This window comes from Brucella sp. TWI432 (genome assembly GCF_039674445.1).
GTDB classification, from domain to species: Bacteria; Pseudomonadota; Alphaproteobacteria; order Rhizobiales; family Rhizobiaceae; genus Brucella; species Brucella chromiisoli.
This window is the reverse complement of record NZ_JBDJNL010000010.1, coordinates 1-50,499: the sequence shown is the minus strand read 5'-3', so window position 1 is coordinate 50,499 and position 50,499 is coordinate 1. Positions and strand designations below refer to the sequence as shown.

Here is a 50,499-nt window from a genome sequence, read left to right as displayed (position 1 = left end):
GGCAGTAAAATGAACAGGCGAATCCATATCGACATGCAGGTGCGGTTACCGCGTGAGCGCGTTTCCAACCGCGTGAACGAAATTCAGCCGCATCTGGATGCGGCCGGATCAGCTCAATCAGAAATCTCTGAACAGGCTTATGAGCCACGGCTCAAAACCTATGGCAGTCGTGAGCTCTTCAATGGCTCCCGCGAAGTGGCGATAGAGCACGGCGGCTCTCTCTATCGTTTAAAAATTACCCGTCAAGGCAAGCTCATCCTCAATAAATAGGCAGCAAAAGATGACGACCCAAACCAAGCCCTCCCCAGAGCAGATTCTCAAGGCACGGGCAGATAACCCGAAAATGCGCGAACGCGATTTTGCACAAAGCCTCGGGGTATCAGAAGCAGACTTTATTGCGGCTCACACCGGTGCCCAGGCAGACAGTGCGATTTCGGCTCGCCGCATCCGTGCAGATCTCGAAACCTTGCTCAAACATGCGCCTTCGCTTGGCGAAGTCATGGTGTTGACGCGCAATGAAAGCGCTGTTCATGAAAAAATCGGGCCGTTTGAAAAGACGATCTGGGGTCCGCACGCGTCACTGACACTGGGCAAGGAAATCGATCTTCGTATTTTCCCGAAGCATTGGGTCCATGGCTTTGCCGTTGCAAAAGTGGATGGCGAGCATGTTCGTCGCAGCCTTCAGTTTTTTGACGCATTCGGTGAGGCCGTCCACAAAATTCATCTTCGTCCCGCTTCCAATCTCGAAGCTTACGAACAGCTCGTTTCTGAATTGTTGTTGGAAGAGCAGACGCCTTCGATTGAAACAAAGCCCGTTCCGGCAAAGGCAGATAAGACGGATGTTGCAAGCGTTGATGGCGAGGCATTCCGTGAACGCTGGGGTGCGTTGACCGATGTTCACCAGTTTGTCGGGCTTTTGAAAGATTTTGGCGTCGATCGTCTTCAGGCCGTTCATCTTGCCGGGCAGGATTTTGCATGGCGTGTTGATCTGTCGGCAGTTGAAGCCATGATGAACCACGTGGTTCAGGAGCAGATTCCAATTATGTGCTTTGTCGGAAGCCGTGGTTGCATCCAGATTCACACCGGAACGATTGCCGAAATCAAGACGATGGGCCCATGGCTCAACGTCCTTGATCCGACATTCCATCTGCATCTGCGTGCTGACCATATTGCGGATGCCTGGGTCGTTCGCAAGCCGACGAAAGATGGTCACATCACTTCGCTTGAAGCTTATGATTCCAATGGTGAAATGATTATCCAGTTCTTCGGTGAACGTCATGAAGGCGAAGCCGAGCTTGCCGACTGGCGCATGATTGCTGAAAATCTGCCGCGTCTGCAGCAATCAAGCGCTGCATAAATCAAGCGTGATCCAGATCTTTGTTTTGATGTGCATTCCGAAAGTGGCTGCCATTTTCGGAATGCACTCGAAGGATAAAAACATGGCAATTGTTTCATCAAATATCAGGCGCTGCGCGGCCTTGGTCTTCATGGCCGCTTCGGTTGCATTTGGCGGCATTGCGAAGGCTGATACAGTTGAGAAAATCCCCGATACGTCACGGCTTGTTTCTGTCGGTGGTGCTGTAACGGAAATCGTTTATGCGCTTGGCGCAGGCGATAGGCTCGTTGCACGCGACCAGACCAGCACTTATCCTGAACAGGCAAGCGCGTTGGTCGATGTCGGCTATATGCGCCGTTTGTCACCAGAAGGCGTTCTTTCGGTTAATCCGACCGGTATCCTGCTCTCGGAAGGCAGCGGCCCGCCGGAAACGCTTGAAGTGCTTAAGAAAGCGTCCGTTCCTATTGTCATCATTCCAGATGATCATACGGGCGAAGGCGTGCTCACCAAGATCGAAATCGTCGGCAAGGCTCTGGGTCTTGAAGATAAGGCCAAGGCGCTTGCGGACGATGTGGCGCGTGATCTCAGAGTTGCAGAAAAAATCTCTGCCAGTCAGAGTCCGCGCAAGCGTGTGCTTTTCATCATGTCCGTTCAGGATGGACGCATTACAGCCTCCGGCACCGGCACAGGTGCCAATGGCATTATCACGCTTGCAGGAGGAGTGAATGCTATCGATGCCTATCCGGGTTATAAGCAACTGACGGATGAAGCCATCGAGAAGGCCGCGCCGGATATGATTCTGACGATGGGTATCGGCAAGGACAGCGTTCAGAAGGATGACCTTCTGAAGAATCCGGCTCTGGCCAATTCTCCAGCGGGGCGCAGCGGTAGTATTGTCCAGATGGATTCGCTCTATCTGCTTGGCTTTGGTCCGCGCACCGGTGCTGCCAGCCGTGAATTATCCGAAAAGCTTTATGGCAATCACGCAGCCCAATGAGAACTATGCCTGCTTTGCGCAAGCATTTGCAGTCATGTCGCAGAACCGCGCAACAAGGACACATTGAAATGACCAGCCAAGACCGCACCGCACAGGCCGGAGGCTTTGCTATGCGTGATCAAACCAGAAACAGCTCTGCTGGGGATCGCTCCCCGCGCGCGCGTCTGGCAATTATTGGTCTGGCGATCGTGCTTTGTCTGACAGCACTTTTCAGCCTGACAGCCGGGGCTTCTGATGCCTCCGTTATGACAGTTCTTCATGCTCTTGTTTATGGTGCGCCCGAAAGCATTGAAGCATTCCGGCGCGATCATATGATCATCATGGAAATACGCCTGCCACGTATCCTCATGGGAATGCTGGTCGGGGCGGGACTTGCTGTTTCTGGTGCCGTTATGCAGGGTTTATTCCGCAATCCCCTTGCGGATCCCGGTCTCGTCGGTGTTTCTGCCGGTGCCAGTCTTGGCGCTGTATCGATGATCGTGCTTGGCGGAACAATGCTTGCGCCGCTTTACCTTCTTCTTGGTCTTTATGCGCTCCCCATGGCGGCATTTGTTGGAGGGCTTGCCAGTACGCTACTTTTATATCGTGTCGCGACCCGGCGCGGGCGCACATCCGTCGCGACCATGTTGCTTGCCGGCATCGCGCTCGGCGCGCTGGCCGGTGCTGCCACAGGCGCGCTTATTTACATTTCCGATGATCGCCAGTTACGCGATCTAACGTTCTGGGGGCTTGGTTCACTGGCTGGTGCGACATGGGGCAAAATTGGCACTGCCGGCCCTATTATTGCGGTTGTGCTTGTTGCAACGCCGTTTCTTGCGCGTGGACTTAACGCGCTGGCACTGGGGGAGGCGGCTGCCGGTCACCTTGGAATTCCGGTTCAGCGCATCAAGAATGTAGCGATTGTGACGGTGGCCGCGGCAACGGGTGCAACAGTCGCCATATCGGGTGGTATTGGTTTTGTCGGCATTGTTGTTCCCCATATGCTGCGTCTGAGCATCGGGCCGGATCACCGTTATCTATTGCCCGCATCGGCACTTTTAGGCGCGATCCTGCTGCTGCTGGCAGATGCTGTGAGCCGTACGATTGTTGCGCCTGCCGAATTGCCGATTGGTATCATTACAGCCGTATGTGGCGCACCATTTTTCCTCTGGATATTGCTGCGTCAGCGCGGCGTTCTGGATCTGTGAGGCCCTGATATGATTGAGACTAAAAATTTAAGCGTTTCCATCGGCAGCAAGAAAATTATCGAAAATATCAATTTTGTTGCTCATCCGGGGGCGGTGACAGCTATCGTCGGCCCCAATGGCTCCGGTAAAACTACGCTGTTGCGTGCGCTCTCAGGTGATCTGCCCTATACAGGCTCAGCCTTTCTTGACGGCGAGGATTTTTCCAAAATCAAGCCATGGCGCATGGCAGCACGCCGCGCCGTGCTCCCGCAGGCCAGTGCATTATCATTTCCTTTTACTGTGCGTGAGATTGTGCATATCGGATTGACGGGTGGTTTCAGTGGCGTGAGCGGCGCCGAACAGGAGAGGTTGCCTGATCTTGCCTTGCAAAAGGTTGATCTTTCAGGCTTTAGCGGCAGGCTTTATCAGGAGCTTTCGGGGGGAGAACAACAGCGCGTACAGCTTGCACGCGTATTGTGTCAGGTCTGGAAACCGGTTGTGGACGGAAAACCACGCTATCTGTTTCTGGACGAGCCGATTTCGAGTCTTGATATAAAGCATCAGATCACAGTGATGGAGATCGCTCGTGAATTTGCAGCGTCTGGCGGCGGCGTTATCGCCATTCTCCACGATCTCAATCTGACTGCCATGTTTGCAGACAGCATTGCAGTCATGCATAAGGGCACGCTCGATACGATTGATACACCGCAGCAGGCTTTGACCGATGATCGATTGGAGCGCGTTTATGAATGTTCGCTGCGCGTTGGCGTTCCGCCTGTGAAGGGTGTTCCGTTCGTGCTGCCGCAATCGGCCTATTCGGCGACCATATAAAACGTTTTCCAACAAAAAAGCTGAAAACCATGATGATTTTCAGCTTTTTATGTCGTCATTTTGAGCGTTTAGCTCGCAATCCGCTCGGCAGTCTCAAGGTCTTCATCAAGACCGAGCAGAGCGCGGACATTCGGGCGCGCTTTGACCAGATCGTCTATGCTGTACTTCATCAGCACGCCAAAGAAAGCATTCAACGCTTCACGCAATGCAGAATTAAGACCACAGCTATCCACGAGTGGGCACTCCGCGGCATCGTTTTCAAAGCATTCTGCCATCGCAAAATTTTCTTCTGTGACGCGCACGACATCGAACAGAGAAATATCCTTCGCCTCACGCCCCAGACGTACACCGCCATTGCGGCCGCGCACTGTTTCCACCAGCTTGTTCTCGACAAGCGGTTGCAAAATCTTGAAGAGAAACAATTCCGAAACGCCGTAAGCACGGGCGATTTCTGGAACGCGGCTCAGTTTGCCTTCGTTGGCAGCGCAATACATAAGCATGCGAATGGCATAATTTGTCTGGCGAGTAAGACGCATCAACTATTCCTTTCAACGCATCCTCAAGTGTTCCATATTGATGTCTCAATCGGAAAACTCTGCTTTTGGTTAAGCCACAATCCCGCCCGGATGCCCGGAATTTCTGGGATATGCGCCAAGCGAATGCATTTGCCTCGAATCCACTTTAGAACTATTCTTAAAATATATGAAGTGCTTTATCACCTTTAAAGGGCAAAAAACATTTCATTACGCCATTTTGATGCCGACATTTTCGATGTCGGCGTTTCATCATTGGCAGACATCGACCCATTCGGCTGAAACAAGCTCGGCTATTTTGAGAGGGGATATCCTGACGGCACTGTTGGTTGCCCCGGCAGCGGGAACAACTTCATCAAAATTTTTGAGCGATAAATCGCAATAAACCGGCATTTCCCGTGGCAATCCGAAAGGGCAGACACCTCCAACCGGATGGCTGGTTTCTATCAGCACAGTTTCAGCGTCCAACATGCGTGGCTTGGTTCCGAACTGGTCCTTGAATTTGCGATTATCGATACGCGCATCTCCGCGGGTAACGATAAGGATAGTTTTGTCTTTTGTCGAAAACGAGAGCGTTTTTGCGATCTGGCCCGGCTCCACACCATGTGCTTCCGCAGCGAGTGCGACAGTCGCGGTGCTGGTTGGCAGTTCAATCACTTGGATTTCTGGCGCCTTATTCGCAAAAAAAGCTTTTACTGATTCCAAGCTCATTGGTTCCCTTTTCTTTATGATTTATTTACTCAAATTTAAGCTTCATTCATTCGAAGAGCAAGGTATTGAGTCATTTTCTGGCGAATGACTGCAAGTGGCAGATTGACGCTGCTGTTTGATAACGATGACGACGCACTCAAATCTGTTTCATGCAGACGCGGAAAAGGGCCGAGCGGTTTAAGGCGCGGGTCTTGAAGTTCGGTTATAGCCGTACGCCCTTTTATTCCTCCATATTCAAACTCCCAGAACATATAGCCTTGTCGCGGTCATTATCCGCTTTTGTCCTGCCCTGTCTTCGATCTTGCTACCGAGTTGTATAGCAAAATGGTAGCAACCGGGTTGCAACCTCTTCACTTACTATTCTGCTTGTGCGACCGTCTTTTTTCAATCTACAGATGGTGGGTATGAAAGTTGATGCTTTTCCGGGGAAGTGAATGCAGCCATTAGACATTCTATGGGTCGGTTTGGGCGGTGGACTAGGCTCGCTGTTTCGCTGGTGGGTCGGCAAATTGGTTGGCGAAAGCTACAATGGCAAATTTCCCCTCGGAACATTTCTAATCAATGTGAGCGGTGCTTTCGTTATTGGCTTTTTATCGGTGCTGTTCTCAGTGGAATGGTACGATCGCTTTGGAGATGTATTAAAATCTGGCATCTTGACCGGTATCCTTGGCGGTTACACCACATTCAGCTCAATGCAGCTTGATGCGGTCAAGCTGGCTCGCGATCATAATCGTGGCTTGGCAATCGCTTATTTGGTGGGATCGGTTCTCGTCGGATTATCGGCAGCCGCATTTGGCGCGTTGTTAGCAAGCTGGATAGGATGAGGGAAGAACAATGATTAATACAATCATACTCGTCTTTGTCGGTGGCGCGATAGGTGCCATGCTTCGTGAGTTTCTGATGCTAGGCGTACCGGCTCTATCCGATGGTATTCCGGTGTCAATTTTAGTCGCGAATATTGTCGCATCATTTTTGCTTGGGCTGGCCACTGGGCTTTACAAAAAAGGCACTCTCAGCTCAGAGGTCAATACACTGGTCGCTACAGGCATGATGGGTGGGCTTTCCACGTTTTCCAGCTTTGTCTACGGCGCTTACGTTCTTATGTCTGGATCAACGGCGGGACTGGTATCCGCACTCGCTTATTTGGTTCTCAGTATTGTCATCGGTTATTTCGCGGTCCTGCTGGGTCTTCGGATCGGTGACAGAAGCAATTGAACTTGCAGCCCAGCTTAAGCGGAGCCGGTTTTGCCCCTTGGGTTAGGCTTGTCGCAAAGGATTCGCTTCTGCGCATCCGGTTTCACGATCTGCGATACTCTCATGCAACCCAGCTTTTGGCCGCTGGCGTTCATCCAAAGATTGCCAGTGAAGGGCTCGGATATTCCACAATCGGCATCACGCTTGACCTTTATTCACATGTCATGCTGGGAATGCAGGCAAATGCTGTAGAACAAGTTGACGCCGCTATAAAAGCTGCTAAGAAGTCACTCGCTGAGTGAATGGGTAGCAAATCGGTAGCAATCACTGATTTGAGGCTTTTCTGAAACCGAGAAAAGTACAACCATTGCAAATACTTGGAGGGGTGGCCGAGCGGTTTAAGGCACCGGTCTTGAAAACCGGCGTGCAGGAGACTGTACCGTGGGTTCGAATCCCACCCCCTCCGCCAAGTACTCTTCAATAGCAGGCATTTTCCGCCTCTTAACCCCTTGTTTTATGTGGCATTTGGCTACAAAATGGGACGCGGGCACTTACAACCAGTCGCTCACAAGCGCATCAATATGTGTGTAGATTGTGTGTATGTTGTTTCGCGTAATGTGTGTAGATTTGAGGCGGCGGGATGCTTACGGACTCAGCGATAAAAAAGGCCAAGCCACAAGACAAAGGATTCCGTCTCACCGACTCGGGCGGCCTTTCGCTTGAAGTCACGCCCTCGGGCGGGAAATTGTGGCGTTTGCGCTTTCGTAAAGAAGGTAAGCAGCAGATGCTGTCATTGGGGAAATATCCCGATGTTTCTCTTGCTGAAGCCAGAGCGGAACGCGACAAATTGAAGTCCGGCTTAAAGCAAGGCATCGATCCCTCTCGCACACGAAGAATCGAAAAGCTGCTTCCAAAAACCAATTCCGGTGATTCGTTCGAAGAAATCGCGCGTGTTTGGCATGGTGTGAATGCGCCACTCTGGACGGAGCGTCATGGCGAGGACGTGATCGGTAGTTTGGAGCGACTAGTTTTCCCCGATCTGGGAAGCTTCCCTATAACGGAAATAACGGCTCCTCTCGTTCTGGCAACTCTTCAGAAAATCGAGAAGGGCGGAGGGAAAACTGCGAAGGGTAAAAAGCGAGGCCCGGCAAAAGAAACCGCGCGACGTGTCCGGCAGCGAATGTCTGCCGTGTTTGTCTACGCAATTGCATCCGGTAAAGCCGTCAGTGACCCGGCAGCTATTGTCCAAGGCGCCATGGCTCCTGTTAAGAAGGGGCGACAGCCAGCGATAACAAATCTCGAAGATGCTAAACGGCTCTTGAAGGCTACGGACGGCATCCCGGCTCATCCCGTTACTCGTCTTGCACTTCGCCTCTTGGCCCTCACCGGACTGCGTCCCGGAACACTAATCACTACGCCTTGGTCCGAGCTCAATGAGATTGACCAAAACGAAGCGATTTGGAGAGTTTCGGCTGAACGTATGAAACTTCGCCTGCATCAGAAAGAAGACGATGCTAATGAGCATTGGGTTCCGATGTCACGCCAGGCCATGGAAATCATAAGAATTCTGCGTAGCCTGACAGGCAAGGGGCCTTTTGCATTTCCCAATACGCGCCACGCTCATAAACCAATGAGCGAGAACGCGATCGGTTACTTACAGAATCGCGCGGGGTTTTTGCACCGACACGTGCCTCATGGCTGGCGCTCGACATTCTCTACAATAATGAATGAGAAGCTACCCCAGGACCGCCACATCATAGACTTGATGCTGGCACACAAGCCGAAGGATAAAGTGGAAGCCGCATATAACCGAGCCCAGCACATTTCCAGACGCCGTGAGATCGCTCAGCTTTGGGCTGATCTCCTCTTGGACGGCGCTACACCGATTGAAGAAATCGTGCAGAAGCCAATGCGTATTAACAATCCTGATGCATACAAAAAGACCGGCGATGATGCCGGTCTCTGATTGCTATGTCGTAGAGAGCTGTCCTATCCAGTCTAGAATGTCTTGTTCACGCCATCGCACGCACGTTGGACTTAGTTTGAGCGGGCGGGGAAACTTGCCTTCACTAATCCACCGGTAGATGCAGGATTTCGTCACTCCGATTTTTTCACAGACCTGATCAACTGGAATAAGGTTGGGGATTTCAGTCATTTATTCAACTCCTCCAAAGCCCTGCGGCCAAGTTCTGTAATGTAAAGATGTTCCTTGTTGCTTCTTCCATTGCGCCATCGTTCGATGAACGTTGCCCGATGCAGCTTCCTGTCGGTGAAATACCAAATGAAGCTGGTTACTTCCGCGCCCGAAGCAATACGGCGCAATCGCTCAATGTCTCGCCGAGTCATCGCTTACCCCGAATTTTGTGATTTGTTCTCATTGTGTTCACGGTGTAATAGCTGCCGCCTGATAGGAGGCTGGCATGGCAAGCTTTAGCGTTAACGCGACCCTTGGTGATTGTTTGAAGTATGGCGAATACATCACTGCAAGTTGTCTTGATTGCCATCACAATGCGAAACTGGATATGCATGGCCTTGCGGATAAGCTTGGACCAGATCACGGTGCGTTGTTCAAAGACATTGCCCATTTGTTGAAGTGTTCGGCATGTGGCAGCAAGCGCATTCACCTGATCTATTCGAACATCAGTACTAATCGAGCTGGCCTTGCTAAGAATAGGTGAGGATAAGTTACTCACTCTCTCCCCCTTTCTTGCAGTGCGGTGCGGTCTTCTCGGGCTCGACCTGTAACGAGCAGTATTTTTTCGAGGTCAGCTGATAGCGTTCTTTTATCGGCAGGCTCGTCGGGACCGCATGCAAGACATGCTGAAAAGCTTGCGACGAGAATATCGCCCCATGTCATCTTAGCCATGGTCGCTCACCGCCTTTCAGGGCTTGGCGACTCTCCCCGGCCATGGGCTTACGCAGATGACGATCTCGGACAATCCAGTATAGACCGTCAGAAAAGTGGACGCGATAATCTACGTAGTACTGCTTAAATGTCCGAGTGTACCGCTCCACAATCACTCCCGGCATTCCGCTTAATATAGAAACTACCACTTCGCCGTCTTGCTTCATTCGACATTATCTCCCGTGCGCCACTCCTTCAAGAATGCGAGTTTAGCCTTTGCTGCCCACTTTCCCGCGCTATGAGGGTTAAACCAAAACCAGATTACTATTAGAGTCATGATAAATCCGAATCCATTCATTCGCTCTGCTCACCTAGTGGGCTGGCGTTGATAACCTGATGGTATTCCGCCCATGTTCTGCGTCCCCAATTTTTCGATACGACAAGCTGCATGGCTGGCGTCGATTCCTGTAGAGCGGCGAGGATGGTGGAAATAATGGCGTTAGCTGTTACCGTGAAGTTATCCTCCTGCACAAACGCGGCTTCCAGAATGTCTTCAACTTGCTCAATCAGTTCCTTACTCGCCATGACTGGCCTCCTTTGCGCGCAAGAGGGCGATGACGATTTCACGAGCTAGGCGAGAAACGTCTTTGCCGGTGGTGATAATTATGCACATCGCCGTTGACACAATGTCGCAAACCCGACCCGGCAATACCCTCTCAGCCAGCGCGATAGCAGCGTCTACAGAGGCGGTGAAGTAGGGAGCAGACCAAGATTTACCTTCGCCAGACCATGTTGCTTCGTCGTAATGCATATCTGGTCCATCCACATAAGCAGTTCCGAAGCTGCTTCCAAACACCTCTTGCGGATATCCGAAAGTTTCGGCGATGATGCCATCCACTTCCCTGTCAGGCCCGTCCAGCTTGGATAGTATGTCAATGAGGGTCATGGGCGATCCTCCAGATAAGTAAGTTCCCAAGTAGGATGGTACCGGCCAGGTTCATGATTTTCATCATCGAGGCGAATTAGCAGGTACTGATTGCGAAAGCCTTCAATGGTTCCATATTGAGGCCGCTTGCCGCCTGTGTATTTGACGCGCCCGCCAACGCTAGCGGGAACACGATAATAATCTTTGATGTATTCGAGGCTCATGGCTTGCCCTCCAAGGCGGCGCGTAAATCGGCTACGGCTTTCACTGCATCATCGTCGTTGCCTGACCAGTCGAACCAGACGACACATTCAGCGGTTTCCCGGATTTTTGTTGCCTCCGCGAGTTGGGTTTCGAGGGCCTTCACCCGCGCAGTCAGTGCCGCGTTGTCATCTTTCAATCTTTCGACTTCGAGCAACGCGCCTCTCAAGGCTATGTCCTGCCTTCGTATAGTCTCATCCTTCGCCGCGTTGTCGGCTAAAACCTTCTCATACTCTTCATGGAAATCGTCGTATGTTGATTTCCATGCTTCATCATTCGCCGCAATGATGGCCTCTGCCTTCGATTTTAAGCACAGGTCTTCATGGTCGAATTGATCATCTGATGCTCGCCATTGATCGACGGACCGAAAGAACGGCTCTTCAAAACGCCATTCCGCGTCTTTGGTTTTCCAGACATAAGCCTTTGTCTCCAACCCATCGACCGGCGCTGCGGGGCGGGTGTTCCAAGCGGCAATCGCTCTATCAAAGCTTTCGCTAACTTCCTTCTCGACTTCATTAGACATGCCGTGCGCCCAATGAACACTTTCTGGAGCGTCGAACCATGAGCGCAAAAAGGCTTCCTTCAATTCATTCGCCATTGTTGCCGCCTCCTGTCGGGCGGGTGTATTCCCATTCATCAACCCCCCCGCCAATCATGTAGTGCGCATAAACAGGTCTGCGCATTGGAGAGAACCCAATCAGTCTTAAAAACAAAGGCGTTGCGGACCACTCTCCGCGTGGGCGCGTGTCATTCATCGTCCGCATCCTCCGAACGTGTCGCATTTGCCAGAATTGCCGAACATGTCTTCTTCGTCTGGTGCATCTTCCAGATCGACAGCATCGGGTAATGGTTCTGGCGGCTGATATTTCCCACGGGGGCTGTTCGCCCATTTGCGCACTTCGTCGGCACCGACAGCGCCCATGTGTCGAGCAGGGCGAAACATCGTCTTGCCGACTTCCTGTTCGATGTCAGCGACTGCTTGCCAGTCGTCATCAGTGAAGCGCTTCATGTCGCTGCGATTTGAGTTGATGCAGCGGCATTCACGCGAACGATGTGGCAAAACTTCCCATCCTGCACGCCCGATGAGCGTATTTCGCTCTGTTTCTGAGAACGTTGCGAATGGAGCAACAAGCATACGACCGCCGTGGTTGATAGACTTTATGAGCCATTCAGGAAAATCAGCACGATCCTGGCTTTCATCGCGGCGCACACCTACAAGGCAGACCGCTCGACAGTCTGGATCGTTCTCAGCAAGCCAACGCTGTCCCGGCTCGATTTTCAGAATGTACGAGCACCACTGATAGCGTTGTGTCGGAAAGCCCTTCTTGTCTCTTGCCAGCTGGCGGAAGCCGATGCTTCTTGTTCGATGTGGTGTAAAGCCAAGGGAACGAACCCATGCTTCGCCTTTATCAACACGCTCGGCCCATCCGTCCGCCATCCAGCCTGTATCGGTGAAAACAACGGCCACTCCTTCAAGTTCGTGTTCATGCGCCCACTGAATGAGAGCAATACTGTCGTTGCCATAGCTGACAAAGATTACGAACCGGATGGGCTGGTTTGTCTTTTGCTCGAACTCTGTGAGCAAGTCCGCTTGCTTACTCATTCCGACGCTCCCGGTGAGGCTGGGAGGCGTGCAGGAACTGACGCATTCACGTTATGCCGGTAAAGCATGTCGTATTTTCCGTTCTCGTCCTTGCTTGTGTATTCGTAGCGCCAAGCCTCGCCGCCGCTATGATCTACAAGACCACCGTTGCGTGCTTCCAGAAGCTTCGATAGTTCCCAATGCTTGTGATAGAACTTTCCGCGCTCCGGACCTTCCGCTACAGGCTGAGACGAGAGGGCGGCTTCGGCCTCGGCAATTATCTGGTTGATGTCGTCATACAGATTGCCATTCTGCAACTTAACAACTGATAACGTCAGCTTTAGAGCTTCCTCCAACGCCTGCGCACGCGGGGATGGGGCAACCTCGATTGCGGACAAGATACGAGCCTCATAGTCGGCCTGCGCTGCGGCTTTGGCGGCGGCTTCATCCTTTGCGCTACCGCCTACCTCGTTATATCCGCCTTCAACTGACCAAAACCATTTGCCGTTCGCCTCGTCGTGGGTCCACGTTCGATAAGTGCCGAACTCTGTTTCACAGCGCGATAGCGTTTCACTTAGCGGCGGCTTAACCCACTCCAGCGCCTTCACCTTCACCCCTTGCAGGAAAGGAAGGGCGGCTGTGAGGGCGGCGCGATGGCTTTCTGTGCTATCGCCGGGATGCGCTCTGTAGGCGTTCTGTGCCGCCTGCACTGCTTCATCTGAGATGGTCGGGGTCATGGCTTCCTCGCATTTCGGAAAATCACCTCGGCCGCGGAGTCATCTCCTGAATTAAGGAAGAGTGCGGCTGCGATGGAGACAGGGTCGATTTTGTGACGGGCCCAAAAGGCGCGTTCGTTCATAGAGTGCTGCGTGTCGTGCATCTCACGGCACATCGGAACTACCCATTTGTCATCTGGTTTTTCCGCTTTGCCGGTTTCACGCTTGTAGAATTTCGGATCGGAGTATCTGATGTGACAAGCGTCAACAGGACGCCGGCCTGTTAGAATGCAGGGCAGGGTGCGTATCCACTTGAGGTGATCGTCATCCATCACGCGTGGTCGTTTCTGGCCCGCTGCTGGGGCCAGAGAGAATGCAGTGTCGAGACGTTTGAGCTGAAGTGCCATTACTTCACCTCTTCGAGTTCTGTAGGATCAATACCTACAAGACCACAGGTATACTGAAGAGCAGCTTCTAGGCTTGTCTTTCCTTCGCAAACAGACTTGAAAGAACGTGTGATGGTGCCGGCCTTGTCTCTGGCAAACTTTGTAGAGAGGTTGCCAGTGGCATCGAACCCTTTCGCAACGTCAACCACGACCTTGGGGTCAAGCTTCGATTGGTCGGCAGTTTTTGTGCTTGCTGCCTTGCACTGACGGATTAGAAGGGAGAGACTTTTCCGCTCTTCCGTGCTGAGTTCCGGGACTCTGTCCTCAGAATTATTCTCAGCCGCTTCCTTCAGCGCCGTTGTCTCCTTTTCGATACCGGCATGAGTGAAGCCTTCAGGCTCGTCGTCATCAGTTGGGCGCAGACGTAGATTGCCGCCGACAGTCGGCTTCAATGGCGTGACGTCGCGAGCTCGCTGGGCACGAACGTCAGACGCTACATCGTCAAATTCGTCAGGCGTATAAATTCCACTGATGAGACCTGGCGCATAGACGCGCGCCCATTCACGAGCACCACGATAGAACAGCATCTTTGCATATGTGCTCGGTCGCCACGGGCTGTTGTTGCCGGAGGTTTTCCAGTCTTTTACTGTGCCATCCATGATCCGCATGTCGGTGCGACGGTAATTCGGCTCCAACTTTGCAACTACTTCGTCGGTAAATGGAACATCGCTGATCCAGATACGCATGTCCTCGCCACTACCGCTGACATAATGGCTCAGGACGAAACCGAGATGCTTTTCGATCGCGCTGGCTACAATCTTGCCTTCAAAGCAAATGCGCCCGTGGACAAGAGACACACCTTGAGCGAGGGCGGTCGGCATCACCCCCCAAGCATCAGCGATAGTGGTCACGTAGAAACAATTGGCAATAATACGATCAAGCGGAAGCTTTGTTTCATCCTTGCTGGGTTTTTCATGCGTCAGCGCTTGAGGAAGCAGTGAAGAGTTGGCGAGCATGGTCGCCCACTGCATGCACTCGGCAAATTTCTCTTTATTTAAACCGGACTGTGGTGCGCGGATCTCCGCAGCGGCCTGAACACCGGCTTCGTTTTGAAGAGCTATGCTGTTGCTCATTTCGGATTCCTCTCATGCGCGTAAGAAAACGCGCCTTTTCCGGTATGTGAGATAATTGTTTGGATGCGCTGGCCGCGCATGAACGCGTTTGAATAGACGCGCCCTTCCCAAAAGATGTTTCGGCCCATCGCGATCATCCGCATCACAGTGATCGGATCTTGGATTGCTGACCCTTGGTAAAAATCAGACGATTTCATTGAAATCCTCATCTGTTTCTCTCAAGAGCGCTTCCGCCATTCTCCGCGCGCGGTCGGCTGCGACTTTTTCGGTGTACGCGGAGTCATCGGTTTCACCGCCAAGCATTCCGGCCATGGCCTGTGCCGCTGTATCCCGCAAATTTGCCTTTCGGATCATTAGGTCGAGCCAGTCGTCACCGCTTTCTGGAACGCGCAAATGGATGGCCGCGTATTGGCGAACAGTCATTCCTGGTTCATGCCCGAAATTTTGTTCGTAGGTCTGATCAAACTGAAAGGGGAAGGCTGGACCGCCTGTTAAGTGCTCACTCATCTGAAATCCCCAACTGTTTGCGAACGCGTTTCCGGTTGAAATCGCTCATGCGAGTCCAAGTGACGTCATCTTCGTGCCCGTCATATCCAGGCCATTCACCTGTCTCGACACAACGTTCCAGGATATCAAATGCACGGCGGGCTTGGAGTTCACCGAGCTCCAGATCCGCTTCGTCCAGCTGCTTGATGCGAACGTCGAATGGCTCGGTCTTCTCTGCGTAAACAAAGGTGAAAGACGAGAACGCGTCATTGCCAAAGAGTTCCCGTACGATCCACCGCGTAAGACCGGCCTGGATGTAGTTCCCGGTTTCAAAAAGAGCCTTTGACAAGCTGTCATCGTCTACCGATGCCGCGGTTTTGAAGTCGACATAGTCGCCGCCATATCTTGGCCAAACGTCAGGACGCACGCGCACCCAGATCGAACCGATCTTATGGAAAACGGAACGCTCGATTAGACCGTTTAGAATGCCTTCCTGCACAAGCGTCTTTTGACGCAGTGAGTTGGCAATCTCGCGGATCGCTTCAATCTCAGCATTTGAGATGATTGAACGACCAGACATTCGCATCTCGTCACGCCATTGACGGCATGATGTGGAATTGTAGTTCCACGCCGCCTCCACACCCTTACTGTTGATGTAGGTGTCTGGCTGGAGCGCATAACGCTCTGCAAAGCCGTCTTCGCCCAAAATGAGCATATGCGCGGCTTTGCCGAATTCGAACGCATCGGTTGATTTTGGCTCTTTGCGGAACGGGTTGTAATGTGACGTCCGCCAGTATTCGAGCGGGCGCTTTGCTATAGCCTTCAGGCCAGTGGATGAGATCGAGAACTCGCCATTAAACAAGCCTGGATCGCTGTGGTAGCGTTCGATCGGAACATTTCGATATAGGCCAGGCTCCGTTATCGGAGCCCCGTCCCATTCGCGTTCCTGTGATATTGGTGAAGCGTCAAACATCGCAGCCTCAGAAATTGATTTGGGTATGACGGACGCGGTGAGTAGCGATAGCCGTGACAATAATTTCAGCTGTTTCCAGAGGGATCTGTGCGGCTTGAATCACATCCTCAAGAACGTCCCTGATGACTGATTTGCGGTTCTCCTCATCAGCCTCGCGGCGACGTCGCTCATCGTCCTCTTTGCGCTTCCGCTCTTCTTCAGCCAGAGCTGCGGCTGCGATTGCGTCCTGCTTCTCACGCTCAGCCTTTTCGATGGCTTCTTGCTTTTCGCGTTCTGCCTTTTCGATGGCTTCCTTCGCGTCGCGCTCGGCTTTTTCTGCGCGTTCCTTGGCCAACAGCTCAGCTTGTTCCCTTGCGCGGGCTTCGGCATCTGCGATGTCCTGGAGGCGCTTTTCTTCGGCCTGACGTTCACGCTCTGCACGTTCTTTTGTTTCGCGATCCAGGCGATCTAATTCTGCCTTTTCACGATCAATACGGTCGCGCTCTTCTTTTTCTGCCCGCAGGGCTTCAAGCTCCGCCTGTTCGGCTTCGCGTTTCTCTGCATCAGCGATAAGGCGGGTGATTGTGTCGACAGCAGCCCCATGCATGATGCAGGCTTTGCCATGAAACTCTTGCCAAGCGTCGCCGGTCATATCCATATCCGCAAGCTCGGCCCGGATATTCTTAAGCGTTTCTGATGATTGGCCAAAACCGGTGCCAGCAATCGCTTGAAGTTGCTGAAGACGGTTTTCGTGATCCTCAACACGCGCTTTTTCAGCATTTTCCCAATCAGTAAGTGGCTGCCGCACCGAGTCTCGTAGTGCGTCGAGCTTGTCCTTGATGCGGTTACGGGCATCATTCACCGACTTTGTCTGCGTGCGCCAGGCTTCGGTCAGATCCTTGCCAGCATTATCCAGCACAACCTTCGTACTGGACACTTTGCGCGCCAGAGATCCGATGGCTTCGCGGCCCTTTTTCGTCGTTACGTCGGGGACGTGATTTTTAACAGCTGCTTCGATCTTGCGCAGAAGCTGGTCAAATTGGCTTTCGTTCGTGAACAGTTCTGCCGTGATCGTTTTGGGCAGGCTAATCACTAGATCACTCGAAGTGGATTCAGTCATGCGACTTGCTTTCCTGATGTTCAACAGACCAAGCCGCTATCCGGACTAACGCAACTTCCTGCCAGCTGTTCGGTGTCGACCGATGGGCAAGTTGCGCTCCAATGTCTCGAATATAGGCAATCGGTGCTTGATGGGTTTTGGCTCGGTAGGCGTAGATGCAGAGTTGTTCATCTGCAATTTTGTTGCCTGTTGAGCCTCCCGGTGGGGTTTCTGGAGCTTCAGCAGCTCGCAGATCCCCAAGGTAGTCGAGGAGATGGTCGTAGCTCACAGGGCCGCCTTGATTGTATTGTTGATATTCTCAAAAAGGGTGCTGATACGTTCGGGCTTGTAATCACCGCCGCGTTGCCAGACATTGAGGAAGGCATCCTTCCCAAAAGCTTTGCTCAATGTTTCAGACTGTCGTTGCACGGACTCCAGCGCGTTTTCGAGAACGGATATTCGGCGGAGTGATGCTTCCATGGCGGCTTTTGCGCCCGTCATCGCTTTGACAGCTTCTTTGTCTTTCGCGATTTGCTCTTCAGATTTATCGATTGGCTTGCTCACGGCAAAGTTCTCCTGTTGCCAGAAGCGCTTGCCACTGGCTTGGGTGAGGTGAGGTTTTTAGAAATTGGGCCGCTATTGCGGCGATATCAGTAGAACTGTTCCAATAGGCTCAGGAAACGCTCGCTGTCTTTCACTGTGTCGGGCTTTGACTTCACAGATGAAATGGTCTTGTTGGCTGCGTATCGTGCAGAGCTGACGTATGTACCCATCCCCATGAACGAAAAATGTTTGAGGACGTGTTGCTTAAAGAATTCACGGTCTGGATGGTTTTGTTCGCTCATGACATCATCGATGTCTGAGAGTATGCCCCATGTGGAACGACGTTTGCCGTCGTTCTGAGGGCCTTGTATGTCTTGGATGTTAGACATTTGATCGGTTCTCCATTTCAAGGCAGATCAGTCCGAAATGGTTTCTTCGTGCCTTGGATGATCAGAATGTATCTAATAGCTACAGTAATTGTCAATGCTAAAAATTAGCAGAAAGCTACAAAATGTTATTGACGGAATGTAGCCGAAAGTTTTATTGATCACTGGCCGGATGAGTTTTGCGTTCCGGCGCACTATGGATCACCTACATTGAAAGATATGGTCTCACGACAAAGCGGTTGCCGGCCCCTGAAGCCGCCTCTGTGATGTTTGTGCAGTAGTTGGGAGCCGTGAAGTCTGCTCCATAGTGATGTGCTAGGACTCGGACGGTGTAGCTGGCTGGACAGTGTTAACAACCAGAGGGACTGACAAGCACAACGGGAGTGATAACCCGGTCAGTGAGGCTCCGATGCCAATAAAAATATCACCATGAACCGGATCGGCTATGCACCGCCATATGGTGTACCGGGGATGCGTAGAAACCTCATGACACTCAGTCGAGTGCTGGTTGCGCAGTAATCCACGGGTCGGTTTTTTCCGGTCCTAAAGGGATTACTGCATCATTTCCTATGAGCCTAGTCGTTGCTAGTTAAGAACTGGAAGCTATAACCAATTATAATTTATCTATATCACACGACTTTTTAAGAAGAGGTGCCGTAAGTGATGAGAACAATGCGCTGATTGTGACTTGAATATCGTCAGTCGATAGCTGCTCTCCGTCAATCTTAACGTGTATTTTTCTCCCTTGGCCGAGTGTATTTAAAAAGGTTTTTGTTTCGGATGTATTCATGCGCCCTTGGAATGATATAGTTCCGCTTGGCATCAATATCGGTTCAGCAGCAAGATCAAGGCTGTATATTGGCTCAGAGCGCGGAACATTAATTGCGATGCTTGTTGGCTTGTAATCACTGAGATCGGTGGTTATTGAATTTGTTTCAAATGTCCACGTCAACCGTTTGTCTTCGCAGGTCAGATAGGAAACAAGGGTTAACTCGTCCTGGTCCTTCATTACTGCTGTTACAACCAGATTGTCGGCGTTGTCGTTTCTGGCATACCATTGAGCATTTGCCTGAACTGATGTCATAAAAAAAGGCAGTAGTAGCGCTACTGCCTTTCCGCGATTTTTCATGGGCTTATTCCTTTTCTGGAGAACCTGCCATTACGATGTAATGCACAGAGATAACCCTGTCATGATCGAAGTCCAATTCTTTCGGCGGATTGAACTGGTCGAGCAGCAATTCTTCCTCGTTGTGCCTGATAAAGCGCTTAACATAGGCTTGAGGCACATCTGAATCGTCCGAGTGGATCTGCGCAACAACGTAATCGCCTTTTTTAACCCTTCTGGTGGGGTCAACAAAAGCAACTTCGCCATCTTCATATCTTGGAAACATTGAGTCTCCAGCGATAGAAACTGCATACGCGCCTTCAATCTTCGCGATTTGTGGCGGCGCGACAACCCAATAAAGAACAGTTCCGTTCATTGGAAACTGGCCTTCAACTCCGGCCACTGCTTGCCCATAAACCGGAAGCAGATTCGAACCGGACTGAGATAGGTCATTCAAAACCGTGCCGTTACCCTTCTCGCGAGGCTGCGGAATTTTTTGAGCTGATACCGGGACCCCGGCTCCAGCGCCCGTGAGAAGCCACTCTTCATCAATTTTCAAGTTTGCCAGAATATCTGGAATACGTTCAGACGGTAACGGTGAGTTTCCAGACTCCCAATTCGACAACGTAGTCCGTGTCACATTGAGTTTTCTTGCGAGTTGTACTTGGCTGAAATCGGCAAGTTGACGCGCTATTTTCAAACGCTCTCCCTTCGTCAGCGATGTATTGGCGCCCGACATGGAACTCGCGGGTCGAGTGTCCTCATTACTACCTTCCAGAAGCCACTCGGTCGTAGTTCCGAGCACTTTTGCAAGGTCTGGCAATCGATCAAGTGACGGCTTCGTTTTGCCGCTTTCCCAATTTTTTACACTTGGATGGCTGATACCGAGCTCATCGGCAACTTGACTTAATGTCAAACCGGCAAGCTTGCGAGCAGAGAAGATTCTTTCAGCGATTGTTGTCATGGTCATAATGTAGCTTTTGTCTACTAAAAATTCAATAATTTTGTTGCTTGACCAAAATGTAACTATCAACTACAGTTTGCACATGATTGATGAAGTCAAGAATGTAGTTGAGAAGGCTGGAGGCGTCCTTACGTTAGCCCGCGCACTCAACATCAAGCACCCCTCAATCTATCGCTGGACACGCATCCCGCCAGAGCATGTCCTAAAAATTGAAGAGGTAACAGGCATCCCATGTAGCGAACTTAGACCTGACATCTACCCCCCTGATCGATTCCCACCAAAAATCGAAACACAAGATTCATAAAAAGCCGACCACCGAAAGGCTCGAACCTTTCGATGGTCGACGGAGTACAGATCCAACGCCCAGCATTTCCACACGACAGGCGCGGGATTGAGCCCCAGAGGGCCAAGGCAGTTCTAGCCGGTCCTCATGATTTCTCAACCATGAAAATCAACCTTGCCGCCAGAATTCATGGGTGGCGACAGACCGATTGTAGGTATTGCCATGTCAAAGATTGGTGACAACTCGAAACTCACCCCCGGCGAATACGATGCACTATTGATGGACCGGGTCCGTAAGGAACTTGCCTATCAAGCCGAAATTGATGCCATCAACGTTAAACGTAAGGCAGACCGTAAGCAGACACAGAGCTACGGCATCACACTAGGCGAGCTCGATTTCACCTGCAAAACGCTTCAGGCTGAGGACAAAGACAAGGTTCTCGACGCGCATCGCCGCAGAAGCAATATCCTCGCTCTTTTGAAGCTAGCACCAGCTCAAGGCGACCTCTTTACGGACAGTCGACCGTACATCGATCAAGTATTTGATCAGGGTAAGGTTGCCGGTTTGGCCGCAAAAGATCGTACCTCCGAGTTTATGGATGGCTCTGACGAGGATCAGGCATGGCTTCGGGGCTATGACGAGGGCCAGAGTGAAGCGCGTGAAAATCTGCGCACTGCGATGGAAAAGCTCAACGCTGCTTCGGAAGGTGATTCCGAAGATGACGGCGGCGACGAGGAATAATCCATGTCATTCACCCCTGCTAAAATTGATCTGTCGAGTAAATCTCAGGTCGGGCTGGGGTCAGGCATCAAGGCGGGGATACGGGGTAAAGTTACCCCGCGCCTCTTCCTCACGGTTGCCAGACCTGTTGCCAAGGATCTCGGTCTCATTGACGGCACCCCGATCGAAGTCTTAATCGGAGAAAATGAGCACCACGGGCTTATCCGCTTTCGTAAGCATGAAAGTGGCTTAGCCTATGTGGAGGATGCCACCACTCGCGGAAACGGCTCCATGCACATCCGTCTGGGTCATCAGCCTTTGTTCGTTCTGCGGGCTGAGACAATCCAATCGTGCGAATGGCGCATGGTTGAAGATGGGTTCATCGAACTGAAGCTTCCCAAATGGGCCGGCGAGACGCGCAAGAGTAAGGTTGCCCCCGTCAAGAGTGGGTCTGCGAGCAAGCGCACAGTGAATGATGCTCAGGTTTCGATGTTGACTGTCCGCATTGAGGAGCAAAAGAGAGAGCGCCCACTGCCAAAGAAAAGCGTTGTGGTTCAATCCCCGCAACCGATGAAGGTCGTGACAAAGCGCCGGCCGGCAGAGCCTAATCCGATGCCTCTTCATGCTTACAAGCGAAAGCCTACGCTCGAAACGTTCCGCACGCCGCGATCAGAGGAGCGAACCCGCTCTTTGCTAGGAGATCCGGCACCAGGACGCTCTGCACTCGATCAACGTGAGGTTGGCAAATGATTGAAATCTTTGCCTGTCGCCTGATGCGTGGCGTCGCACTGGCGATGCCAATTCTCCCTTTCGTTCCTGGCCTTATCGCCCACTTTGGAGGCGTAAATTGACCGTTGTAGCTTCAAACTATGAACTCAAGCAAAACAGTTTCTATCCTACAGAAGCATGGGCAACTCGGGCCGTTTTGCAGGTTCTCCAGATCGGATCTGGTTTAGTCGTCTGGGAATGTGCCGCTGGGGATCACCAGATGGCCGATGTGATCGCTGAAACCGGTGCTGAGGTGGTGACAAGCGATATCGCCACCTACGGACCTGAGCATGATTTCGACTTCGATTTCTTGTCCGATAACGTGCCGTTTTTGGTTCCAGATGTCATCATCACAAACCCGCCTTACGGAAAGCAAAATCGGGAGGCCGTTAAGTTTGCTGAGAAGGCGCTCGCTCGATGCGATGGATATGTCGCCCTTTTGCTCACTGCAAAATTCGACTCCGGTAGTTCACGGAAGCATCTCTTCCAAGATAACAGCCGATGGGCCGCAAAGATTGTCCTGACTGATCGTATCAGCTGGGAAGGCAACGGCAAAACCGGCACTGAGGACCATGCTTGGTACATCTGGCGGCCTGCGATTGATCGAATGCATCGCGAGCCGGTGATTTACTACAAGGGTAGAGAAGAATGTGGCGGCCGGTAACGCGACTGCTCGCCCATCCAAATTGGTCTGGACATCAAAGTTATCTTGTCGATCAGACCATTGCCCTCTTCGAACGATGCGACGGTATAGGGCTTTCCAAAGAAACAATCATCCGATCAGTCGGATGCGAGAGTGTCGACCAAGACCCACTCTCAATCGAATTTCACAACACAATCATCAGATGCAACGAAGCGCTGAAGCCGCATGGCGTCGCACTCGTCAGAGACGCAGGTGCCCAGATATGGCGCCTGGGGGAGTTGGCTCAATGATCATTCTAGGACTCGATCAAGCACAGAACTGCGGTTTTGCAATCTACGACACTAACGCGCCACTCAGCGCAATCCGTGTCGGGGTGATCAAGGCAAAGCAGGCCAAGGGCGAAGAGTATGAAATTATGGCCCGAAGGCTCGGAAATGAACTGATGCAGCTTATCAAGCGAGAAAAGCCCGATGTCGTGGCAATGGAGCGACCGCTACGCCGTGCTCCTGGGTCGAACACAAAGACCAAGAAGGTCAAGTTCATGGGCGAAGAGCAGACCGTCGAGGGAGAAGGCGGCTATGGCGGCCTAAACGCGGTCATTTCATCAAATCAATTGGCGGGAGCTGTTGCAGGAGTCGTCGGCGCTTTCAATAAACCGCTCCTAACCTTGCCGGATTCCACGTGGCGTAAATCATTCCTTGGCATGGGAAGGCAAAAGGGGTGGGCGCGAGAAGATTGGAAACGCGCCTCTCGCCAGCGTTGTCGGGATCTCAAGATCACAGTCACGAATGATGACCAGGCTGAGGCCGTGGGAGTCGCGTTCGCTGCTTCGTGCGCACAAGAAATCAAAGCTATGATGTTGGGAGTGGCAAAATGAGCAACAAAAAATTTCCATCCGTAGTGAACGGACAAATCGGCGAAGGCTCAATCCAGACGGTCAACGCTCGCGAACTTCACTCATTCCTTGAAGTGACGACGCGCTTCAATGACTGGATCAATAATCGTATTCGCGATTTCGGATTTGTCGAAAATCAGGACTTTGTAACGCTTACTGAAAATTTAGTAAGCGGCGGCAAGCGTAAGGAATTCCATCTTTCTCTCGACATGGCGAAAGAGCTTTCGATGGTTGAGCGCAACGATAAGGGTAAACAGGCTCGCCAGTATTTCATTGAGTGTGAGCGCCGTGCGAAAGACCCGCTTGCAGCTCTCAATGACCCTGCCGCTATGCGCGGATTGCTGCTCTCTTACGCAGACAAGGTGATTGTTCTTGAAGCCAAGGTTGAGGACATGCAGGAAGATGTCACGGCCCACGAACGCCTGACAAAAGCCGACGGCTCGTTAACTCCAACTGAAGCCGCAAAGAACCTCGGAATTCGCCCGAAGGATCTCTTCTCGTGGCTATCCCGCAACCGATGGATTTACAAGCGTCTGAATAGCGCTGCATGGCTTGGCTATCAGGATAAATGCAATCAAGGTCTCCTGGAGCATAAGACGTCCATCATTCAGCGTTCGGATGGTTCCGAGAAAATCACAGAGCAGGTTCGCATCACTGCCAAGGGGCTTTCGGCCCTGTCAAAGCTCGCACCGAGTGGAGGCGCACAATGAAGTGGTCACCACAACAGGACCAGGCTCTCAAAGCCGTCGCAGATTGGTCCAAGACACCGCGCGGTAAGCCGTTCTTTTATTTAGGCGGATTCGCTGGAACCGGCAAAACCACGCTTGCACAGCATTTTGCTCAGAATATCGGTGCCGTCAGCTACGCAGCGTTTACCGGAAAGGCTTCTCTGGTTCTGCGTTCCAAAGGTTGCCGTGGCGCGCAAACGATTCACAGCTTGATTTATAAGACAAACGATGAGGATCAATCTGGCGAACCGAAATTTGCTCTCAATAGGGACAGCGAGATCCTGAGATCAAAACTCGTGATCATTGATGAGGTTTCAATGGTCAACGAAGATCTAGGAAAAGATCTGCTTTCGTTTGGCGTGCCAGTTCTCGTGCTTGGTGATCCAGCTCAGCTCCCACCAGTAAAGGGTGAGGGGTACTTCACGGCGGGAGAGCCTGATTTCATGCTCACAGAAGTACATCGGCAGGCGGGCGACAATCCAATCATCGCTATGTCAATGCAGATCCGTGAGGGCAAAAAGCTCCAGATCGGAACGTACGGTGAGAGCGAAGTTGTTCGGCGTTCCGATATCGATGCTGGTCGCGTCCTAAATGCAGATCAAGTGCTCGTTGGTCTCAATAAAACCCGTCGCGTCTACAATGAGCGCATTCGCGAATTGAAGGGATTTAATGGCGATTTCCAGCTCCAGGATCGCGTTGTCTGCCTGAAGAACGTGAAAGAAAAAGGACTCCTGAACGGAGGTATTTTCGAAGTTTCCAAGATCCTCAATCAGACCATGGATGAAACTGCGATGCACGTCACATCGCAGGACGAGGGAATGAAGAAGATCCCAATCAAGGTGACGACACACCACGCTTGGACACGTGGAACTGAGCGCGAATTGCCTTGGACAGAGCAGCGTAATTACGAACCGTTCGACTACGCCTATGCTCTTACCTGTCATAAATCGCAGGGCAGCCAGTGGGATAAAGTCATGGTTTTTGACGAAAGCCCCTGTTTCCGAGATGACGCAGCGCGCTGGCTCTACACCGCTGTGACGCGTGCAGCTCAACGAGTGGAGATCGTTCTATGAAGAACAGAGAGTTCTGGGAACGCGTTCGTGAAGTGTCCCTCATTGTTGCCGCCTGCTCGTTCGCCGTTTGGCTGGGCACTGTAGTTTTCATCCTCACGAGGGGGTGGTGATGGTTATGCACGAGAGAAACATCGAGCCGCAGATGCCTGACGGCATTGAAGCGGAGCAGGCGCTACTTGGCTCCCTTCTGATTAATAACGCCAATTATTGGCAAGTCGCTGGGTTTCTGAAGCCAGAGCACTTTGTCGAACCTCTTCATCAAGATCTATATGACACGATGGGGAAATTGATTGCAGAGAACCGGCCCGCAACACCGGTTAACATGCTGCCGTATTTGCCCACAAAGAGCATCAACAAGGATCTGTCAGTCACTCAATATGTTGCTCGCCTTGCCACGGAAGCAGTGACTTTCGGAGGGGCATACGACTATGGCCGTTGCATTCTCGAACTTTGGACCCGACGCCAAATTGTAGCGTTGGCCAAAGAGGCGGCGCAACGCGCTACGTGTCTGCCTGTCGATCAATCGCCAATTAAGTTGATTGCCGAATTCGCGGATGAGCTAACCCGGATCTCGCGTGAGGGTGATGAGAAGGCGGGTTCTGCAAAGTATGGTGTGCTGCTTCCGAAAGCCCTGGACCGTGTTGCCAAAGCAAGTTTGGGCACCAGAGCTAATATCCCTTGGTTCTTGCCTGAAATTGAAGACGTTGCAGGAAAGATCCGGCACGGCAATCTGATCGGCTTGATGTCGGACTCTGGCGGCGGAAAGACCAGCTTCAGCTTACAGCAATGCCGCCATGCAGCGATCCACGGTTTCAAATCTGCGTTCTTCTCGATCGAAGTAACGGACGAAGAAGCCGCCCTGCAAGCAGCTGCTCAAGCCAGCCGCATCAGCTTGGATCGTCTCGACTCCTATAGCATGGATACACGTGAGCTTGACCGGATCGAGAAAGAGGTAATGAACTCGGTCAACATGCAATTCGACATCGTTTCATTTTCGGACTGCACCTTGTCCGATATCCGGATCAAAGCCGAAGCAATGAAAAAATCAAAAGGCTTGGATCTGATCGTGATTGATCATGCAAAAATGATCAGTCTGCCCGGTAAGCCAGGTGAGCTTTTCGCGGAACGTGTGAACGCCCTGTATCGTGGCTTGAAGGGTATCGCTAAATCGCTCGATATCGCGATTGTTATCCTTATCCAACGCAACGAAGAGTGGAAGGGCCGTTGGAAGATTGGTGGTTCTATCCGGCCTATCAATGGTGATGCCTACGGCGGCGGCAGCGTTAAGCAGAACCTAGATGTCTGGGTCTCCTTGTTCCGTCCCGAACCACTGTATCAAGAGCTGATTTCAGTAGAGACGCGTGAATCAAAAAGAGATGAGCTGATTCAGCGATACGAGAAGAGCGTCGGCAAGGGTTGGCTAATCAATCATAAGCGCAGACGAGGCACGCCAGGTCGAACAAGCGAGATCATTTTCGAAGCCGAATACACGATGTTTACTTCGCCTGTACGTCACGACCAGGCTGAACTTGCGGGGGTACTGTCGTGAACCAATTTGCTTGTTATGCACGGCCGCTTCCTGGTGGCTCGTATTGGGCTATGACGCGGATGCCACGAGACGGACATCCCAAGCCGATTCTCGGGAAAGGTGCAAAGCCGATCATCTATCCGTCAAAAGAGGAAGCTCTGGCAGCTGCCGTTGCCAATCTCCTGAGATATCTGAACGGAGATTATCAAAGAGGCGGCGAGGTTCTTCTAGCACACCGCAAGAAGGCAGATGCTTTGTTCAAACCTGTCGGAAAATCGGTGAGGACATTGCCATGAAAAAGCCAACACGCAGACGTTGGAACAATGCCAAATCCGCCCATGTCGGATATTGGACCGGGAAGGGAAGGTCATCGCGCGAAATAGCTGAAATTCTGGCAGACGGCACGACTTCTCACACTATTCGTCGCCAGTGGTACAACTGGCACCTTCCAAGCCACGGCAAGGCCCAGAAGCTCGTGTTTGTGAACGTGCCAATGTCTTACCAGGATCGGCTCGTTATCAACCGTCGCGCCTTACGTATCGGTATATCGCCAGAAGAATTCATCCGTCGTGTCGCCCTATGCGCTGCCAAGGACGATCTCTATCAAGCGGTTACCGATGGAAGGTTCAGCAAATGAATGATCACTTGTGGGACGGTAAAATGGTGCGCCTGGCGCTCGTTAAGGCATGGACGATTGAAGAGGCGATTGGCGGAAGCTGGAAGCCAAGAGGCGGAAAAGGTTTCTGGCCTGAGATGGTGAATGAAGATCCAATTTGGGCCCAGCCAAGTGCTCAAGAGAGGAGGAAAACGGTCTGGAAGGCACATGAGATAAGTCAAAAGGATCTCGTGCTTTATGGCAATTCAGCCGTTGATGCTTGGCCCAGACTACTGAATGGCGAACCGGGCTACAAACGCTGCTTGATGCTGGCCGTTATTTGGGATGTACGAAAAGCTTATGCAAAGACTGCCTGCAAACGAGCAGGAATCGCATATTCGACATTTCGCCGCCAGCGCGACAACGGTGCAGATAAAATAGCAACAATACTCAATCAGGCAGGCATTGCCGTTTGGTGAAAGGGGGCGGGAAACCGCCCCTTTCTGTTTCCCAATCTATTGAATCCAAAAGAATAAAGTGATTAGCGTTAACGACAAGAACCCACAGCATAAGAAGAAGCGTAAAGCATATCTCGGCTTTTTGTCGTTCCGCAAGTCGCTGATCTCATTCAGCGGCGCTAAAATCTGCGACCAATTTGCTGGCTCTGGTGAAGCTTTCACGTCGACATTTAAAGGATTCTGTCCTCGCTTGATCAGCATGCGATTGCGGAACATTCCTGCCTGCTCATAATCCGGTACAACTTTTGTGAATTTCAAATAGACATCAGATCGCTGAAGCAGTTCGTTTCGCGCAGTTTGGCTGATCGGCCCGACTTGGCCTCGCGGCGGTAGAATACGGATACGCTCAACGGGCGAGGGGATATTACCTTCCGACATTACCGAAACCAAAGCTTCACCAATTCCCATTGAGATAATTGCTTCCGCTGTATTCACCGCCGTATTCTTTCGAAAAGCTGCAACGGTGGCTTTCACCATGCGCTGGCTTGACGGTGTGTAGGCGCGCAATGCATGCTGAATTCGTGTTCCAAGCTGGGCAAGCACTGTTTCAGGAATGTCGGCCGCTGCCTGCGAGGCAAAGAAAACGCCAACACCTTTCGAGCGAACCAGTCGCACCAAGCGTTCGATGCTTTCCAGCAATGACTTAGGCGCATCTTTGAACAGCAGATGCGATTCATCGAAGAAGAAAACCAGCTTCGGCTTGCCCAGGTCACCAACTTCCGGCAATTCCCTGAATAGCTTTGTCAGAAGGAACAGCAACAGCGTTGCGTAGGCGCGTGGCGCTTCGATTAGCTGGGTTGCATCAAGAAGGTTCACAAAGCCCTTGTGTGAGCTGTCCTGGCGCAGGAAGTCGGCAATTTCGAACGGTGGCTCACCAAACAGCTGATCAGCACCTTGAGCCTCCAGCGCAAGAATATTGCGCTGTATGGCCGATATCGAAGATGCGGTCACGTTCCCATAACGCCGGCTGACGTCTTCACGCTCTTCGAGCATTGCATTCAGTGACCAGCGCAAATCGTTAAGTGTGAGCAGATAGCTCTTTTCGTCTTCAGCGATGCGGAAAGCTATTTCGAGCGCGCCAGCCTGCGTCTGATTTAATTGCAGCATTGTCGCCAGCAGATGAGTTCCCATTTCCTGCACAGATGTGCGAATAGGAGCTCCATGCTCGCCGTAAATATCCCACAATTGAACCGGGCACGCGTCTGGGGTGTAAGAGCCGACCATTTCGGCATAACGGTCAGCAATAGCACCTGGCTGGCCTTTTACGGCGATTCCAGAGAGATCGCCTTTGATGTCGGCGGCAAAGACTGGCACGCCAGCGCGGGAAAACTGTTCAATCATTGCCTGCATTGTCACCGTCTTGCCGGTGCCAGTGGCTCCAGCAATGACGCCGTGACGGTTTGCCAATTTGAGCGGCAGGGAAACGAGCTGATTGAGGCTGGTTTGTCCGATATTTATATGCATTCGGTTTTTCCTTTCGGTCGTGGCGCATGCGCCGGTTTTAGTTTCTGTCGTACAAGATGTGGGTAAATGCTTCGGCCATCGCAATGTCAGGGTGAGTGTCCCTTTCATTCTCGGGCAGCAGCCGATTCGCCAGTGCTGCGAGGCGTTTAATCAATTCTCCACATTCATCCACCTGGACAACACGGAAGCCTTCATCCTCAAGAGTGTGAACTACGGTTAGTGTCGCCGCTGTCGGGGCGCGCGTGTATGCGCTTAGGGCTTCCGATATGCATTCTAAGCTGTTGCCGGGCATTATCATGATTTCTATTCCCCAAATTTAGCGCGCCTCGCTTCAGTTCGTGGAACGCTATTTTCTCTTTCGGCGTCGGTCCACTCTGCTGCTATTTCTAGCATTGGCTGGACCATTCCGGGGTTATCGGCGAGAAATTCAACGATAACGATTTCAGCTAAGGTTGGGCCTGATACGTCTTCGCCAGTTAGATACCGGTGAGCCTGTGCCCTGTGCCTACCTGTCAGCTTCACGAAGTCGTCAAGCGTAATCCCTGCATCGTTCAGAGCCTCACTGAAATCCTGCGGGCTCATGTTCTTTTTATATACTTTGTATGCCATCCCGTTTCCTTTTAGTTGGCGATTTCAATCCGGATCAGCCCAGCTTACAATTTCAATATCACCTTTGGCGATTCCAAGAACCCGAATAGTCTGGGTGTTAGCCTTCCAATCATTGGCGCATTGTTCGACTCCAAGGTCTTCAGCCTCATCGGAGTCCGTGGCAATGACGGTGGAAATCCAAGTTGTTCCGCCGCCGTCAGCTTGCTGGCAAAAAACGGTGAACGGTAATTGGTCGCCCCAAGGTGTTACGGTGATTGTAGCGGTGTCATTTGCATCGGGTTCGCCATCTGGAGTGCGATCTTCCGCTGTGAACATTCCAACGCCTTGCGCAGCAATTGAAATCGGGTCATTCCCGCGTGCTTGTGCTAGATGCAGCACATTGCAAATCAGATCGGCAATGTCGTCCGATATGTCGCTGTCATACCGGAAGATTTCGCCTTTCTCTGCGCAAAAGGCTTCAAGGGCGGGGATAGTGCTTGCTGCCCGTTCTGCATTATTCATGATTGTATCCTTTCGGTCGTGACGCTTTGCGTCGTGGGGTTTTAAGAAGTGTTCGGGAATGGCGCGCATGGCTGTACGTAGTCTAGCCGCGGCGAACGTTCCAATCTAAAGGGGGCGGAGGTGCCACTTCTTCAACGTCTGCAATATCGAATGACTCGGCGTCAGCGATTGTTATTGCAGGGGATAGGCTCCTGTCGGGTAGACAAGGATTGTCGAACGCAAGCCCACAAAAAAGATCACGAGAATCGCCCATTATCTCAATGTCGCAGTTGCTGAACTCTCGCGCTTTCGAATAGGCCATGTCAGCGTTATCTGCCTTTATGTAGGCGGTTGCATAGATCGTAATCGGCACGGAAAAGATTTTCATTCTGAGCCTCCCATGCCGCATGTGATGCAAATCCCACTTCCATCTTGCGCGGTTTCCCCGCAGTTATCGCAGCGCCAGATATTGTCTTCTTCTTCCCATTCCCCGCCCATGTCTTGTGTGTCGATAGCGTCGGGGCAGAGCTGGCCTTTGTATTTCGGCTTGAAAGTGGCGCATGTGCCGCCAAAGTCTGAGCCTTCAAATGTTGCAGGTCCAAAACTCACATCGAGCGCCTGAGCAATTGTCTCGGCAATTTCGTTTCCAAGTGCTTCAACCTTGCCAATAAAATCAGATGCAAGCGGGTGGTCGATATCGTCGAGCACTTCAAGCATTTCATCGATTTTGAGAACTTTGCTCATCGCTCCTCTCCTCCGATTTCTTCGGAATCGAATGGCTCTGTTTCAGCATTGCATCCGGGGCAACGGTCGTTACACATGCAATTCCATTCGTCATCCCATTCGGTGTCACATTCATCGCAGCGGTAATGGTTGAGGTAGATAGTGTCGCCCTCTTCATTGTCGGGAAGAGCTTCGAACCCCGGCCCATAGCATTTCTCACACAGCAATTCGGTAAAGTCGCAACCACGATCCGCCGCATATCTCAGCATGTGGTTCTGACCGAAAAAGAGCTTTACAAGCCATAGCCAGGGCGTAAGTCTTGGCTTTGCATCTAAGCGATTGAGCGAGAAAACTCCCCCGCACTTCTGACAGTCGGCGTTCATCGTGTCGTCTCCGTCTGTGCAATAAGACGCGGTTGAACCGGCTGCATGCTGGTGGCCACGGATGCCCAGAGTGTGAAAACGGTCACGAAGGAAACAACAGCGCAAAGGCTGATAAAATCGCGGATCATTGTTTTTCTCTTTTCAGTCGTGCGCTAGAGCGCGGGGTTAATTCAGCAAACTACAGAGGCGGGCAGGCCGCTTAGGCGGGATAACTCCGCCAAGATGAGACAGCCGCCGAAGAATTTCGGAATGTCGGTAATTGCTTCGGCTAGCCCCTCATGGTCGCGAGCGTAGACCGTGAAGAATTCTGCCTCGTCGCGCTGCAAGCATCCGATTGTGAACTCGTCGCCTGTTTCGTCGGTCTCGGTGCAGCAGCCACCCAGTTCCAACGCGGCAAAGTCGCACCATTTCGGCTCAGAGTAATCCGTGCAGCAATTGAAAAGCTGGTCTTTTGTAAATTTCAGCATGTCACCACCATCAAGCGTAGATAATCAAGTTGTGCTGGCCGCAATGCCTGCCAGATAGTGAAATGGTCCAGTTCGGCGAGTTGTGATGAAGTCGGGGGCGATCCAAGGCTAAGGCGCAACGAATAGCGCGCGCTTCTTTTGGGCCAATCGTTTCGGCCTGAATCCACACTGCATCAAATTGATCGCGGATTGCGTTGCGGGCATTGTCTAAATCTTCACGGTTGCCGATTTGCATGGTTCCGGCCCTTATTCCGCTTCCGTGGGTAGAGGCTTCCACTGGAACCCGGCCGACTCCATGTCGTTCCTGAAGTCGGCAACCATGGCAGGGAGTCGCGCCTTAAGCAGTTCTGTTAATTCTTCTTTCGGCAAGCTTAACTGCTCGTCGGTTGCTTCAGGCCAACTTGCAGAAATTCGAGCGGCTGCAAAATCGCGCGTTTTGCCCTCACTAAATGCGGTGGGGATTTTGTGGAATGAGCACCGAACCGTGTTTAACGCGTCTGCCCATTCATTGGCGGTCTTTTCATTCTCAAATGGGCATTTGTGCCATTCATCGGTAAAGCCGACTAAAGTGTATTTTGGCGCGAATTGATATTCGCCCGGCTTGCCGTTGTTGCGATGTGCAACAGCTGTTACCGCAAATGAGCCGCCTGCAGGGTCAGAGTAATGACAATGATCCAGCTCATCCTGAACCATGCGTGACATGATGAATTCAGCAAGCTTTCCCGAAAGCGTATGTGACACTGGGGAGTCGGCAAAATAAACGACGTGTTCCCAAGCCGTCGGCTCGCCTGCTACCTTACCCCAATGGTCGCGATTGCTGGCATGGTACACGGTATTGGCGATATAGTGCATAGGCGCGTCAGTGCTAACAAGGTGCCATTTAATCAATGGTGCCAGTTCAGGAAACACTTTCGCGATCTCCTCATGCGCCGCCCCGCCGCCCCATTCCTGCCATTCGCGGCGATGATAACGGTCAATGTCGCATGTGATTGAAAATGTGTTGTGCCCGTTTCGACATTCATCATCAAAGCGGATTTCGACAGTCATTCTAAGCTTGTCGCCGCCTTCCTGATACTGACGGCTAGCGCTCCACTTTTGGCTCGTGAATGTTTCCGGCTTGTAGTTTTTGCCGCCAATGGTACGCGCAAACATGCGACCTGCTACACCATTGATCGAGTGCGCGTATTCTTCCGAAATAATAGGCGAGTGAATCATTGTCTTTTGTCCTGTTCGGTCGTGGGGCAAGCCCCGAATTGAGCCACAAGCGGCCATGGCATAGGCGGAAGGGTTGCCCGCCTATGATGAAAGCGGCTTGCGATTATGCGGCTTGAGCGGGTATTTCGACTTCTGGTTCATTCATGAAGTCCGGCACGCCTTTCCCGTCACGCCAACGCACCGGAAACAAGAGTCCAAACGCATATGGCGCATCGATAAAGCGGATAACAGCAGCGTTTCCTTCGTCGCCATAAATCGAAATCAAACCTTGTTTCGTTTCAGTCAACTCTTTCGCGGCTTTGCCAAATTCGGCCAAATAGTCGGCATTGTAAGCGCCCGACGACGGCTTTTCGACGTTAGGCATGACACGCCGCCATGCTGGAAATGTCCCGTCGACAGTAACATTGTAAGCGGTCGCGACGGGGTTGCGCTCGTGATCCTGAATTGTTGCGGTGTTGCCTTCAATGGGAATTCGGCGGTCTCCCTGTTCGCCGCGGATCGCCTTGCAGGCGTTCAATGCGGCTTTGTCCAGCTTAACAATCGGGCTTTCTCCCTTCATTGCGCCGTTTTTGTCCCAAACACACATAAGCTTGTGACCATCGGTTGCGACCATGATAACGCCGCCTTTTGCATGGGGTTCGAAATGAACGCCTTGCAGGTAATAGCGAGTTTTTTCCGTCGAAACGAAATCGGCAACGACGCGGAATAGGCGGGCATTAACGGAAACAGTAGACATAGTATTTTCCTTGCGGTCGTGGGCATATAGCCCGGTTTAAGGCGTCAAGGCGCCATGACAGGGGCACATGCGCGCCCATGGCAAAGAGGCTTGATAGTGGGCGGCCTAAAGGCCGCGCCGGTTACTTTAGGAGGAAGGGCAAAACCGCCAAGATTACAGTTACAGCGACAATAAACATTCCGCCGATACGGATAGTCATCCGCATTTCACTGTTTGCAATCTCTGTTCTGAGGTCGGTTTTCGTTGCCATGCTATCCACTATATGCGCCTTTGCTTCAATCGCAAGGGCTATAGCGTCCTTTGAGGACATGCCGCGCCTCACCAGCGCTTTAGCAAACAGCATCGTGTCGAACTGTTCCGCCATGCTTAATCATCCTCATCGAGAATGCAGTTGCAAGGCTCCTCGGGATCGATATCCAGCTCACAGGCAATTTCTGCCGTGGAAACGTCAAAAGCCTTACCATCTTCATCATAACCCACTTTCGGCGGGTTCATCAGACCGGCTATGCAATCTTCGCCTGTAAGGCCGTGGTCAATGACATAGACGTCAGGAGAGGGCGAAGCACCCCAGACAAGGGCTAGAAGAATAAAGGTTTTCATTTTCGGTTGTCCTTGCGGTCGTGGCGTCTAGCGCCGGGGGCATGCGTTAGTGTTAAGCGCCTTTTAATGCATCGTTCAGGAATGCGGCCTTTGCGGCAATAGCCTGACGTCTGTCATCGCGGCGGACCTTGCCCATGTTGCCCATGGTCACAATCCGGTTGCGGCGGCTGTTATCGTTAGCATGTTTCATGGTGTAAACCCCTTTCCCTTGGTTAAGCATTCGGGCAACCGCCGCGAACGGCGGAAACCGGAAGGCTTAATTGCTTTCATCGATCAACATAAAAAGGTGCCTTCTAGCGTCTTTCGCATAGAGACATGCGCCCTCTTGATAATACCTCTTCACATCCGCGCTTGTCGCATCCCTAGCTGAGATCGCATTTTGTGCTGCGTAGCGTTGAAAATGACGTGCTTTGTTTTCGATAGCTGATAGGGAATTCGAACGCATTTCTTAGTCTCCCATACTGCGCATCAGAGAAAACTGCCCGTTAGCGGGTAACCAAAAGGCTTAGTCTGTGAATGTAGCACTTATGCTTTCAATCTCACTGGTTCGCACAAACTCATGCCTGTGCCCCCCTTCGGAGAACATGAATAGCCATGCGCCGCTAATCGATAACTCGTAATGTTTGAAGCTTTGCCCGCTCTTAGTTACAACGTGCCAGCCTGTAAAACTGTCATGGTCATAATCTGATACCGTGAAAGGCAGTTGCATGTCATAACCCTCAATATGCGTAACGCCATGCGGTGAACGTACCCTTGGTGAGATCAAGCCAGAAGCCCGACTTCGCACATAGATAGCGAACCAATCCGTTGTCGTTCACATTCCACGCTGTGGCGTGACCATCTTCAATGGCAAAGCCCATCATTTCAGCGGCATGATCATAATTCTGGAACTTGATGCACTTGAGCATTTTGGTTTCTCTTTTCAGTCGTGGCTTAGGGGCTTGCTTGTTCAGCCGTGGTCTAGAGACCATACCCGGTGCCGTGGTTTCCTTGCGGTCGTGGAAGGCGTTTGTTTGTTTCGGCTTCCATGGTTAGAATGTAGCATATAGCTACAGTTATGCAAGAGAAAAATGTAGCCGAATGCGAAAAAAATGCATCCAATGCCACAAATGACTACATCGAAAACGCTGGTATGTAAGGGGTAGAGCGCGCTACCCACTTGTGGGTTCTGTAGCTGTTGGCTTAATCGCGACTCATGGCTTTGCTTGTCAGAATGAGCACTCCCCGCGTATATGTCGGCTCATACCAATAGCATGGCGATATGTGCGCAACACTGCACTAGCTAGGCATATCAAGCCGAAACGCCCTTGCCTTTCACCATCGCGTTCAGCATCAAACACACCTTGCCTGCTACCCATGCGCCCACACGAGCAAGCCATGCCAGACCAAGCCATGGCCATGGTATGAGGGGTGCAATAGGTGATGCCATGCATAGGCCTGAATGCAAGGCTAGAAGCCGTCATATGCAAAGCCACATAGAAGCCCAAAGAGAGGCGCCTGTTGTGAGTAGGGCATGCCCACATGATTAGATGTAAACACGAGCCCATGACCCGCTCTGGGGCAAAAGAGATGCATCGAGAAACGTTAAGGGACCGTATAAGGCATGCGTAGCCTGCGGGGCGCAGCACCCCAGATAATCGGCGAAGTTATTCGTTTAAAGGGGGTTCCTCCCTTTGAGGGTTAGAGGACAGCGCTAATTTATTGAAAAAACAGGGAGTATTTCGGATTATGACCAGTGGAACGTGTGACGAGTACGGGCTATTTGCAGCTGTAAAAGCTGGATTACACACATTTTCTATGATGGCTCGACGGACTGGCCGAACTACTCGAATGATTGATCGCATAAAAGTTGGAGATATCCTGATCTGCGGCACGTCAGACGATAGACGAGATCTTGAACGGAGATTGCGAGCGGCGGGCAAAAACGACGTTAAAATCGTTGTTCAAGACCCGACAAAGCGTTTCGATAAGCCGAGCCTTCGGACGAATGGCGAAGTCCACTTCGATCATTGGTGGGTTGAGCAATACCTCGCACACGTTTTAAGGGGCGCCGAAGCGGATCTGCTTCATATCCGAGGTGCAATTCAACGTGCGTATCGTTTGGAAGATGGCCTCGCTCCAGAAGTTGGCCGCGGCTTCCCGTTGTATTTCCTACCCGAAGAATGGAAACGCCAAGCGGAATATCCAAAATAAACGTTAGAGATGGCGTCATTTGAGGCCAGGTCAGAGCGTTGAGTGCGTAAGCGATGTAGCGTACGGCCCGTTCAAACCACTTGACGAATTTGACATCTGCAACTCATATGGACCTCGCAATGTCCTGGGGGCTGGAGGGGCTGTTCCCTCCACAGGCATAATTGAGGGTAATATGCGGAAGTTAGTTCTAGCTGCGGCGTTGTCATTCTGTGCAACGGGCGCAATGGCGGCTGATTTGGGTGTTTCTTTTGAGTGGGGACCGACGAAGAAGTGTTTCGATCCGAAGTCACCTCCGATTGCAGTCTCGGGCGTACCTGCAGGGACTAAGACACTTGAGATCAAAATGATCGATAAAAATGCGACAGGTTTTAATCACGGCGGCGGCAAGGTTGCATACTCTGGTAAAGCGCAGCTGCCTTATGGTGCGTTCCGTTATAAGGGACCATGTCCGCCAGATGGCGTTCATTATTACAAGATAACAGTGAATGCTCTTGACGCGGCAGGCAAAAAGCTTGCTTCAGGATCGGCGACGCAGCCATTCTCGAAGTAATCTTTTCGACAAGAACGATTAATCAACCCCGCTTTGGCGGGGTTTTTTTATGGAGGATTTATGTGGGGAATTGCCTTTTCGCTGCACCCAAGGGACTGGCGGCTCGGCTGGAGCGACGCCATGGATACCGACGCACTCACCGGACGTGAGGTTTGCGTGGGCAAATGGCTATTTTTTGGCCCTATCGCTTTAACCTACGATTACGAATAGCGCTACCTGCTTAGTCTGCCTTCGCCTAGCAGTAGGGCAACGCACTTTGAATGCGTCCGCCTTGGTTCGAATCCAAGAGGCAGAGCCATTAAAAATAAAGGTGGATCATAATGTTAGTAAATCTTGCTAAGATCGCAGTTGATGTCTTCACTCTCCCTGTCGCGGCTGCGGCTGATATCGTTACCCTCGGCGGCGAGCTGACAGATCGTCACGAGCCTTACTCCGTTACGCGCGTCGAAAGCATTACTGAGAACAGCGAAAAGCTCGTTCACCCAGATCACGACTAAGTCGCTTCGGCTGCATCTATATCCGCCTTGGCGGATGTGCACGAGGGGCGGGAAATTTCCGACTTGGCTGGCCGGGAGCCCAGGACCAAGACTACGTTCGCGCTGAAGAAGCAACGCCGCCGCCCCTGTCTGCTGCGAAGCAGGCTCATATAACGGCGTTAAGCGGGTAATCCCGGCATCAATCTTATATTTTTGGAGAGAATTATGCGTTTTGGCTTCCGTGCCATGGCGGCAGCACTGCTGTCGTCTATTCGAGGCTTTTTCTCAGGCTCAGCATCACTCCTAATTAGTGATCCCGTCCCGCACTACCGTAAGCGTGGTGCAAGTACGCGCATTCGTACTGGTGGTCGCCGGTACACTCCGAACGGTCCCCGCGAGGTCTCCCGCCGTCTTAAACAGATTGCGGAAGGCAGGCTCACCGCCAGCAATGGCGTAGTTTGAGCCTTAGCCGCCGCCATATGGCTCCATCCGATGCAGAAGCGCCCGACAGGCCAGAGCCGTTCTACGGTCTGCGCCGCGCTTTTTAATAGCGATCAGGGCATTTGCAGAGATGTCCAGCAGCCTAGCGCACTCCGCGTCGGAGCGTGCGAGGGCGGCGGCTTTCATTTCATCGATCCAGTCTTGGAAATCTTTAGGCGTCATCGAAGTTACTTTGATGTTTTCGTCGGTGAGTATCCAATTACCATTGATTTTTGGGTGTAGCAACGATGGCCGGTCCTCATTACAGCGTCGACGTCCAATACAAGGGATCAAGTGCGTTCGATAAGATGATCCGTACCATTCAGTCGCCGGAGCTGCGAGCAGCAATGGCACGAGGTATTTCTGAGCACGCTGACGAACAGAAGCGACAGTCTGTGACGCGCATTGCCGCCACAACTGGCGTCCCGAAGGGGCGCATTAACACCAAGACAAAAGTTATACGTGCTTCGGCTTTAAATCTGACCGCGACTGTACGCACCGCGGACGAAGCAGTTTCGTTGGGCCGTTATGGTCGGCCGGTTTGGAACCGTTCGATGCCTGGCGCCGAAGCAACTGGCTGGAACGTGCGACGGATTTTCCGCAAATCTTTCATGATTGGCAGTGACGTGTTCGTCCGCACCACCAAGAAGCGGAAGCCTTTGAAGAAGCTGCATATGGCGGTTCTGGCCAATGAGCTTGCAAAGCCCTCGCGTCCTAACGTCCCTCAAGCACAGGCATTTGCCGTGCTCGACATGGAAAAGCGAGTGACGCGCCACGTCACCTTGTCACTCGGAATGTAGGAAATGTCATGGCCAAGGCTGCAAGCGTCGGCGGCGTTTGGATTCCCGAAACTTGCAGCAAAGCAGATCTTTCGAAGCTTCTGGGAATCTCCATCCGATCGATCCGAGATCTCGAAGTGACCGGCATTCTGGTTCCTGCGGCTGGCCGCGGCCGGTACGAAACTCTCGCATCAATCCAAAACTATCTGCGAAGATTGCGTGAGCAAGCAGCGGGCAGAGCGACCAAGGGCGGGAATAACCTCGCTGATGAGCGAGCTGAAGAAACGCGGATCGATAAAGAGATCAAGGCAATCAAGCTTGCGCAGCTCAAGGGCGAAATCCTCACACTTGATGAGGTTTCGGCAAGCTGGTCCGCTTTCGCAGGTGTGATTAAGGGATCGCTTTTAGCGCTGCCCAGCAAGGCGCGTACGAGCATCCCTCATCTCACTGCCCACGACGGCGAAGTGCTGCGCGAAATGGTTCGCGACATGCTTCTCGATCTCTCCGACGAGGTCGAAGCGAGCGTGATTGCCGGAGACAAGGGGTCTTTCAAAAGTGGCAAGTAATGCAGTCCACGTGCTGGCGCGTGGCTTGGCGAAGGCTTTGCGCCCGCCAGACAAGCTCTCGTACTCGCAATGGGCTGCTGAAAACTTCCGATTAAGCAAGGCGTCGTCATCTGCGCCAGGTCGTTTTCGCCCATGGAAGTACCAACGAGGAATCCTCGACGCAATTGGTGACCCGACGATTGAACGGGTTTCCGTGATCAAATCTGCCAGAACTGGCTATACGGTCGGCCTGGTTGCAGCTATCGGCGCAATCGCGGTCAATGACCCGTGCCCCATTATTCTGCTGATGCCTACGGACGATGACGCCCGCGGCATCGCTGTTGACGAAATCGACCCGGCATTCCGCGAGAGCCCAGCGCTCCGCGAAGTCATGCGAATTGGTCGGTTTGATGGTCGCAACACTCTTACTCAGCGCTCCATGCAAGGTGGTGGATCGCTGAAAATCCTATCGGCGCGCGCTCCGCGTAACCTTCGCCGTCACACAGCCAAAGTGCTGCTGGCGGATGAAGTCGACGGCATGGAAATCACCAACGAAGGTGATCCAATCAAGCTGGCGGAAAAGCGCACCACGTCTTTCGCTGATCGCAAGATCGTAATTGGCTCTACGCCTACTGACGAAGCAAAGTCTATCGTCCTCAAAAGATACGACGAGTCCGATCAGCGAATCTTTGAAGTGCCTTGTATCCACTGCGATATGCGTTTCGAAATGCTTTGGCAGCACATCGACTGGCCACGAGGTGAGCCTGAAAAGGCGGTCTGCATCTGCCCGCACTGCGGTTCTGAGATCGAGGAGCGGTACAAGCCGCAAATGGTCGAGGATGGTGAGTGGCGGGCGATGCGGCCGGAAGTCAAAAACCATGCTGGCTTCCGTCTAAACGCTCTCGTTTCTCAGTTTGCGAACGCTTCTTGGGCCAAATTGGCCGAAGAATACGAGAAGGCGGTTAAGAACGGCCCTTCCGACATGCAAGTGTTTTACAACACGGTGCTTGGTCGCGTTTGGTCTACAGCAGTCAATTACGTCGGCGCAAATGAGCTTCTAACCCGTCTCGAACCATTTGGCATCGAATGGGACCACGAGGCTGACCAATGGCGCGAAGATATCCCGGAAGCGGTCGCTTACATTACTGCTGGCGTTGACGTTCAACCAGACCGTTTAGAAGTGGTTTTTATTGGTCATAGTCCAGATCACCGCTGGATTCTTGGTCACTACATCATTCGCGGGAATGCAACGCTGCAATCAACGTGGGATGAGCTGGACGCCTTACTCTCAACGGAATGGAAACATCCGTTGGGCGGCGAAATTGGGGTTGAAGCGGCTTGCGTGGACTCTGGCGACGGTAACATGACGCAACGTGTCTATGACTTCTGCGAATTCACGATGTCTCGTCGCATCGTCGCTATCAAAGGCCAAGCAGGCCCACATCCTGTTTTGAGAGCCAGCCGAAATAAGCGTCGAAATAGGACGGCAACCCTCTACATCGTGGGTGTTGACACTGTGAAAACAGACATTCTGGTCAATCTGCCGTTGGAAAAGGGCGATCAACAATCGTTCCGGTATTCGAATTCGCTTCCACCGGACTGGTTTGATCAGTTCACGTCAGAACGGCGTGAAATCAAATACGTCAAGGGCCGTCCGGTCATCTCATTCGAACGCATCGGTAAAAAGCGCGCTGAAGCACTGGACTGCACAGTCTATGCCTTAGCGGCCAAGAACCTCTGCCGGTTCGAATACGAAAAACGATACGAACAGCTCAAAGGCAGCAATGCATCGGCGCGTCCGAGCTTGCGTGAGCTCTCCAAAAGACTTCATGGGTAGGGCAGTTCATGACAGAGGATACAAACGGCAAAATGCGGGTTCGCGTCCCTGCCGGAAGCAGGCACATCGAGCCGCAAGCCGCCTATTTTAAGAACGAACGCAGTCCTTTTTTCACATCATGGCGACCGCAGCTACGTGAACAGTATATTGATGTCCAGAATTCTTGGACAAAAGCAGCTGCTCGCGCCATCGATAGCGTCCAAAACTCTGGATTCGTCGGAAACGGCGTTTCCGTTAGCACCGGAAGTGTGGTTGGCGAAGGGCTGAAGCTCGCTGCTCGGCCTGACGGCGACACACTAGGTTGGGATCGAGACAAGGCTGGAGAGTGGGGCCGGAAGGTAGAAGGAAAGTTCTACCTGTGGGCCAACAACCCACTTGAGTGCGATGCTGGAGGCAAAATGACCTTCGGCATGCATCAGCAAGCAGCCTATGCGTCCTACCTGACGTTTGGCGAGATCCTGAGCCTGCTGCCACTCATCAAGCACAAGCATGCAAAGTCGATGACGAAGGTGATGCTTATCCCTCCGTCACGTATCGAAGACAAAAGCGACGTTGAGAATGGCGTATATCAGGGTGTGAAGGTCGATGAATGGGGCAATCCGACTTCTTACTTTATTCGGCGCAAGCCTGATGGGGTGGGCATGGAGAGCTCGGTCGAAATTCAGGCGCGGGATGCAGACGGCCGAAGAAATCTACTTCACCTCTTCGATCCGGCTATCAGCTCTGCTCGTGGTATATCTCCTTTGGCGAATGTCCTGAAAATCGTCAGACAGGTCGATCAATATGCTGATGCTACACTAACCAGCGCGCTTATCCAGACGATCTTTGCTGCTACCCTTAAAACGGACATCAAAGGCATTTCTGCTTTTGATGGTCTTTTCACAAGAGAAGACAGGAAGGGGAAAGTCAGCGACTATAATTTATCCGATTTGGCAGGCGCGCGCGGCGACTGGTACGATGGTGCAAGTATTGACCTGACGCAGCATGGGCGCATTGCCCATCTATTCCCAAACGATGAGTTGCAATTCACGGAAGCCAAGCAGCCCGGTCAGCAATACGACCACTTTATGGGTTGGTTAATGCGTGAAATCGCGGCTGGCTTTGGCGTTTCTTACGAAACACTGACAGGCGACTACCGTGGTGCAACTTACTCCTCGGTTCGTATGGCCGGCGCAACGGAATGGCTGAGCGTTATTCGTAGACGCAACAACATCATCATCCCGTTCTGCCAGTCGGTCTACGAAACATGGCTGGATGAGGAGATTTTTCAGGGTCGGATTGAGTTTCCAGGCGGCTATGAAGCATTTCTCGCCAATAAAGAAGCTGCATGTGTTGCCTCTTGGAGTGGCCCAGCAAGGCCGCAGGCTGACGAGTTCAAGACTGCTCGTGCGTTTCAAGTCCTCAAGGACATGGGCACAACGACCCTTTCTGAAATCTGTGCAGCCTACGGACAGGATTGGGATGACGTTGCGCGCCAGCAGAAAGCAGAAAACGACTACTTCGCCAAGCTTGGGCTCCCGCTGCCATGGAGAAATCTGGAGCAGGAAGCGCTGGACAAAGAGCGAGACGACGAAGAGCTCGGGCTGAAAGACCTTGGCGACAGTGCGGGTGAGAAAAAAGACAAGGGTTCGGGGAGAAAGAAAAACCGGAACGGCGATGACCGGACCGGAGAGAACCCAGACCGAAATGAGGAAGAGTGATGGCTATCGATTATCAAGCCTTATTCGGTGACGAGGTTTATGATTCATGTGCAGCTCTGAAAGCACTGCGTCCGGCCCTCATAAAGCTAAAAGTCGAGGGGCAGACTACTCGTGTTTCCTTCCGCGACCGCACAGTTGAATTCAAGGCGGCGGATCTTTCCGCCTTGGAATCCTTAGTCTCTCAGCTTGAGGGAGAATGCGCAGCGGCTAACGGCCGTCTTGGGCCACGTCGTGCAATAACAGCCGGCGCTCGATACAGGTAAGGACCACCCATGAAAGTTCTGGAAGCTGCGCTTTCGGCGCCATGGCTCATTGTGCCTCAAAATCTGGAAGATATTCTTTCGATTGCCGCGCGAGAGTATCAATGGACGCCAGAGGTGCTTGAAAAGTACAGGTCTCGCCCGCTGGATCGCTCAGAGCGTGCCACGCAACGAGATGGCGTCGCTATTCTCAATGTGCACGGTGCGCTTTTTAAGCGTGCCAACCTGTTCGTGGAGATGTGCGGTGCTACGTCATATGACATCCTCCGTCGCGACCTTCAGGCCGCACTCGACAATCCTTCCGTCAAGGCAATTTGCCTGAACATTGATTCACCGGGCGGTATGGCTTCCGGCTGTGATGAGCTGGCCCAGGCGATCTACGAAGCTCGCGGTAAAAAGCCTATTACTTCGTATGTGACGGGCATGGCCTGTTCAGCTGGGTATTGGATCGCTTCGGCTGCCGACAAAATTGTCTTGAGCGACAGCTCAATGGTCGGGTCGATCGGTGTTGTGATGACAATTCCGAAGAGCGGCGACAAGGGCACGGAAATTGTGTCCTCAAACGCTCCAGGCAAGCGGCCCGACGCACAGACTGACGAGGGTAAAGCTCGCATCCAACAAGTTGTAGACGACCTTGAAGCCGTCTTCATCTCCACGGTCGCTCGCAATCGCGGCGTCAGTGAGGACACAGTTAAGCAGAAATTCGGTTCTGGCGGGGTGGAGATCGGCAAGAACGCCGTTGCCCTCGGCATGGCCGATAAAGTCGGACAGTTCGAACAGGTTTTAGCTGACCTTCAGAAGTCCACCTCCACCCCTTCCAGTAAAATTTCGATCAAAGGAGAAGGCCCTATGGGTGATATTGCCCAGAAAAATGGTGAGCCTGCTGATGAAAGCCTGACAACTCAGGAAGAGCAGAAGCTAACACCTCAGCCAGATGCTGCTGCGCGCATCGAGGCCATCATCACTGCTGACGCTGCGGCTAAAGCTGGTCCATTCGCTCACTTCTTGGCGTTTAAGACTGACCTCAGTGTGGAAGTCGCTATCGATGCAATGGCGTCGGCCGAAAAGGCTTATGCGACATCGCCAGTGGCGCAGCCTGAAACATTTGAGCAGCGCAAGGCGAGTGCTGGTGCGCTCGGTCTCGCTCCGCTTGAATCTCCAAGGGCGATGGGAAATCCTTTGCAGGCCGCCGCAGACAAGCTCAACGCAAACTTCGCCAAGTGAGGCTAATCCATGGCAAAAGTCTTTACCGAAGGCCGCCACGCGGCTGAATTCATCCTCGAAGAGCTTGGTGTGAGCTTTTCGCGAGATAGCATCACCATCCCAGCTGGTACGGGCGTCATTGAGCCAGGTACGGTGCTTGGCAAATTGAAGGCCACCGGAAAGTTTGTGCCTTCTCCGGTTGCCCAAGCTGTTCCGGCTGAGGGTGAAGATCCTAATGACGGATCGGAAAATGCAAGCGCGATCAATATTTATCGCGTCGACGCAACCGATGTTGACGTCATGGTCGCGGCCATCGTTCGCGGTTCTGCCGTGAATGGAAAAATCATCACCTACGATGCATCCGTTGCAGACGACGCAGCCATCACTGCGAAGAACGCGCAACTGGCTGATGTCGGCATCATTGTTCGCTAAGGAGCCTAATAACAATGGCTGAACTTACTCTCGACGTCTTTAACGACGACGCATTCTCCGTAACGTCGTTGTCGGACACGATCGACAATCTCATCTATCGCCCTGGTCGCATCGGCCAGCTCGGTCTTTTTGAGGATGAATCCATTAATACGACCACGGCGGCGTTCGAACTTCGTGGCGATATCATCACTCTGGTGGCGCCTACGCCGCGCGGTGGTCCTGGCGTTACAGTAGCTAAGGACAAGCGCTCGATGCGCGCGTTCATCGTTCCTCACTTCCAGATCGATGACGCCGTGTATGCTGAAGAAGTACAGGGGATCCGCGCCTATGGAACAACTTCTGCATTGGAGCAACTGAGCGGAAAAATCGCTCGGCGCCTTCAGCAGCATAACAACAGCATGGGTGTCACTGAAGAATTCTCGCGCCTTGGTGCTGTGAAAGGCGTGATCACCTACGCAGATGGATCGACGCTCAATCTCTTCGATGAATTCGGAGTTACGCAGGAAGGCACGATTGGTTTCGATCTATCAACATCAGTGAAGGGTGCGCTCCGCAAAAAGTGCATGGCCGTTACTCGAACAATGGCCGGAGTACTGGGCGGAATCCCATTCGGTGGAATCCTTGCTGTGTGTGGCGATGACTTCTTCGACGCTCTCATCGCAAACGAAGAGGTGCGTGAGACCTACCTAAATCAGCAGGCCGCGAACCAGCTGCGCGACGCTTATGGTGACGGCGGGTCGAACGGGATTTACGGCTCGTTCAAATTCGGTGGCATCACATTCGAGAACTATCGTGGTGCAATTATCGACGGCAAAACCTTTATCGGCACCAACGATTGCCATATGGTGCCACTCGGCGTATCGGGACTCTTTAAATCATTACGTGCCCCTGCTGACTACATCCAAACAGTCAACACGATGGGGATGCGCATGTATGCGAAACAGTATCGCATGCCAAATGACAAAGGCATCAATCTCGAAGTTCAGACCAACAGTCTGCACCTGTGCAAGCGTCCGAAAGCTCTTCTCAAGGGTGCGAAATAAGGATCTCACATGTTCAGTAAGTTCGCGGAATTCGAGCGGCTGATTTCCGACCGCGTCGATGATGTCATGGGTGAGCGTACGCTCGTAACCTATTATAAAAAAGCGGAATTTGTTGCCGAATCCGTGGACCTAGAACGTGAGAAACTTGAGATCGTCGGCGTAGTTGATTTCACGCCGACGGTTCCGCAGATGCAAGACAGAGGCCGTTATGACGGCTTCGTACCTTCGTTGGCTGGCGATAAGATCAGTGTTTCCTACAATGTCGGAGCGTTTAAAAGCCGCTCAGATTGGCCTGTGGTGGGCACGGTCATTGAAACGATGGATCGCCCGGAAAACTTCAAGTTGCGCGTCACGCGCGCAGATCCCGACGAATTGGGCCGCATTGTGTGCGTGTGTGAGGTGAAGAAATGAGCATCCTCTCTCAAGCCTTGGTCACGTCATTTCGTAAGATTGTCACTGGTCGCACGTGGGCCGGTCAAGAGGTGCATGAACAGCCTGTAGATCCGTTGGCTAACGTGCTTCGCGCTGACGGTAACACACCTTCACCTGTGGTCGCAATCTACTGCGACGAGGTCGCTGGAGGCCCAGCAGGCCGTGAGACGCAAAGTGGAACGCAGGGCGTATCTCTCCACGTTTTCGCTTATTTGCCACCGGCAGGTTTTCATGTTCCTGACGGCAGCGCAGAGCTGGGATCTGCACAGGCTGGTTTTGCTCTGAACCTGCTAGGCAGGCAGATCGATGCAGCAATGCACTACGGTCACGATGAGTGGATTGCTCTCTGGCGCCGCCTCGTTCCAAGGATCAATTCGAAGAAATCCCGTTTTGTGCTCTTAGAGATTGAAACCGGTGAGCGCGTACCGACCCTTGAACTAACTTACGAACTTATGGCCGTTGAAGAGCCAATGTTCGGCAAGCCGCTGTATGCGGCATGGCTTCAGCTCGACACTTTACTGCGCGCTTCTCCTGATGGTGCCATTGTCGCCGAATACATCAAAGCAGCGATAGAAGCGCCAAATGATCTATTAGATTACGAGCGGTTCCGCGCAAATCATGCGCTGACATACTCTGAGCTCGAAACCACCGGCTTTGCGCCCGTAATGATTAAGGAAACGCCTGTTTTGCAAGGCGTCAATCTCGTGGAGCAAAGCCCCGATCGAAACGGGGGCTGACCATGGCACTTGAATTTCTCCAGTCCCTTATGGAGCAGCTCGTTGATGTCCAGCGCCGCATGGGCGGTGTTTCAATGAAGGGCAAGGCCTCTCCAGACCACATCGATCCCAAGTCTGGCAAGGTGCGCTTGATTATTGGTCAGGATGACGACGGCAAAGACGTTTTGTCCCCGTGGGTTCCATATGCGCAGACGGCTGGAGCTTTGAAGATCCATTCGGCGCCGTCAGGGGGGCAGACAATGGAAATCTCTTCAGACAGTGGCGATGTGGAGCAGGGGACGGCGCGGGCACTTCACTGGTCCGATGACAACAAATCGCCCTCTGCGAAGGGTGACGAGCACGTTATCACGTTTGGCAACGTTCGTATCGAGCTACGCAATGGGGAGCTCGTGCTGAAGCTTCCGCGGCTTTTGGTCGAGAGTGGAAGCACAACCTTTGAACTGACACCTGGTGGCCTAAAAGCGGTCGCCAATGATTATCAATTTGACTGAGGTGATCCATGCCAGGTGTTGCTTGCGTAGGTGTCGACTATGCCGGTGGAGTACAGCTTGGCATGCAGGCCGCAAAGTTCAAAATTAGAGGCAAAGCCGCTGTTGTCGTAGGCGATCGTGTCGCCGGGCATGGCGAGTCGCCACATTCGAGTCCAGTCATGGCGCAAGGCACGTCTAAGTTTCGCGTATCAGGGATTCCCGTTTGTCGCGAAGGCCATGCAGCCACGTGCGGCCATACAACATCGGGCCGTCCATTCTTTCGAATTCCATAAGAGGTCACCATGCCAGGCATGAGCGCAGATACCGGGCTTGTTCTCGGCGGGTATGATCACGTCGAGCAAAGCCTCGCCAAAATCATCACGACAAGGCTTGGTGAGCGCTGGATGCACGAGTGGTTTGGCAATCCTGGGCTGCGCCTGCTGGGTGAAAACGCAACCCCGCCGAATGTACTGCTTTGGGTCAACACTATTTGGATGCTGGTCGATTTGTATGAGCCGCGGTTCAAGATCGAGCGCTTCGATTTAGATGCGATTCATCGCGATGGACTCGGTGAGTTCAGCATGTTGGGCCAATATCGACCATTTGCACACCTCGACTGGACGCAAGCAAAAGCGTTTGTGAGCGTGGCAGGCGGCACTGTCCGACTTTCTCAAGCTGACTGAGGACTAAACCAATGCCTATTGATTTAAAGAATTTGACCACTCCTGGAGTGATCGAGACGGTCAGCTATGCAAGCATCTTGGATGAAGCCATTGAAGATCTCAAAGTCCGCTTTGCAAAAGCTGGTGTGACTTACGATGTAGGCAATCTGGAAACAGATCCGGCAAAGATCCTTGTCGAAGTTTCAGCGGCACGTGAGATCATTATTCGCCAGCGCATCAATGATGCTGCAAAGGCTAACCTCATCGCCTATGCCACAGGCAGTGATCTCGATCATCTCGCAGCGTTTTATGACGTTACCAGATTGTCTGGCGAAAATGATATTCAGCTTCGCGCTCGTGTCGTTCTCGCAATCCAGGCGCGCTCGCCAGGCGGATCTTCCTACTGGTATAAGCAGGCTGCCTTACGCGCTGACACTCGGATCAAAGACGTTGTGGTTTATCGAGAGCCATTTTGGCCGGTGATCCATATTGCCGTTCTGTCCAATTATGATGGCGGCATTCCAGACCAAGCAATGCTGAGTGCTGTTACGGCCGAAGTTCTGAGCGACAAGGTTCGTTTGCTCAATGACACAATTATTGTAGAGGCCGCCGTCACTCAAGAAGTTAACATCACTGCTGACATCTGGTTGTTACCTACGGCCGGAACTAATGTGTTTGACAGCCTTGAGCAAGTTCTTCGCGATGCCTGGTTCATGGAGTCTGGCGTAGGCTTCGACTTGGAAATCTCATGGTTGGAATCTCGCCTGCACATTGATGGTGTCAAAAAAGTCACTGTAACCTCACCGACCGCCACCATTGTCAATTCCGAAGGCAAAGCAACTGCTCTCGGCACGATCACACTCAACAATAGAGGCCGAGATTACTGATGGTTGACCGTTCCGCATTGCTTCCCAGCAATGCCACGGCGCTCGAAACGGCTATCTCCGAGTCCATGGACCGGACGCCTGAAATCGGGCCCGGTGTCGTGGCGCTGCGTGGGTTTAAACACAACCCATCTGACAGAATTGTACCATTCTTGGTCGTAGAATATGGTCTTCAGGAAATTGCCGATTTTTTGCCCGACCTTCGAACAGCACTTCAGGAAGGCATTCTCTGGCAACGGCTGATCGGCACACCGGCAGCCCTTCATCGCGCGCTGCGCTGGATCAACCACGATGGTGACATTGAGGAATTTCCAGCCACCAAGCGCAAATGGTGGTGGTTTCAGGTGCATCTGCCTTTTGAAGTCAGGAATACTGATTTCGTCAGGCCGATGACGCAGCTGGTCAAGGCTTCCAAACCACTGCGATCAGAGTTTGCGCGCGTCACAAGCGGATGGGATGTCCGGGCCTTTCAGCTGAACAAGCATCGGCTCAATGGGGATGCTTTCCTCAATGACTGGTCAGGCATTCACCGCTCCGCGCATGAGCCGGTTCTTTCGCTGCGCGTCAATCGCAGGCAACGGGTCATTGTGCCGACAGGTGGTCGCGTTGTTGTCCATCATACGCAGCACATTCTTATGGTGCGAAGCGTTGTCCTCAACATACCGCGCAATCAGCCTGCCACGCGCTTTGCTGCAACCGCAGCCGTACGGGTTGATTATCGCAACCGCGCAACCGTGCCGTTCCAAAATGCGCCCTTCGTCAATCAACCGTTTGGCGCTCCGGTGCCACGTATTCAAACAGGATCAGAATAATGGCTGTGTTCACACAGGACGGTCGCACTGTCCTCGCGCAAGCGCTTCTCAATATGACTTTATTTCTCGCTGTGGGCGAAGGCGATCCAGCATGGGACAGCGAACCACTGCCAACCACGCCGGAAAAACAGGAAAGCCGGGACGCAGCCCTTTCGGGTCTTTCTGACCTTGTCAGCAAAGTCGGCATCACCCGCACCCGTGAGAAATTCTTTGTCACCCCGGACAATGCAGGCAGCATCTTAATGAGTGACGGCGCTGCTTATTCGCAGAGCGAGACGCCTACGCCTTATGTGTTTGTGCGCTTCCAGCTTGATCTGCCCGATGCAGCCGACAGCACATTGCGCGAAACGGGCATCTTTGTGGGAACGCAGTTGGCAGAAAGCGTGCCAGCCGGTCAGCAATATATCGCAGCCGCCAATGTGGTG

At 52.4% G+C, this 50,499-nt stretch carries 80 protein-coding genes and 2 tRNA genes; 42 read left to right on the top strand and 40 right to left on the bottom strand.

The window, feature by feature from the left end; translation table 11 throughout:
* Nucleotides 1-9 precede the first annotated feature (9 nt).
* The 5 genes from hemP (at nt 10) to ABE527_RS14455 (ending at nt 4,330) form a co-directional block, all read left to right on the top strand.
* Entirely contained in the window at nt 10-270 is a 261-nt protein-coding gene (hemP, locus tag ABE527_RS14475; RefSeq protein WP_499694910.1) for a hemin uptake protein HemP, read from the top strand.
* Nucleotides 271-280: 10 nt separating this feature from the next.
* The gene (locus ABE527_RS14470; protein ID WP_499697336.1) at nt 281-1,357 is read left to right on the top strand and encodes a hemin-degrading factor; all 1,077 of its coding nucleotides are present in this window, start codon (nt 281-283) and stop codon (nt 1,355-1,357) included.
* Nucleotides 1,358-1,439: 82 nt separating this feature from the next.
* Entirely contained in the window at nt 1,440-2,333 is an 894-nt protein-coding gene (locus ABE527_RS14465; RefSeq protein ID WP_499697335.1) for a heme/hemin ABC transporter substrate-binding protein, read from the top strand.
* Nucleotides 2,334-2,401: 68 nt separating this feature from the next.
* Nucleotides 2,402-3,520, top strand: a complete 1,119-nt coding sequence (locus ABE527_RS14460; RefSeq protein ID WP_499697334.1) for a FecCD family ABC transporter permease — start codon at nt 2,402-2,404, stop codon at nt 3,518-3,520.
* A gap of 9 nt (nt 3,521-3,529) precedes the next feature.
* The gene (locus ABE527_RS14455; RefSeq protein ID WP_265983951.1) at nt 3,530-4,330 is read left to right on the top strand and encodes a heme ABC transporter ATP-binding protein; all 801 of its coding nucleotides are present in this window, start codon (nt 3,530-3,532) and stop codon (nt 4,328-4,330) included.
* A gap of 68 nt (nt 4,331-4,398) precedes the next feature.
* On the opposite strand, the gene rirA is transcribed toward ABE527_RS14455, so the two are convergent.
* On the bottom strand, nt 4,399-4,866 hold the full coding sequence (rirA, locus tag ABE527_RS14450) for an iron-responsive transcriptional regulator RirA (protein WP_265983952.1): 468 nt from the start codon (nt 4,864-4,866) through the stop codon (nt 4,399-4,401).
* A 249-nt stretch (nt 4,867-5,115) separates the two neighbouring features.
* Nucleotides 5,116-5,574 carry a YbaK/EbsC family protein gene (locus ABE527_RS14445; protein WP_265983953.1) on the bottom strand — a complete coding sequence of 153 codons (459 nt, stop codon included), beginning with the start codon at nt 5,572-5,574 and terminating at the stop codon, nt 5,116-5,118.
* 434 nt (nt 5,575-6,008) lie between these two features.
* Between ABE527_RS14445 and crcB the strand changes: the two genes are divergently transcribed.
* From crcB to ABE527_RS14420, 5 genes are all read left to right on the top strand, one after another.
* Nucleotides 6,009-6,398: a fluoride efflux transporter CrcB gene (crcB, locus tag ABE527_RS14440; protein WP_265983954.1), complete on the top strand. Its 390-nt coding sequence runs from the start codon at nt 6,009-6,011 to the stop codon at nt 6,396-6,398.
* 10 nt (nt 6,399-6,408) lie between these two features.
* The gene (locus ABE527_RS14435; protein ID WP_265983955.1) at nt 6,409-6,789 is read left to right on the top strand and encodes a CrcB family protein; all 381 of its coding nucleotides are present in this window, start codon (nt 6,409-6,411) and stop codon (nt 6,787-6,789) included.
* Nucleotides 6,786-7,070, top strand: coding sequence for a tyrosine-type recombinase/integrase (locus tag ABE527_RS14430; RefSeq protein ID WP_499697333.1), 285 nt, complete (start codon nt 6,786-6,788; stop codon nt 7,068-7,070). Before ABE527_RS14435 ends, ABE527_RS14430 begins: the two co-directional genes overlap by 4 nt.
* A 77-nt stretch (nt 7,071-7,147) precedes the next feature.
* Nucleotides 7,148-7,237: transfer RNA gene (locus tag ABE527_RS14425), tRNA-Ser, on the top strand.
* A 171-nt stretch (nt 7,238-7,408) separates the two neighbouring features.
* Nucleotides 7,409-8,734 carry a tyrosine-type recombinase/integrase gene (locus tag ABE527_RS14420; RefSeq protein WP_499697332.1) on the top strand — a complete coding sequence of 442 codons (1,326 nt, stop codon included), beginning with the start codon at nt 7,409-7,411 and terminating at the stop codon, nt 8,732-8,734.
* A 3-nt stretch (nt 8,735-8,737) separates the two neighbouring features.
* Here the strand turns inward: ABE527_RS14420 and ABE527_RS14415 are convergent, their stop codons facing one another.
* Together ABE527_RS14415 and ABE527_RS14410 are read right to left on the bottom strand one after the other, a co-directional pair.
* Nucleotides 8,738-8,923, bottom strand: coding sequence for a helix-turn-helix transcriptional regulator (locus ABE527_RS14415; protein ID WP_499697331.1), 186 nt, complete (start codon nt 8,921-8,923; stop codon nt 8,738-8,740).
* Nucleotides 8,920-9,114, bottom strand: a complete 195-nt coding sequence (locus tag ABE527_RS14410) for a hypothetical protein (protein ID WP_499697330.1) — start codon at nt 9,112-9,114, stop codon at nt 8,920-8,922. Before ABE527_RS14410 ends, ABE527_RS14415 begins: the two co-directional genes overlap by 4 nt.
* Nucleotides 9,115-9,188: 74 nt before the next feature.
* Here ABE527_RS14410 and ABE527_RS14405 point away from each other — a divergent pair, with 74 nt between their 5' ends.
* Nucleotides 9,189-9,446 carry a hypothetical protein gene (locus ABE527_RS14405; protein ID WP_499697329.1) on the top strand — a complete coding sequence of 86 codons (258 nt, stop codon included), beginning with the start codon at nt 9,189-9,191 and terminating at the stop codon, nt 9,444-9,446.
* 521 nt (nt 9,447-9,967) lie between these two features.
* On the opposite strand, the gene ABE527_RS14400 is transcribed toward ABE527_RS14405, so the two are convergent.
* From ABE527_RS14400 to ABE527_RS14315, 18 genes are all read right to left on the bottom strand, one after another.
* On the bottom strand, nt 9,968-10,198 hold the full coding sequence (locus ABE527_RS14400) for a hypothetical protein (RefSeq protein WP_499697328.1): 231 nt from the start codon (nt 10,196-10,198) through the stop codon (nt 9,968-9,970).
* Nucleotides 10,188-10,559, bottom strand: coding sequence for a hypothetical protein (locus tag ABE527_RS14395; RefSeq protein WP_499697327.1), 372 nt, complete (start codon nt 10,557-10,559; stop codon nt 10,188-10,190). The genes ABE527_RS14400 and ABE527_RS14395 overlap by 11 nt, the downstream gene beginning before the upstream one ends.
* Nucleotides 10,556-10,762 carry a hypothetical protein gene (locus tag ABE527_RS14390; protein WP_499697326.1) on the bottom strand — a complete coding sequence of 69 codons (207 nt, stop codon included), beginning with the start codon at nt 10,760-10,762 and terminating at the stop codon, nt 10,556-10,558. The genes ABE527_RS14395 and ABE527_RS14390 overlap by 4 nt, the downstream gene beginning before the upstream one ends.
* Nucleotides 10,759-11,397, bottom strand: a complete 639-nt coding sequence (locus tag ABE527_RS14385; RefSeq protein ID WP_499697325.1) for a hypothetical protein — start codon at nt 11,395-11,397, stop codon at nt 10,759-10,761. The genes ABE527_RS14390 and ABE527_RS14385 overlap by 4 nt, the downstream gene beginning before the upstream one ends.
* Nucleotides 11,387-11,554 carry a hypothetical protein gene (locus tag ABE527_RS14380; RefSeq protein ID WP_499697324.1) on the bottom strand — a complete coding sequence of 56 codons (168 nt, stop codon included), beginning with the start codon at nt 11,552-11,554 and terminating at the stop codon, nt 11,387-11,389. The genes ABE527_RS14385 and ABE527_RS14380 overlap by 11 nt, the downstream gene beginning before the upstream one ends.
* Nucleotides 11,551-12,402 carry a phosphoadenosine phosphosulfate reductase domain-containing protein gene (locus ABE527_RS14375; protein ID WP_499697323.1) on the bottom strand — a complete coding sequence of 284 codons (852 nt, stop codon included), beginning with the start codon at nt 12,400-12,402 and terminating at the stop codon, nt 11,551-11,553. The genes ABE527_RS14380 and ABE527_RS14375 overlap by 4 nt, the downstream gene beginning before the upstream one ends.
* A complete protein-coding gene (locus ABE527_RS14370) occupies nt 12,399-13,118 on the bottom strand; it encodes a hypothetical protein (RefSeq protein ID WP_499697322.1) in 720 nt (239 codons plus the stop codon). Before ABE527_RS14370 ends, ABE527_RS14375 begins: the two co-directional genes overlap by 4 nt.
* Nucleotides 13,115-13,504 carry a DUF968 domain-containing protein gene (locus ABE527_RS14365; protein WP_499697321.1) on the bottom strand — a complete coding sequence of 130 codons (390 nt, stop codon included), beginning with the start codon at nt 13,502-13,504 and terminating at the stop codon, nt 13,115-13,117. Before ABE527_RS14365 ends, ABE527_RS14370 begins: the two co-directional genes overlap by 4 nt.
* Complete coding sequence (locus tag ABE527_RS14360; RefSeq protein ID WP_499697320.1) at nt 13,504-14,616, bottom strand: hypothetical protein; 1,113 nt, start codon at nt 14,614-14,616, stop codon at nt 13,504-13,506. Before ABE527_RS14360 ends, ABE527_RS14365 begins: the two co-directional genes overlap by 1 nt.
* Nucleotides 14,613-14,813 carry a hypothetical protein gene (locus ABE527_RS14355; RefSeq protein ID WP_499697319.1) on the bottom strand — a complete coding sequence of 67 codons (201 nt, stop codon included), beginning with the start codon at nt 14,811-14,813 and terminating at the stop codon, nt 14,613-14,615. Before ABE527_RS14355 ends, ABE527_RS14360 begins: the two co-directional genes overlap by 4 nt.
* Nucleotides 14,800-15,123, bottom strand: coding sequence for a hypothetical protein (locus ABE527_RS14350; RefSeq protein ID WP_499697318.1), 324 nt, complete (start codon nt 15,121-15,123; stop codon nt 14,800-14,802). Before ABE527_RS14350 ends, ABE527_RS14355 begins: the two co-directional genes overlap by 14 nt.
* Nucleotides 15,116-16,075 (bottom strand): PD-(D/E)XK nuclease-like domain-containing protein, encoded by a 960-nt coding sequence (locus ABE527_RS14345; protein ID WP_499697317.1) that lies wholly within the window; start codon nt 16,073-16,075, stop codon nt 15,116-15,118. Before ABE527_RS14345 ends, ABE527_RS14350 begins: the two co-directional genes overlap by 8 nt.
* A 7-nt stretch (nt 16,076-16,082) precedes the next feature.
* Nucleotides 16,083-17,174: a hypothetical protein gene (locus tag ABE527_RS14340; RefSeq protein WP_499697316.1), complete on the bottom strand. Its 1,092-nt coding sequence runs from the start codon at nt 17,172-17,174 to the stop codon at nt 16,083-16,085.
* Complete coding sequence (locus ABE527_RS14335) at nt 17,167-17,442, bottom strand: hypothetical protein (RefSeq protein ID WP_499697315.1); 276 nt, start codon at nt 17,440-17,442, stop codon at nt 17,167-17,169. Before ABE527_RS14335 ends, ABE527_RS14340 begins: the two co-directional genes overlap by 8 nt.
* A complete protein-coding gene (locus ABE527_RS14330; RefSeq protein ID WP_499697314.1) occupies nt 17,439-17,717 on the bottom strand; it encodes a hypothetical protein in 279 nt (92 codons plus the stop codon). Before ABE527_RS14330 ends, ABE527_RS14335 begins: the two co-directional genes overlap by 4 nt.
* A gap of 86 nt (nt 17,718-17,803) precedes the next feature.
* Nucleotides 17,804-18,085, bottom strand: a complete 282-nt coding sequence (locus tag ABE527_RS14325; protein WP_499697313.1) for a hypothetical protein — start codon at nt 18,083-18,085, stop codon at nt 17,804-17,806.
* A 610-nt stretch (nt 18,086-18,695) separates the two neighbouring features.
* Entirely contained in the window at nt 18,696-19,211 is a 516-nt protein-coding gene (locus tag ABE527_RS14320; RefSeq protein ID WP_499697312.1) for a hypothetical protein, read from the bottom strand.
* Between the two features lie 4 nt (nt 19,212-19,215).
* A complete protein-coding gene (locus ABE527_RS14315; protein WP_499697311.1) occupies nt 19,216-20,157 on the bottom strand; it encodes an XRE family transcriptional regulator in 942 nt (313 codons plus the stop codon).
* Between the two features lie 76 nt (nt 20,158-20,233).
* Here ABE527_RS14315 and ABE527_RS14310 point away from each other — a divergent pair, with 76 nt between their 5' ends.
* The 11 genes from ABE527_RS14310 (at nt 20,234) to ABE527_RS14260 (ending at nt 27,863) form a co-directional block, all read left to right on the top strand.
* Nucleotides 20,234-20,455, top strand: a complete 222-nt coding sequence (locus tag ABE527_RS14310) for a transcriptional regulator (protein ID WP_499697310.1) — start codon at nt 20,234-20,236, stop codon at nt 20,453-20,455.
* A gap of 201 nt (nt 20,456-20,656) precedes the next feature.
* On the top strand, nt 20,657-21,175 hold the full coding sequence (locus ABE527_RS14305) for a hypothetical protein (protein ID WP_499697309.1): 519 nt from the start codon (nt 20,657-20,659) through the stop codon (nt 21,173-21,175).
* Between the two features lie 3 nt (nt 21,176-21,178).
* Entirely contained in the window at nt 21,179-21,904 is a 726-nt protein-coding gene (locus ABE527_RS14300; RefSeq protein WP_499697308.1) for a hypothetical protein, read from the top strand.
* 97 nt (nt 21,905-22,001) lie between these two features.
* Nucleotides 22,002-22,586: a class I SAM-dependent methyltransferase gene (locus tag ABE527_RS14295; protein WP_499697307.1), complete on the top strand. Its 585-nt coding sequence runs from the start codon at nt 22,002-22,004 to the stop codon at nt 22,584-22,586.
* A gap of 265 nt (nt 22,587-22,851) precedes the next feature.
* Nucleotides 22,852-23,442 (top strand): RuvC family protein, encoded by a 591-nt coding sequence (locus tag ABE527_RS14290; RefSeq protein WP_499697306.1) that lies wholly within the window; start codon nt 22,852-22,854, stop codon nt 23,440-23,442.
* The gene (locus ABE527_RS14285; RefSeq protein WP_499697305.1) at nt 23,439-24,170 is read left to right on the top strand and encodes a phage antirepressor KilAC domain-containing protein; all 732 of its coding nucleotides are present in this window, start codon (nt 23,439-23,441) and stop codon (nt 24,168-24,170) included. The genes ABE527_RS14290 and ABE527_RS14285 overlap by 4 nt, the downstream gene beginning before the upstream one ends.
* Complete coding sequence (locus ABE527_RS14280; protein ID WP_499697304.1) at nt 24,167-25,261, top strand: ATP-dependent DNA helicase; 1,095 nt, start codon at nt 24,167-24,169, stop codon at nt 25,259-25,261. The genes ABE527_RS14285 and ABE527_RS14280 overlap by 4 nt, the downstream gene beginning before the upstream one ends.
* Before the next feature lie 109 nt (nt 25,262-25,370).
* Nucleotides 25,371-26,810: a DnaB-like helicase C-terminal domain-containing protein gene (locus ABE527_RS14275; RefSeq protein WP_499697303.1), complete on the top strand. Its 1,440-nt coding sequence runs from the start codon at nt 25,371-25,373 to the stop codon at nt 26,808-26,810.
* On the top strand, nt 26,807-27,085 hold the full coding sequence (locus ABE527_RS14270) for a hypothetical protein (protein ID WP_499697302.1): 279 nt from the start codon (nt 26,807-26,809) through the stop codon (nt 27,083-27,085). The genes ABE527_RS14275 and ABE527_RS14270 overlap by 4 nt, the downstream gene beginning before the upstream one ends.
* On the top strand, nt 27,082-27,426 hold the full coding sequence (locus ABE527_RS14265) for a hypothetical protein (RefSeq protein ID WP_499697301.1): 345 nt from the start codon (nt 27,082-27,084) through the stop codon (nt 27,424-27,426). The genes ABE527_RS14270 and ABE527_RS14265 overlap by 4 nt, the downstream gene beginning before the upstream one ends.
* Nucleotides 27,423-27,863, top strand: coding sequence for a hypothetical protein (locus ABE527_RS14260; RefSeq protein WP_499697300.1), 441 nt, complete (start codon nt 27,423-27,425; stop codon nt 27,861-27,863). Before ABE527_RS14265 ends, ABE527_RS14260 begins: the two co-directional genes overlap by 4 nt.
* 36 nt (nt 27,864-27,899) lie before the next feature.
* Here ABE527_RS14260 and ABE527_RS14255 read toward each other — a convergent pair whose 3' ends face one another.
* The 17 genes from ABE527_RS14255 to ABE527_RS14175 form a co-directional block, all read right to left on the bottom strand.
* The gene (locus ABE527_RS14255) at nt 27,900-29,366 is read right to left on the bottom strand and encodes a helicase HerA-like domain-containing protein (protein ID WP_499697299.1); all 1,467 of its coding nucleotides are present in this window, start codon (nt 29,364-29,366) and stop codon (nt 27,900-27,902) included.
* A 303-nt stretch (nt 29,367-29,669) separates the two neighbouring features.
* A complete protein-coding gene (locus ABE527_RS14250; RefSeq protein WP_499697298.1) occupies nt 29,670-29,975 on the bottom strand; it encodes a hypothetical protein in 306 nt (101 codons plus the stop codon).
* Between the two features lie 24 nt (nt 29,976-29,999).
* A complete protein-coding gene (locus ABE527_RS14245; RefSeq protein ID WP_499697297.1) occupies nt 30,000-30,476 on the bottom strand; it encodes a hypothetical protein in 477 nt (158 codons plus the stop codon).
* Nucleotides 30,477-30,558: 82 nt separating this feature from the next.
* Nucleotides 30,559-30,843, bottom strand: a complete 285-nt coding sequence (locus tag ABE527_RS14240) for a hypothetical protein (RefSeq protein WP_499697296.1) — start codon at nt 30,841-30,843, stop codon at nt 30,559-30,561.
* Nucleotides 30,840-31,199, bottom strand: coding sequence for a hypothetical protein (locus ABE527_RS14235; RefSeq protein ID WP_499697295.1), 360 nt, complete (start codon nt 31,197-31,199; stop codon nt 30,840-30,842). Before ABE527_RS14235 ends, ABE527_RS14240 begins: the two co-directional genes overlap by 4 nt.
* The gene (locus ABE527_RS14230; RefSeq protein ID WP_499697294.1) at nt 31,196-31,561 is read right to left on the bottom strand and encodes a hypothetical protein; all 366 of its coding nucleotides are present in this window, start codon (nt 31,559-31,561) and stop codon (nt 31,196-31,198) included. Before ABE527_RS14230 ends, ABE527_RS14235 begins: the two co-directional genes overlap by 4 nt.
* Nucleotides 31,558-31,689, bottom strand: coding sequence for a hypothetical protein (locus ABE527_RS14225; protein WP_499697293.1), 132 nt, complete (start codon nt 31,687-31,689; stop codon nt 31,558-31,560). The genes ABE527_RS14230 and ABE527_RS14225 overlap by 4 nt, the downstream gene beginning before the upstream one ends.
* 42 nt (nt 31,690-31,731) lie before the next feature.
* Nucleotides 31,732-32,028: a hypothetical protein gene (locus tag ABE527_RS14220; protein ID WP_499697292.1), complete on the bottom strand. Its 297-nt coding sequence runs from the start codon at nt 32,026-32,028 to the stop codon at nt 31,732-31,734.
* A gap of 10 nt (nt 32,029-32,038) precedes the next feature.
* A complete protein-coding gene (locus ABE527_RS14215) occupies nt 32,039-32,263 on the bottom strand; it encodes a hypothetical protein (RefSeq protein WP_499697291.1) in 225 nt (74 codons plus the stop codon).
* A gap of 11 nt (nt 32,264-32,274) precedes the next feature.
* Nucleotides 32,275-33,300 carry a hypothetical protein gene (locus ABE527_RS14210; protein ID WP_499697290.1) on the bottom strand — a complete coding sequence of 342 codons (1,026 nt, stop codon included), beginning with the start codon at nt 33,298-33,300 and terminating at the stop codon, nt 32,275-32,277.
* Nucleotides 33,301-33,346: 46 nt separating this feature from the next.
* The gene (locus ABE527_RS14205) at nt 33,347-33,979 is read right to left on the bottom strand and encodes a beta clamp domain-containing protein (RefSeq protein ID WP_499697289.1); all 633 of its coding nucleotides are present in this window, start codon (nt 33,977-33,979) and stop codon (nt 33,347-33,349) included.
* 121 nt (nt 33,980-34,100) lie between these two features.
* On the bottom strand, nt 34,101-34,343 hold the full coding sequence (locus ABE527_RS14200; RefSeq protein ID WP_499697288.1) for a hypothetical protein: 243 nt from the start codon (nt 34,341-34,343) through the stop codon (nt 34,101-34,103).
* Nucleotides 34,344-34,345: 2 nt separating this feature from the next.
* On the bottom strand, nt 34,346-34,579 hold the full coding sequence (locus ABE527_RS14195; RefSeq protein WP_499697287.1) for a hypothetical protein: 234 nt from the start codon (nt 34,577-34,579) through the stop codon (nt 34,346-34,348).
* Between the two features lie 52 nt (nt 34,580-34,631).
* On the bottom strand, nt 34,632-34,769 hold the full coding sequence (locus tag ABE527_RS14190) for a hypothetical protein (RefSeq protein ID WP_499697286.1): 138 nt from the start codon (nt 34,767-34,769) through the stop codon (nt 34,632-34,634).
* Nucleotides 34,770-34,835: 66 nt separating this feature from the next.
* Nucleotides 34,836-35,024 carry a hypothetical protein gene (locus ABE527_RS14185; RefSeq protein WP_499697285.1) on the bottom strand — a complete coding sequence of 63 codons (189 nt, stop codon included), beginning with the start codon at nt 35,022-35,024 and terminating at the stop codon, nt 34,836-34,838.
* 274 nt (nt 35,025-35,298) lie between these two features.
* Nucleotides 35,299-35,487, bottom strand: coding sequence for a hypothetical protein (locus ABE527_RS14180; protein WP_499697284.1), 189 nt, complete (start codon nt 35,485-35,487; stop codon nt 35,299-35,301).
* 383 nt (nt 35,488-35,870) lie between these two features.
* Nucleotides 35,871-36,008, bottom strand: a complete 138-nt coding sequence (locus ABE527_RS14175) for a hypothetical protein (RefSeq protein ID WP_499697283.1) — start codon at nt 36,006-36,008, stop codon at nt 35,871-35,873.
* A gap of 401 nt (nt 36,009-36,409) precedes the next feature.
* Here ABE527_RS14175 and ABE527_RS14170 point away from each other — a divergent pair, with 401 nt between their 5' ends.
* The 4 genes from ABE527_RS14170 (at nt 36,410) to ABE527_RS14155 (ending at nt 37,819) form a co-directional block, all read left to right on the top strand.
* Nucleotides 36,410-36,772 (top strand): hypothetical protein, encoded by a 363-nt coding sequence (locus tag ABE527_RS14170; protein ID WP_499697282.1) that lies wholly within the window; start codon nt 36,410-36,412, stop codon nt 36,770-36,772.
* A gap of 172 nt (nt 36,773-36,944) precedes the next feature.
* Nucleotides 36,945-37,322, top strand: coding sequence for a YbhB/YbcL family Raf kinase inhibitor-like protein (locus tag ABE527_RS14165; protein WP_499697281.1), 378 nt, complete (start codon nt 36,945-36,947; stop codon nt 37,320-37,322).
* A gap of 224 nt (nt 37,323-37,546) precedes the next feature.
* A tRNA-Gln gene (locus ABE527_RS14160) sits at nt 37,547-37,620 on the top strand.
* Between the two features lie 22 nt (nt 37,621-37,642).
* On the top strand, nt 37,643-37,819 hold the full coding sequence (locus ABE527_RS14155; protein ID WP_499697280.1) for a hypothetical protein: 177 nt from the start codon (nt 37,643-37,645) through the stop codon (nt 37,817-37,819).
* Between the two features lie 444 nt (nt 37,820-38,263).
* Here ABE527_RS14155 and ABE527_RS14150 read toward each other — a convergent pair whose 3' ends face one another.
* Nucleotides 38,264-38,461, bottom strand: a complete 198-nt coding sequence (locus ABE527_RS14150; protein ID WP_499697279.1) for a hypothetical protein — start codon at nt 38,459-38,461, stop codon at nt 38,264-38,266.
* Nucleotides 38,462-38,526: 65 nt separating this feature from the next.
* On the opposite strand from ABE527_RS14150, the gene ABE527_RS14145 reads away from it, so the two are divergent.
* From ABE527_RS14145 to ABE527_RS14070, 16 genes are all read left to right on the top strand, one after another.
* Nucleotides 38,527-39,078, top strand: a complete 552-nt coding sequence (locus ABE527_RS14145; RefSeq protein WP_499697278.1) for a hypothetical protein — start codon at nt 38,527-38,529, stop codon at nt 39,076-39,078.
* Between the two features lie 8 nt (nt 39,079-39,086).
* Nucleotides 39,087-39,623 carry a hypothetical protein gene (locus ABE527_RS14140; protein WP_499697277.1) on the top strand — a complete coding sequence of 179 codons (537 nt, stop codon included), beginning with the start codon at nt 39,087-39,089 and terminating at the stop codon, nt 39,621-39,623.
* Nucleotides 39,613-41,439, top strand: a complete 1,827-nt coding sequence (locus ABE527_RS14135; protein ID WP_499697276.1) for a phage terminase large subunit family protein — start codon at nt 39,613-39,615, stop codon at nt 41,437-41,439. Before ABE527_RS14140 ends, ABE527_RS14135 begins: the two co-directional genes overlap by 11 nt.
* 8 nt (nt 41,440-41,447) lie before the next feature.
* Entirely contained in the window at nt 41,448-43,139 is a 1,692-nt protein-coding gene (locus ABE527_RS14130) for a phage portal protein (protein WP_499697275.1), read from the top strand.
* Complete coding sequence (locus ABE527_RS14125) at nt 43,139-43,402, top strand: hypothetical protein (RefSeq protein ID WP_499697274.1); 264 nt, start codon at nt 43,139-43,141, stop codon at nt 43,400-43,402. Before ABE527_RS14130 ends, ABE527_RS14125 begins: the two co-directional genes overlap by 1 nt.
* A 9-nt stretch (nt 43,403-43,411) precedes the next feature.
* Entirely contained in the window at nt 43,412-44,623 is a 1,212-nt protein-coding gene (locus tag ABE527_RS14120) for a S49 family peptidase (protein WP_499697273.1), read from the top strand.
* Nucleotides 44,624-44,632: 9 nt separating this feature from the next.
* The gene (locus tag ABE527_RS14115; protein WP_499697272.1) at nt 44,633-45,034 is read left to right on the top strand and encodes a head decoration protein; all 402 of its coding nucleotides are present in this window, start codon (nt 44,633-44,635) and stop codon (nt 45,032-45,034) included.
* Between the two features lie 14 nt (nt 45,035-45,048).
* Complete coding sequence (locus tag ABE527_RS14110; protein ID WP_499697271.1) at nt 45,049-46,077, top strand: major capsid protein; 1,029 nt, start codon at nt 45,049-45,051, stop codon at nt 46,075-46,077.
* Nucleotides 46,078-46,086: 9 nt separating this feature from the next.
* Nucleotides 46,087-46,488, top strand: a complete 402-nt coding sequence (locus ABE527_RS14105) for a hypothetical protein (protein ID WP_499697270.1) — start codon at nt 46,087-46,089, stop codon at nt 46,486-46,488.
* A complete protein-coding gene (locus ABE527_RS14100) occupies nt 46,485-47,246 on the top strand; it encodes a hypothetical protein (RefSeq protein ID WP_499697269.1) in 762 nt (253 codons plus the stop codon). The genes ABE527_RS14105 and ABE527_RS14100 overlap by 4 nt, the downstream gene beginning before the upstream one ends.
* Before the next feature lie 2 nt (nt 47,247-47,248).
* Complete coding sequence (locus ABE527_RS14095) at nt 47,249-47,737, top strand: phage baseplate assembly protein V (RefSeq protein WP_499697268.1); 489 nt, start codon at nt 47,249-47,251, stop codon at nt 47,735-47,737.
* An 8-nt stretch (nt 47,738-47,745) separates the two neighbouring features.
* A complete protein-coding gene (locus tag ABE527_RS14090; protein ID WP_499697267.1) occupies nt 47,746-48,009 on the top strand; it encodes a PAAR domain-containing protein in 264 nt (87 codons plus the stop codon).
* Nucleotides 48,010-48,018: 9 nt separating this feature from the next.
* On the top strand, nt 48,019-48,399 hold the full coding sequence (locus tag ABE527_RS14085; protein ID WP_499697266.1) for a GPW/gp25 family protein: 381 nt from the start codon (nt 48,019-48,021) through the stop codon (nt 48,397-48,399).
* 11 nt (nt 48,400-48,410) lie between these two features.
* Entirely contained in the window at nt 48,411-49,265 is an 855-nt protein-coding gene (locus tag ABE527_RS14080) for a baseplate assembly protein (protein WP_499697265.1), read from the top strand.
* Complete coding sequence (locus tag ABE527_RS14075; protein ID WP_499697264.1) at nt 49,265-50,074, top strand: phage tail protein; 810 nt, start codon at nt 49,265-49,267, stop codon at nt 50,072-50,074. The genes ABE527_RS14080 and ABE527_RS14075 overlap by 1 nt, the downstream gene beginning before the upstream one ends.
* The coding region (locus ABE527_RS14070; protein ID WP_499697263.1) for a BW3TFN family phage tail fiber component at nt 50,074-50,499 on the top strand (426 nt) is incomplete at its 3' end. The genes ABE527_RS14075 and ABE527_RS14070, both read left to right, overlap by 1 nt.

Excerpts from the sequence above, each read along its gene's own strand:
- ABE527_RS14235 (WP_499697295.1), bottom strand. The coding sequence starts at position 31,199 with ATGAGCAAAGTTCTCAAAATCGATGAAATGCTTGAAGTGCTCGACGAT.
- ABE527_RS14285 (WP_499697305.1), top strand. The coding sequence starts at position 23,439 with ATGAGCAACAAAAAATTTCCATCCGTAGTGAACGGACAAATCGGCGAA.
- ABE527_RS14085 (WP_499697266.1), top strand. The coding sequence starts at position 48,019 with ATGCCAGGCATGAGCGCAGATACCGGGCTTGTTCTCGGCGGGTATGAT.
- ABE527_RS14115 (WP_499697272.1), top strand. The coding sequence starts at position 44,633 with ATGGCAAAAGTCTTTACCGAAGGCCGCCACGCGGCTGAATTCATCCTC.
- ABE527_RS14180 (WP_499697284.1), bottom strand. The coding sequence starts at position 35,487 with ATGCTCAAGTGCATCAAGTTCCAGAATTATGATCATGCCGCTGAAATG.
- ABE527_RS14245 (WP_499697297.1), bottom strand. The coding sequence starts at position 30,476 with ATGAATAATGCAGAACGGGCAGCAAGCACTATCCCCGCCCTTGAAGCC.
- ABE527_RS14095 (WP_499697268.1), top strand. The coding sequence starts at position 47,249 with ATGGCACTTGAATTTCTCCAGTCCCTTATGGAGCAGCTCGTTGATGTC.
- ABE527_RS14365 (WP_499697321.1), bottom strand. The coding sequence starts at position 13,504 with ATGGCACTTCAGCTCAAACGTCTCGACACTGCATTCTCTCTGGCCCCA.
- ABE527_RS14205 (WP_499697289.1), bottom strand. The coding sequence starts at position 33,979 with ATGTCTACTGTTTCCGTTAATGCCCGCCTATTCCGCGTCGTTGCCGAT.
- ABE527_RS14200 (WP_499697288.1), bottom strand. The coding sequence starts at position 34,343 with ATGGCGGAACAGTTCGACACGATGCTGTTTGCTAAAGCGCTGGTGAGG.
- ABE527_RS14290 (WP_499697306.1), top strand. The coding sequence starts at position 22,852 with ATGATCATTCTAGGACTCGATCAAGCACAGAACTGCGGTTTTGCAATC.
- ABE527_RS14415 (WP_499697331.1), bottom strand. The coding sequence starts at position 8,923 with ATGACTGAAATCCCCAACCTTATTCCAGTTGATCAGGTCTGTGAAAAA.
- ABE527_RS14320 (WP_499697312.1), bottom strand. The coding sequence starts at position 19,211 with ATGAAAAATCGCGGAAAGGCAGTAGCGCTACTACTGCCTTTTTTTATG.
- ABE527_RS14325 (WP_499697313.1), bottom strand. The coding sequence starts at position 18,085 with ATGTCTAACATCCAAGACATACAAGGCCCTCAGAACGACGGCAAACGT.
- ABE527_RS14230 (WP_499697294.1), bottom strand. The coding sequence starts at position 31,561 with ATGAACGCCGACTGTCAGAAGTGCGGGGGAGTTTTCTCGCTCAATCGC.
- ABE527_RS14215 (WP_499697291.1), bottom strand. The coding sequence starts at position 32,263 with ATGCAAATCGGCAACCGTGAAGATTTAGACAATGCCCGCAACGCAATC.
- ABE527_RS14100 (WP_499697269.1), top strand. The coding sequence starts at position 46,485 with ATGAGCATCCTCTCTCAAGCCTTGGTCACGTCATTTCGTAAGATTGTC.
- ABE527_RS14465 (WP_499697335.1), top strand. The coding sequence starts at position 1,440 with ATGGCAATTGTTTCATCAAATATCAGGCGCTGCGCGGCCTTGGTCTTC.
- ABE527_RS14300 (WP_499697308.1), top strand. The coding sequence starts at position 21,179 with ATGTCATTCACCCCTGCTAAAATTGATCTGTCGAGTAAATCTCAGGTC.
- ABE527_RS14375 (WP_499697323.1), bottom strand. The coding sequence starts at position 12,402 with ATGAGTAAGCAAGCGGACTTGCTCACAGAGTTCGAGCAAAAGACAAAC.
- ABE527_RS14130 (WP_499697275.1), top strand. The coding sequence starts at position 41,448 with ATGACAGAGGATACAAACGGCAAAATGCGGGTTCGCGTCCCTGCCGGA.
- ABE527_RS14400 (WP_499697328.1), bottom strand. The coding sequence starts at position 10,198 with ATGGCGAGTAAGGAACTGATTGAGCAAGTTGAAGACATTCTGGAAGCC.
- ABE527_RS14460 (WP_499697334.1), top strand. The coding sequence starts at position 2,402 with ATGACCAGCCAAGACCGCACCGCACAGGCCGGAGGCTTTGCTATGCGT.
- ABE527_RS14170 (WP_499697282.1), top strand. The coding sequence starts at position 36,410 with ATGATTGATCGCATAAAAGTTGGAGATATCCTGATCTGCGGCACGTCA.
- ABE527_RS14420 (WP_499697332.1), top strand. The coding sequence starts at position 7,409 with ATGCTTACGGACTCAGCGATAAAAAAGGCCAAGCCACAAGACAAAGGA.
- ABE527_RS14165 (WP_499697281.1), top strand. The coding sequence starts at position 36,945 with ATGCGGAAGTTAGTTCTAGCTGCGGCGTTGTCATTCTGTGCAACGGGC.
- crcB (WP_265983954.1), top strand. The coding sequence starts at position 6,009 with ATGCAGCCATTAGACATTCTATGGGTCGGTTTGGGCGGTGGACTAGGC.
- ABE527_RS14155 (WP_499697280.1), top strand. The coding sequence starts at position 37,643 with ATGTTAGTAAATCTTGCTAAGATCGCAGTTGATGTCTTCACTCTCCCT.
- ABE527_RS14120 (WP_499697273.1), top strand. The coding sequence starts at position 43,412 with ATGAAAGTTCTGGAAGCTGCGCTTTCGGCGCCATGGCTCATTGTGCCT.
- ABE527_RS14350 (WP_499697318.1), bottom strand. The coding sequence starts at position 15,123 with ATGAGTGAGCACTTAACAGGCGGTCCAGCCTTCCCCTTTCAGTTTGAT.
- ABE527_RS14105 (WP_499697270.1), top strand. The coding sequence starts at position 46,087 with ATGTTCAGTAAGTTCGCGGAATTCGAGCGGCTGATTTCCGACCGCGTC.
- ABE527_RS14355 (WP_499697319.1), bottom strand. The coding sequence starts at position 14,813 with ATGAAATCGTCTGATTTTTACCAAGGGTCAGCAATCCAAGATCCGATC.
- ABE527_RS14210 (WP_499697290.1), bottom strand. The coding sequence starts at position 33,300 with ATGGCCGCTTGTGGCTCAATTCGGGGCTTGCCCCACGACCGAACAGGA.
- ABE527_RS14340 (WP_499697316.1), bottom strand. The coding sequence starts at position 17,174 with ATGACTGAATCCACTTCGAGTGATCTAGTGATTAGCCTGCCCAAAACG.
- ABE527_RS14370 (WP_499697322.1), bottom strand. The coding sequence starts at position 13,118 with ATGACCCCGACCATCTCAGATGAAGCAGTGCAGGCGGCACAGAACGCC.
- ABE527_RS14275 (WP_499697303.1), top strand. The coding sequence starts at position 25,371 with ATGGTTATGCACGAGAGAAACATCGAGCCGCAGATGCCTGACGGCATT.
- ABE527_RS14145 (WP_499697278.1), top strand. The coding sequence starts at position 38,527 with ATGGCCGGTCCTCATTACAGCGTCGACGTCCAATACAAGGGATCAAGT.
- ABE527_RS14435 (WP_265983955.1), top strand. The coding sequence starts at position 6,409 with ATGATTAATACAATCATACTCGTCTTTGTCGGTGGCGCGATAGGTGCC.
- ABE527_RS14260 (WP_499697300.1), top strand. The coding sequence starts at position 27,423 with ATGAATGATCACTTGTGGGACGGTAAAATGGTGCGCCTGGCGCTCGTT.
- ABE527_RS14125 (WP_499697274.1), top strand. The coding sequence starts at position 43,139 with ATGGCTATCGATTATCAAGCCTTATTCGGTGACGAGGTTTATGATTCA.
- ABE527_RS14080 (WP_499697265.1), top strand. The coding sequence starts at position 48,411 with ATGCCTATTGATTTAAAGAATTTGACCACTCCTGGAGTGATCGAGACG.
- ABE527_RS14150 (WP_499697279.1), bottom strand. The coding sequence starts at position 38,461 with ATGACGCCTAAAGATTTCCAAGACTGGATCGATGAAATGAAAGCCGCC.
- ABE527_RS14405 (WP_499697329.1), top strand. The coding sequence starts at position 9,189 with ATGGCAAGCTTTAGCGTTAACGCGACCCTTGGTGATTGTTTGAAGTAT.
- rirA (WP_265983952.1), bottom strand. The coding sequence starts at position 4,866 with ATGCGTCTTACTCGCCAGACAAATTATGCCATTCGCATGCTTATGTAT.
- ABE527_RS14225 (WP_499697293.1), bottom strand. The coding sequence starts at position 31,689 with ATGATCCGCGATTTTATCAGCCTTTGCGCTGTTGTTTCCTTCGTGACC.
- ABE527_RS14395 (WP_499697327.1), bottom strand. The coding sequence starts at position 10,559 with ATGACCCTCATTGACATACTATCCAAGCTGGACGGGCCTGACAGGGAA.
- ABE527_RS14305 (WP_499697309.1), top strand. The coding sequence starts at position 20,657 with ATGTCAAAGATTGGTGACAACTCGAAACTCACCCCCGGCGAATACGAT.
- ABE527_RS14380 (WP_499697324.1), bottom strand. The coding sequence starts at position 11,554 with ATGAATGACACGCGCCCACGCGGAGAGTGGTCCGCAACGCCTTTGTTT.
- ABE527_RS14390 (WP_499697326.1), bottom strand. The coding sequence starts at position 10,762 with ATGAGCCTCGAATACATCAAAGATTATTATCGTGTTCCCGCTAGCGTT.
- ABE527_RS14360 (WP_499697320.1), bottom strand. The coding sequence starts at position 14,616 with ATGAGCAACAGCATAGCTCTTCAAAACGAAGCCGGTGTTCAGGCCGCT.
- ABE527_RS14255 (WP_499697299.1), bottom strand. The coding sequence starts at position 29,366 with ATGCATATAAATATCGGACAAACCAGCCTCAATCAGCTCGTTTCCCTG.
- ABE527_RS14385 (WP_499697325.1), bottom strand. The coding sequence starts at position 11,397 with ATGGCGAATGAATTGAAGGAAGCCTTTTTGCGCTCATGGTTCGACGCT.
- ABE527_RS14250 (WP_499697298.1), bottom strand. The coding sequence starts at position 29,975 with ATGGCATACAAAGTATATAAAAAGAACATGAGCCCGCAGGATTTCAGT.
- ABE527_RS14190 (WP_499697286.1), bottom strand. The coding sequence starts at position 34,769 with ATGAAACATGCTAACGATAACAGCCGCCGCAACCGGATTGTGACCATG.
- ABE527_RS14090 (WP_499697267.1), top strand. The coding sequence starts at position 47,746 with ATGCCAGGTGTTGCTTGCGTAGGTGTCGACTATGCCGGTGGAGTACAG.
- ABE527_RS14265 (WP_499697301.1), top strand. The coding sequence starts at position 27,082 with ATGAAAAAGCCAACACGCAGACGTTGGAACAATGCCAAATCCGCCCAT.
- ABE527_RS14175 (WP_499697283.1), bottom strand. The coding sequence starts at position 36,008 with ATGGCATCACCTATTGCACCCCTCATACCATGGCCATGGCTTGGTCTG.
- hemP (WP_499694910.1), top strand. The coding sequence starts at position 10 with ATGAACAGGCGAATCCATATCGACATGCAGGTGCGGTTACCGCGTGAG.
- ABE527_RS14075 (WP_499697264.1), top strand. The coding sequence starts at position 49,265 with ATGGTTGACCGTTCCGCATTGCTTCCCAGCAATGCCACGGCGCTCGAA.
- ABE527_RS14410 (WP_499697330.1), bottom strand. The coding sequence starts at position 9,114 with ATGACTCGGCGAGACATTGAGCGATTGCGCCGTATTGCTTCGGGCGCG.
- ABE527_RS14455 (WP_265983951.1), top strand. The coding sequence starts at position 3,530 with ATGATTGAGACTAAAAATTTAAGCGTTTCCATCGGCAGCAAGAAAATT.
- ABE527_RS14220 (WP_499697292.1), bottom strand. The coding sequence starts at position 32,028 with ATGCTGAAATTTACAAAAGACCAGCTTTTCAATTGCTGCACGGATTAC.
- ABE527_RS14315 (WP_499697311.1), bottom strand. The coding sequence starts at position 20,157 with ATGACCATGACAACAATCGCTGAAAGAATCTTCTCTGCTCGCAAGCTT.
- ABE527_RS14140 (WP_499697277.1), top strand. The coding sequence starts at position 39,087 with ATGGCCAAGGCTGCAAGCGTCGGCGGCGTTTGGATTCCCGAAACTTGC.
- ABE527_RS14110 (WP_499697271.1), top strand. The coding sequence starts at position 45,049 with ATGGCTGAACTTACTCTCGACGTCTTTAACGACGACGCATTCTCCGTA.
- ABE527_RS14240 (WP_499697296.1), bottom strand. The coding sequence starts at position 30,843 with ATGAAAATCTTTTCCGTGCCGATTACGATCTATGCAACCGCCTACATA.
- ABE527_RS14185 (WP_499697285.1), bottom strand. The coding sequence starts at position 35,024 with ATGCGTTCGAATTCCCTATCAGCTATCGAAAACAAAGCACGTCATTTT.
- ABE527_RS14280 (WP_499697304.1), top strand. The coding sequence starts at position 24,167 with ATGAAGTGGTCACCACAACAGGACCAGGCTCTCAAAGCCGTCGCAGAT.
- ABE527_RS14310 (WP_499697310.1), top strand. The coding sequence starts at position 20,234 with ATGATTGATGAAGTCAAGAATGTAGTTGAGAAGGCTGGAGGCGTCCTT.
- ABE527_RS14445 (WP_265983953.1), bottom strand. The coding sequence starts at position 5,574 with ATGAGCTTGGAATCAGTAAAAGCTTTTTTTGCGAATAAGGCGCCAGAA.
- ABE527_RS14345 (WP_499697317.1), bottom strand. The coding sequence starts at position 16,075 with ATGTTTGACGCTTCACCAATATCACAGGAACGCGAATGGGACGGGGCT.
- ABE527_RS14470 (WP_499697336.1), top strand. The coding sequence starts at position 281 with ATGACGACCCAAACCAAGCCCTCCCCAGAGCAGATTCTCAAGGCACGG.
- ABE527_RS14195 (WP_499697287.1), bottom strand. The coding sequence starts at position 34,579 with ATGAAAACCTTTATTCTTCTAGCCCTTGTCTGGGGTGCTTCGCCCTCT.